This is a genomic window from Silvimonas amylolytica, assembly GCF_014645555.1.
In the GTDB taxonomy this organism is placed as follows: Bacteria; Pseudomonadota; Gammaproteobacteria; order Burkholderiales; family Chitinibacteraceae; genus Silvimonas; species Silvimonas amylolytica.
Genome location: NZ_BMLY01000003.1, coordinates 171062 through 227757, shown reverse-complemented (window position 1 = coordinate 227757; position 56696 = coordinate 171062). Strand labels below are relative to the sequence as shown.

Sequence of the window (56696 nt, the reverse complement as noted above, 5' to 3'; positions counted from 1 at the left end):
CAATAAATATGTCCGCAAATACACGATTGCCTTGGCCGCACAGAGAGCCTTGCATTTTTTGCTCAAATCAATCCCGAAACCGGCTGCATGGGCTTGGAGGTTGAGATAAAAGGAGATATCCATTCAGTCCATTACGCTCAAGTCTTTTCTGAATAAGGACCGTTCGCATGCAAGCATTTATCCGTGTAGGTGATAAAACCACTGGTGGCGGTGAAGTATTGGCTGGCTCACCCAAAATGATTTTCGAGAACAGGCCCTTGGCCCGTAAAGGTGACCCGGTAACCTGCCCTAAAAAAGGCCACGGCGACAATGTCATTGCCGAGGGCGACGAGCACATGACCGACAACGGCATTCCTATAGCACTGCATGGCCATCGTTGTGCCTGCGGTTGCACGTTGATTTCGTCATTGCCGCACGCAGGGAAGCTGTAAGTCATGCCGGTTGAGCTGGAAGACCTGCCTTCACGCAAGGTGTTCACGTTGCGCCCATGGGGGCCGATGGTGTGGGTGGCTTTGTTTTTGTTGTGTGCCCTGGTCGGTATGGCTGCCGTGACCTTCTTCTGGCCGGCGGGCAAGCCCACCATGACGCTCAAGTGGTGGAACTGGCTGGCGATATTTCCTGGCTGTGTGTTTGGGGGTCTTTGTGCTCTGTATTACGTCGTGTTTGGTACGTTGCACAACGAAGTGATTGACTGGAACGAAGACCACGATGATGTCTGGGATGAAGAAACCACCCGAGGGCAAAAGACGATTCGCTTGTATCAGATGGCTTACGCCACGCCACTCGGTCTGAGCCATATGGCACAGCAACTCGTAGACAATAAAAGCGCATTGAGTACCGTTGATATCGATGGATTAGGGCATGTCACCTGTGCGCCATTTTTGCCCAACCTGCTGGGTATGTTGAGTCATGGCGGGCAATCCAGTGATTTGGATGCCGATGAAGCCGCTATCGCAGCATATAGCAGTGCCTGGGATGAAGCGGACGTACCGGCTGATGAAGACGCCATGGTGGAGCAGCAGGGCCAATGGGATGCAATCGGCGGTAAAGATGTTGCATCTCCAGCAAAAGATGCCCCTGCGTCAGGAAAACTCGCCGCCGCCGTGCTATTACCCGCACTGTATGAACATCTGGCGCTTGCCCATGCCAAGGCATTGCGCTCAGTGCCTGTGTCCCGCCTACGGGTTTGCCTGGCCTTCAACGAAGCGCTTGGCGCGCTGGACCCGGTCAAGGTCTGGCAGGAGGCGTGTACCAAGGCAAACCTCGGGCTCCCTGAGCCTGAACTGCTCCCCGACGGCCTGATGGCGCTGGACCACTGGCTGGATGAGCGGGATTCGGGCAAATCGTTTCCGCTGACGCTGGTCGTGTCGGTCACCCGTTTCGATGCGCCGCCTGCTCGCGGTGGTGATGCGGCGGTGGCCATGTTGCTGGGGCCGGATGTCAACGACAAACACCTTGCGCTGCCGCCCATTGCGTGGGTGCACCGGCCGGAACTGCTGGGGCGGGTGGATAACCCTGTACCGCTCTCCATGGAATACGCGTTGCGCTGGGGCGGCTTGTTGCCCGAGCTGCTCGGCCATGTGTGGTTCTCCGGTCTCGACCAGGACGCCCAAGTATCGGTGCTGTCGGCGTTGCCGGGTATCGGTTTGCCACCGGATGACCATCCGCGCATCGATGTATCAACTGCGCTGGGGTACACCGATGTCACCGGCGGCTGGCTGGCTCTGGCTGCGGCGGTGGAGCACGGTCAGGGCAACGGCAAGGTGCAGTACATCGTGGCTGCCGACCCCGAAGCGGTGGCAATGGTGGTCGAACCGGTCCAGCACGTTGCCGAACCGGATGATGCCGCTGATGCCGGTGAGCCGGCAGAACCTGTCGCACAACCTGCCTGATTTGGTTTTCTCTTGATATTCCCGATATTGCTGCTCCGGATTCCTTTTGATGTCTGAAGTTACACCCCGCCGTCGCCAGGTTGTCCGTGGCGTCCTGGTCCTGATTGCCATTGCCGCCATTGCGGCGGCCTGCTTCATCTGGTCGGACGATAACCACTTTCCCACTCCGTTGCAGAAGCAGCACGCCATCATGCTGTTGCTGGCCAGTTTGCTGGGTGTCGTCATTCTCATCGCCCTGTGGGGTACCTTTCGCCGTAAAAGCCGTTACCGCATGGACTGGCACGCGCGCAAGGTACAAAAACAGCCCGTCAAACCCGCCAAACCCGACCCGTTCCTGCCATTGCATCGTTATCTCGAATCGCACTATTCCTGGCTGGAGCGACAGTCCAAACCGTGGTTGCTGGTGATGGGCTCAGAGGCGCTGGTGAAGGCGCATTTTCCGTTTCTGGTGGAGCAACACTGGCAGGATACAAAGCAAGCCGTGCTGGTGTGGGCGGGGGATAAAGAGATTGTGCCGCCCCGAGGGTGGCGGGGTTTGCGTGGGGCGATACGCAAACCAGCTGAGGGCATCATCCTGGTTTCGGATGGGGTGACGGCACATGGTCGTGACGTGGCGGACCTGGCAAGGGCATCGGGCTTTGCCTTGCCGGTCCATGCGCTGCTTGCGCCGGCCGTACCTGGTTACCGGCTGGATGACGCACCGGACATCCTGCTGGCTTGCGCACCTGCAGTGCTCCAGGACACACAACAAACCGGGGCGCTGGTGCAGAGACTGGTTGCCCCCTTGTCGCAAGCCGGCATGGCGGCGGTGTGCCAGGACCGCAAGGCTTGCTTTGATATTGCTTTGTCGCAGTACCTGGAACAGCAATCGGGTGCGCTGGGCCGGTGGATGGCACAGTGGACCCAGTTCCTGCCACGCCAGCAGGAGGTTCATGGGCTGTGGTTTGTCCCCACACCGCCGGCCATTCAGTTGCCGGACCGCACGGGGGATGACCAGGCCATTCTGCAGTCGCGTGCGCAGGATGCTGCGCACGATATCCGCCTGCCCGTGTCCTGGCTGCGCACTTTCCGTTGGGCCAGACGACCCCGGCTGGCATTCAGCGCGTTTGACTGGTGCTGTTGTATTGGCACGATGCTCGCCGTGCCGTGGGGCTTGGGCACCTGCTACTCCTACACCCAGAACAAACGATGGGTCACGCAAGTCCACAGCAATCTGACCCGGATGCAGACCGCCGCCAGTCTCAAGGCCGCCTTTCCGGCGATGATTGTCGTGCAGGGCGATATTGCGCTGTTGGAATACCAGCAGGCGCACGGTGCACCGTGGCTGACCCGTTTCGGCTTGAACCACAGCGAGCAGCTCCTGAGGGCGATGTGGCAGCCGTATGGCCTGGCCGCGAACAAATGGCTGGTACAACCGGTGCAGCAACAGTTGGCTGCCCAGCTCAAGGTGCTCAACATCGTACCGCTGGATGGGGGCAACGGAGTTGAAGTTCTGGGGGATAGCGCGAGTACGGCTCCCCAGGCCAAAGACCAGAGCAACTCACCGGAAGCCATCGGCAAATCGGGTTACGACACCCTCAAGACCTGGCTCATGCTGAGTGACGCCAAGCATGCTGACGGTGGGTTTCTCGCCCCACGCCTGGCGCAGACCGGCAGGGTGGTCTGGCCCGCGTTGCCGATGGATTCCGTGGGCCAGGTGGCCACCTTTTATGCGAATCATCTGGCCGCACAACCAGGCTGGCAGCTGGCGGGAAATGACGACATCTTGTTCGGCGCCCGCCAGACCCTCTCAGGGTTGATTGACCTCAAGCAGGCCGATGACACGCTCTATCACCAGTTGCTGGCCGATACCAAGGCACGTTACCCAGACCCGACCATGGGCCAGTTGCTTGGCGGCCGGGATTTCCGTGGTTTATGGTCAGTACAGGGTAGATTGCCGGGCACCTTTACCCGGCAGGCGTATGAGGGCTATGTGCGTGATGCTATTGTCCAGCTATCAAAACAGACCGGCACCAGCGGCGACTGGGTGCTCGGCCAGCAAACCAGCCAGCAGGCGCAAACCCCGGAAGACATCCAGGCCAGCCTGACGCGGAGATACTTCACCGATTTCGGCTACGCCTGGCAGAACTTTCTCAACAGATTGGTCTGGGTGCCGGAGAGTGGTCTGTCCGGTACTGCGCAACAATTACGGACCTATGCCGATGCTCAGCAATCACCGCTCGCGGCATTGATGAAGACCATTGTCTGGCAAGCCCAGGCGGGAACCCAACAACACAACCTGGCCGACTCGCTGGTCGAAAAAGCCAGAAATGCCTTTAGCAACAAGAGTGCTGACCCGGCGCAACAACCTGCCATTACAGCCCTCGTTGGTCCGCTGACCGACACCTTTGGCCCCTTGCTGCGGCTGATGGGGCCCGAGACCAATGGCGGAAGCGGCACTTCTGGCGCCAATGGTGGCGGCAGTGGCAACGCCGGCACCACACTCAGCCTGCAAAGTTACCTCGACCGTGCCAGCACCGCCCGGCTGGTACTCGACCAAGCACTCGCCGCACCGGACCCTGATGCCTTTGCCTTGCAAGCCGCCCAAGCCGTGTTCCAGGGGCAAGGGGGCGACATGGTGCAGGCTCGGAATGAAGCGCGGCTGGTCGCGGCCAGCCTCGGCAGTGGGTATGCCGGCATGGGGGACAACCTGTTCCTCAAACCGCTCGAGCAGGCCTGGCTTGCGTTGATGCAACCTGCCTCGGCCAGCCTCAACAGCCTGTGGTGCGACAGTGTGTGGATACCCTTCAACAGCGCCATGGGCGGTCGCTACCCGTTCAACGATACGGACAAGGAAGTCGGTCTGGCCGAACTGGCCCGCTTCATCGCCCCGCAAGGTGTTATCGCCGAGTTTGCCAAAACGGAGCTGGGCGGATTGCTCAAACGCGAAGGCGACCAGTGGGTACCGAATCCGCTCAACGCCCAGTCGGTCCGCTTTAATGTGGACTTCCTGAATGCATTGAACAAGCTGTCACGGCTGTCCAGTCGTCTGTACGCCGAAGGCAACGGCAAAGTGCGTTTTGACCTCATGGCCATGGGCAATCCCAAGCTCACCGACAGCAAACTCACAATCGACGGCCAGACGCTGGACTACTTCAACCAGCAGCAATCGTGGGAACGCTTCAGCTGGCCTGGCAGCGACCCGGACAAAACCGGTGGGGCGCTCAGTTGGGACCGGTTGCAAGGTGGGCCGACGCAACAAGAGAAATACATCGGAACCTGGGGTTTTATCCGGTTACTGGATAAAGCAAAAGTGGAACAGGTCGACCGTGCAGACTGGCGTATCGACTGGGCGCTGGATGAGCAGACCCACCTGCGCTATGCCGTTCGTACACAAAGCGGTGCCGGCCCGCTGGAACTGCTGCAATTGCGTCATTTCAAGCTGCCGGAAAAAATCTTTATCACCGGACGGGAGATGGCTGTGGTGACCCCAGCCCTGCGGCCCTCCGGGCTGCCCTCAGTCGGTCGGGAGCCTTGAGTCTCCCTCTACTCCTTCGGCGCTTGGCTTTAACGGGGGAGGAAAGTCAAAAGCAACACCAACGGCAACGGCAACGGCAATTCAACACGCATTCCACTGACTCGCCATTCCGGTCCTCGGCGGTCCCCTTGCGCCGGAATCCAGCTGCAACCTCTGCATATTACTCAGGACAATTCAGGACGGTCGCGGTAAGCCACCGCAAGCGGCCCGTTGGGCTGCGGACTGGATTCCCGCTTCCGCAGGAATGACGAGGTGGTGAGCGTGGTGAACCGTTCTTGGCAAGCAGGTGGTTTGCGGGGTTGGGGTTGTTTTTGATGTTGAAGTTGCTTTTGACCTGCCTCCCCTCCGGCAGCGCCGAGCATCGCAGTGAGGGCCGGGGTTTCGGCGTAAGGGTGTTTGAGCGAAGCGAGTTCCCTGGAGCCAGCCGGACTTCGCGAGAAGCGCAGGGAACCCGTAGGGCGCTGTCGTTAGGGGTCGCCTTTCTTTGGTTACTTTCTTTGGCGAAGCAAAGAAAGTAACGTGGGCCCGGCACCCCGGGTATCAAAAACAACCGCGCCGCAAGGCGCTAACATCCCCAACAACATAAACCAGGCCAGCCCCCCCCGGATTCCCGGCCGGAAGTCCTCCATCCGGGCTACACAGTCGCCTTGCCACAAAGCCCGCCTGCAACGGCGCGCCCGGGTGACTTCTGCTAGTCAGTAACACCCCCGCCCAATACCTCCCGCGCCGCCGCCACAATCCGCTGCGTCAGCGACTCAAGCCGTGGCGATTGCACTTTCCAGGCATGCCAGTACAACGCCACATCCACGGGCTGATCGGGCGCGACATCAATCAACTGGCCCGATGACACCAGATCACCATATTGCTGTTCTGGAATCATTCCGTACCCCAGACCCAGCTTGACTGCCGCAAAGTACGAGTCATGAGACGGGATGTAGTGACTGGGATAGACGTCCCGGGTCAGGCCAAAACGCCGTTCCAGAAAATCGGCCTGGAGCGAGTCCTTGCGGTTAAACACCATCACCGGGGCTTTGCGCGCCGCTTCACGGGTGAAGCCATGGCCAAACCAGCGTTGGTAAAACTCGGGCGAGGCCAGCATGTGATAGCGCATGACGCCCAGGGAATACGACTGGCAACCACGCATGGGCTCAGCCTCGCTGGTCACGCAACCCGTCGCCTCGCCCGATTCCAGCCAGGCAAAGGTGTGGTCCTGGTCGTCCAGCATCACATCCAGCAATACATTTTCTTTGAGCAGCAATGGTGCGACAGCGGGGACAAACCAGGTACCCAACGTGTCTGCGTTGATGGCCAGGCGCACCACCAGCGGTGCACGCGCGTTGTCGGCCAGTTCTGCGGCCAGTTCCTGGTCGAGCATGGCCGTGCGCCGCAGGTATTGCAGCAAGCGCTGCCCTTGTTGCGTGGGGCGCGCCGGACGACTGCGAATGATCAACGGCTGGCCCAGTGCGGTTTCCAGCGCGCGGATGCGTTGTGATACTGCCGACTGGGTGATATGCAGACGCATCGCGGCAGCATCAAAACTGCCGGTTTCGATCACGGCAAGCAGTGCGTCGGTCTGGCGGTGGTCCAGGTTCACGGCACCCTCCTTCATTAGCCATTTTTATTCAATCTGAAAGATATTAATAACTCTTCTCTGAAGATCGCAAGCCGTTCACAATCCGGCCAGATTCAAGAACAAATGCATCAAGGGATCACGGCGATGATGTTTTCAGCGTGGCTTAAAGGCCTGGGTTTGGGTGGCAGTTTGATCATGGCCATCGGTGCGCAAAACGCGCATGTGTTGCGCATGGGCTTGTCGCGCCAGCATCTGGGGCTGACCGTCAGCTTGTGCATTCTGGCGGATGTTTTGCTCACGGCAGCAGGCGTTGCGGGTGTTGGCGCGTTGATCGAAGCCAGCCCCGTGTTGATGACTGTCGCCCGCTGGGCAGGCGCAGCGTTTCTGACCTGGTATGGCATCCGCGCTTGGCGAGCGGCGTTTGCTACCGATGCGCTGCATGCGGCAGGCGGCGTCGCGGTGCTGACCTGGCAACAAGCCACATTGACCATTCTGGCGCTGACCTGGCTTAACCCACACGTTTATCTGGATACCGTGGTGCTGCTGGGTTCAATTGCTAGCCAGCAAGAGCCCGTTACACGGCCGTGGTTTGCCGTCGGGGCCATGACGGCCTCTTTGCTGTGGTTCCTCGGCCTGGGTTACGGCGCGCGACTGTTATCACCCGTGTTTGCCAATCCACGTGCGTGGCGAGTGCTTGATGGCATTATCGGTGGGGTCATGCTGACGCTGGCGGTCTCACTGGTGATCTGATTCTTCATTCAGTCACTAGACCGATCGTCTTGCAATTGCCCGCTGCGGCCCCATCTATGCGTCTTCCCTGCTTGCCGGAAAGACCATGACAACACGCATCAATATCCCGGTTTCGATTCTTGACCTCTCGCCCATTGTGGCGGGCTCCAACCCGGCCAAGGCGCTCGCCAATACGCTAGATCTGGCCCAGCACGCTGATCGCTGGGGTTTTCATCGTTACTGGCTGGCAGAGCACCACGGCATGCGCGGCATTGCCAGCGCGGCCACTGCGGTGGTGATTGGCCATGTGGCGGGCGGGACAAAACGCATTCGCGTGGGCTCGGGCGGGATCATGCTGCCCAACCACGCGCCGCTGGTGATTGCCGAACAATTTGGCACGCTCGAATCCCTTTACCCTGGCCGGATTGATCTGGGCCTGGGCCGTGCCCCCGGAACCGATCAAGCCACCATGCGCGCGCTACGACGTGATTCTGGCGCAGATGGCGACCAGTTCCCCCAAATGCTGGACGAACTGCGCGCGTATTTCCGGCCTGATCTGCACGGTGGTACCCACGGTATTCACGCGGTGCCAGGTGAAGGCCTGGATGTGCCCATCTGGCTATTGGGTTCGAGCGGGTTCTCTGCGCAACTGGCGGGCTACCTGGGCTTGCCTTTTGCCTTTGCCGGCCAGTTTGCCCCGCGCAACATGAAGGCCGCGTTTGAGTTGTACCGCCACACCTTCCGCCCATCGCGCGTGCTGGAACAGCCTTATGCCATGGCCGGGATCAACGTGATTGCAGCCGATACCGACGAACACGCCGCCTTCCTGGCGACATCGGCCCAGCGCCGTTTCCTTGGCATGATCCGCGGCAACCCTGGCCCGCTGGAAGAACCGGTGACCAATATCGATGACTACTGGCAACCGCATGAGCGCGCTTCAGTCATGGCGCAACTGGGCGCCTCCATTGTTGGCAGCCCGGTCACCGTTAAAGCCAAACTCAATGAATTCATTGAAGAATATGGCGTTAACGAAGTCATGATCAATGCCGCCGTGTATGACCACGCCGAGCGCCTGCGCTCTTATGAGATCGTCTCTGAGGTGTGCGAACTCCCGCGCAATTAAGCGGTTACGCGCAACAAAAAGCCGGCACATTGCCGGCTTTTTTCATGCAGTGGGTACCGTTTATTCTTCCACGGCATGGGCTGGTTCAAAGCGTCTGTCCGGCACCAGCCACAACGCAGCGACACCGGCATAAAACGCGCAGGCCAGCGCGCTGTATATAAAGGCGCTGCCGACACCCGCCGCATACAGCACGATGGAAATCCGCCCTTTGATATCCCGTCCCAATGAGCGGGCCAGTTTTGATTGCTTGCCGTGCCGGGCAATCAACGCGCAGGTCAGCAGGTAATACGCAAACGCAGACCCCAGTAGCACCACGCCGTACAGCGCAGCCGGCCAGGCCAGATTCGGGTGTTCGCCCAGCCAGGCCGTCGTCACGGGAATCAACGATAGCCAGAACAGCAAATGCAAATTAGCCCACAACACACCGCCGCTCACCGAGGTCGCTGCGTGGAACAGGTTGTGATGGTTATTCCAGTAAATACCTACGTAGATAAAGCTCAGGATGTACGCCACCAGCACTGGCCACATTTCCAGTAAGGCAGACAGTTCACCCCCGTGCGGCACTTTCAGTTCCAGCACCATGATGGTGATGATGATGGCCAGCACGCCATCGCTGAATGCTTCCAGTCTGTTCTTGCCCATCCGCGCTCCATGACTGCGAGATCAAAACCCGCAGCGTAGAGCACGGTCATGCACACTGGCAATCTGTCTGTGGGCCGGTTGCGGCTTGCGTTCGGTCTGGCTTTAGGCCAACACTCAAGACAATCGCGGTAACGATGAACGGGAGGCTTTACATGCAACACCCTGATGTAGATCTGTTTGTAATTGGTGGCGGTTCTGGCGGCGTACGTGCAGCGCGCATTGCGGCCAGCCATGGCGCCAGGGTGGCGATTGCCGAAAGTGCCAACTTTGGTGGCACTTGCGTCAACCGGGGCTGCGTGCCCAAGAAGTTGATGGTGTATGCCAGCCGTTTCCCGGACCAGTTCAAAGCCAGCCGCGGCTATGGCTGGTCACCCACCGAATCCGTTTTCAACTGGCATGACCTGATCACCCACAAAGACACCGAGATCAACCGGCTGGAAGGGATTTATCGCACCAATCTGGAAAAATCCGGTGTGTCCATTCACGCTGACCATGCGGAAATCGTGGACGCACACACCATCCTGCTGGGCCTCAGTGGCCAGCGTGTCACCGCAGGCACCATCCTGATTGCCACCGGCGGTCACCCCACCCGACCAGACTTCCCCGGCAATGAACTGGCCATTACCTCAGATGAAGCCTTCCACCTGCCAGAGCTGCCCGAGCGCGTCCTGATTGTGGGTGGGGGTTATATCGCGGTGGAATTCGCTGGCATTTTTGCCGGGCTGGGGAGCGAGGTCACGCAGGTCATCCGGGGTGATCATCTCTTGCGTGGTTTTGATACCGAGGTAGCAGGAATCCTGGCTGAACATCAGGCACGGCGCGGCATCAAGCTGGTACGCGGGCAAAGCCTGCAACGCATTGTGCAAATCGCTGACGGCCTGCGCGCCACGCTCAGCGATGGCCTCACGCTGGATGTCGACACCGTCATGCTGTGCACCGGCCGTGCCCCGAATACGCGCGGTCTTGGGCTGGCCAATGTCGATGTCAAAACCAATGAACACGGTGCAATTGTGGCTGACCGTCACGGTCGTACCAACGTGCCCTCTATCTATGCAATTGGCGATGTGACTGACCGGCTCAACCTCACGCCTGTCGCCATCCGGGAAGGCCAGGCCTTTGCCGACCGTCTCTACGGCGGATTGACCGTGCCTGATTTCGATTACGAAATGGTCCCGACTGCCGTGTTCTCTACGCCGGAAATCGGCACTGTCGGTCTGCCGGAACACATCGCCCGCGAACGTTACCCGCAATTGAAAGTACTCAAGACCAAGTTCCGGGCGATGACCCAGTTGTTCGGCGGTCTGGAAGATCAAGTGTTCGTCAAAGTGCTGATCGACGGGCCGAGCGACAAAGTCGTTGGCTTGCACTTGCTGGGGGATGGCACGGCGGAAATGGCGCAATTGATTGGCGTGGCGTTGACCGCGAATGCAACCTGGGCAGACTTCCGCCACACCGTCGCGCTGCACCCGACTGTCGCTGAGGAAATCGTGACGTTGAAGGGGTAAGTACTGGCAGATTGATGACTGACCAGGCAGGTCACACCCCGCAGACTGCTGTGCCTGGGTTCCAGCCGGTTTTGCGACTGGATTCCCGTCTTTGTTGAAAACACACGGCAGTCAGGAGGGCCAAACGCAACAGACACCACGCATCTGGCCCTCAAAAAAACCGGGCTACATATCCAGTACCACCCGATACCGCGCTTTGCCATCCCGCAGATGCTGGAGCGCCTCATTGATCCTGGCTATCGGGTAATGCTCTACCATTGGCACAATCTCGTGGCGGGCGCAGAAGGCCAGCATGTCGGCAATCACGGCAGGCGACCCGGTCGGCGAACCAGACACATCCATCTGCTTGAGCAAAAGCGTGAACACCGTCAGCGGCACCGGCTCTGGCACGGCACCCACAAAGTGCAACCGCCCTTGCGGTGCAAGCGTGCCAATGATGGCGTCCCAATCCAGCTTCACGTTGGCCGTGACCAGCAGAAAATCCAGGGTCCCTGCAGCGGCTTTGAGTTCAGCCGGGTCTGTACTTACCACCACATGATGCGCACCCAGCTTGCGGGCTTCGTCGTGCTTGCGGGCCGATGACGTAAACGCGGTGACCTCGCAGCCCCATGCGCTCATGAAGCGGATGGCCATATGCCCCAGACCACCAATGCCAATCACGCCCACGCGGCTGGTCGGCTTGACGTTGTGGACCACCAGCGGCGCAAACACCGTAATACCGCCACAAAACAGCGGGCCGGCTGCGGCCGGGTCCACGCCGTCCGGCAATGGAATAGCCCAGGCCCAGTGCGCGCGGATACGGTCTGCAAAAGCACCGTGACGGCCGATGATGGTGGGCTGGACGTCATTACACAAATGCTGGTTGCCACCAATGCACGAGTGACAATGCATGCAACTACCCCGGTTCCAGCCAACCCCTACACGCTGGCCAACCTGCAATCCCTTGGCCTGACTCCCCAACCGCACAATACGGCCCACGGCCTCGTGACCGGGTACGAACGGATAGGTGGTCATACCCCAGTCGTTGTCGATCATCGAGACGTCAGAATGACAGATGCCACAGTAGTCAATCTCGACTTCCACTTCTTCATCGCCCAGCGCGCCGGCGTCAAAGTCCAGTTGTTCCAGTGGTTTGCCAGCAGCGGGTGCAGCCCAGCCATGAAAGGTGTTGTCGCTTGCCATGAGGATGTCTCCGGGTAGAGGGTCATCACGCACTTTAGGCAGAGCGCTGCCCTTTAGCCAGGCGTTTTACACAGCAGGCCGACCTCTGCGTTTTTACTCTTTTTACGACGTCATCCCCGGTTTTTTACGCGTTGTTTATATGCCGTTTCATACAGTGGCATTGCCGATACGCGTACCTCGTACCGGCATCCCGCACCACACAGGAAAACATCATGTCCTCACTGGCTGATCTTTGCCCACCCTCCAGCATCTTGCTGGATGTTCCGGCCCGTACGGTAAACGATTTGTTTGAACACGCGGCCAGCTTTGCCGAACACCATTACGCCCTGCCCGCCAGCCTTGTGCTGCAAAAGCTGCTGGACCGCGAGCACCTTGGCACCACCGCCCTGGGGCGCGGAGTGGCCATTCCGCATGCGAGAATTGAAGGTCTGGACTATCCGGTCATGATTTATATCCGGCCTACCTTGCCGCTGGATGCCGATACCCCGGATGGCAAAGGTTTGAGCGAGTTCATTTTCTTGCTGATGCCGGCCAGGGCCTGCCAGCAACACTTGCAGGCCCTGGCCGATGTAGCATCAGCCCTGCACCTGCGAGATTTTCGTCAGGCGCTACGCGAAGCCCGCAACCAGACCGCCGTGCACCGGGTATTAGCCACCGCCCCCATGCACCTTTCCGTACAGCGCCGTGGTTTGCTGGAGAACGCATCATGAGCCCACTGCGATACCCGGGCCAGTTTGCCCTGCCGCAACAGGCCGAAGCACCGTCGGCCGAGCCGGCCCCGACTATCACTACGAACGACTTGCACGACTTGCCCGGTATGCGGCGCTGGTTGCGCTACACCACGGCGTACTTTGAAGATCGATCCGTCATTTTTGGCAGCGACTTCCTGGTTCATCGCCAACGCATTGTGCGCTTCTGATGTCCCGCCTGAATGGTCACGGCGATGGTGACGGCCGAAGCAGTGACCATTCTTTTTCTGATCCAACACGTTAATTCGTAAAGCTGACTTCAACACTTCATGACGTGAAATCACGCCTGATTTTTGGCTGATTTATTCACTTTTCATAAAAAGTACGGTTCTGGCCGCGATTATCTGGCGGTATAGTCGTTGGCATATATAAAAAAGCTTGTGGAGTATCGCAGCAGGCCGTTTCCTTAAAGATCAGATACCCAGGGAATTTGCGGCGCGCTGATCAGTCTTTACTCCTGTGAAGCCACATTAAAAAGAGTCCATCGCCGCCATGACCGCACAAACCCGTCCTGTTTTCCGTCCGCATCGCTTCACCGGTTTTACCCTGGTCGAACTGATCGTCACGATTGCCATCGTGGCAATTCTCACCGCCATAGCCGTCCCGACTTACCGTAACTACATCGTCAAAAGCCATGTCAAAGGTGCTGGCGCTGATCTGGTGGCGCTGGCACTGGTCATGGAAAACCAGCATCAACTGACGCTGGCGTATCCATCAGGGTCAAACCTGGCCACAAGCTCCAGTACCAATACCACTTCTTTTACGGCCTTTGGCCCGGCCGAAGTGACCATGTTCAACTATTCGGCCTCAGTGACATCCGGCACGACGCCAACTTATACCCTGACGGCGGCTGGCCGTAACGGTCAGGTGGTGTCCGGTTGCACGCTCACGATGACCAATGCCAACGTGCGCAGTTTTTCGGCAGGATCAGGCAGCCCGGCCTGCGGCGGGTTGACCAGCTGGTAACGCAGATGACGACGCGACGTTTGCGCGGATTTACGCTGGTTGAGTTGCTGATCAGCCTGGTTGTTCTGGCTGTCTTGTTGTTCATGGGGGTACCGCTGACCATGCAGTGGGTGCGCTCATCCAACCAGCAAGCGGGCCAGACGCTGTTTGTCAAAGGCATGGCCATGGCCAAGTCACGCACATTGCGCAATAGCGCTGGCGCCCTGCAAAGCGAGCCTGCCGCATTTTTACTGTTAAGCGCAGGTAATGTGATTTGTGTTCAGGAGGCCAGTTATGCCACGGCAGCCAGTGCCACCAATGTGCCACGCACGCCGGCCAACAGCTTTAGTTGCACTGGTGCGGTGTGGACCGGCACGTTGCCATCCGCCACAACCGGCCTGCTCAATAACGCTGCAACCCAGTGCGTGGCGCTCAACAATGCCGGCTTGCCGGTCAGCACCACGCTGGGCGCAACCGCTTGCGGCACTGCAGCCAGCTACCAGGTCACGGGGATGTCCAGTGCGCTCACGCTCAACTAGATGGTTCGGCCAATATGGCGGCGTACGCTTGCAACGCGGTGCGACGCTGTTTGAAGGACTGATTGCCATGTTGCTGGTCGCAATCGTCGGTGTCGGACTGACTTACGTGCTCTCGCGCTCTGCCCTCAGTCAGACCACGCTGAACGCTCAGAACACCGTCATTAATCAGGTCAGAACCCAGCTGATGCAAAATACGGGCGGCATGCGCAATTTGTGTAACGTCACAAGTCCCACGCCGATTCCGGTACCGCTCAGCAGCAGCGGCACGGTCAATGCCAGCACCAGTTTCACCTGTAATGTCATCCAGGGCTCAGTCTCGGTCGGTAGCAGCACCCAACCGGTGTTCGTACCACAGCTGAGTACCAGCACCACCGATACCGCCGGTTTGCTGGGCGGCTCACTCACGCTTGGAAACGGCTCATGATCCGGCACCCGGCGTCTCAGCGCGGCTGGACCCTGACCAGCTTGATGGTTGGCATGGTGGTGTCGCTGCTGGTCATTATCGCCATGTTGGCGTTGTACCGGGTTGGCGCACGTCTGACTTTCGATCCAGTCAGCGGCATGCAACCGGTGGCAGCGCAAGACCGGCAAGCCACAACCGGGTTTCTGACCGCGCAAAATCTGCTGCAAAGCGCCGGATTCGGGGTCAGTGGCGCCAGCAAAACCAGCGACTTTGTCATCGTCAATACCGCCAGCGGCGTGAGCACAGCCCAAACCATCCCCAGCAGCGGTTCCGTTACAGGCACGGCAATCTATTGGGATAGCAATACCAACCCCACCGGCACCGCCAACTGGGTCTGCCAGGGCTTGATCAGCCAGTCCAGCCAGGCGTCTTCGACCTTGCCGGTGACCTGGTCGTTATCGCTGGTACAAGCAAGTTCGAATTGCAACCCGGTGGCAAGCAAATGGAACAGCACCACCTGGAGCAGTACCACCGTGCTGGCCAGTGGCCTGCCGGCAGCGGTGACCTTTACGGCCAGTGCCACTGCCGGGGTGTGCTGGCCCTTCGGGGCAGAGGTCAACACCGCCGCGCTCACCCAGACTGCGGCCTCTGCCGTCACCAGCCTCGCCAGCAGCCAGTCTGCCAGCGCTGGATTATCCGTACAGATGAACTGGTCGACCAATAGCGGTGGTAATAGCTGGTCTAGCTGCCTTTCCAATTTCACCCAATGAGTATGGCCATGCGTCAGCGCCCTTCTCTCTCTGCCCGGATGCACACCCAACGCGGGATCGCCGCCATTTTGCTGGTGCTGATGGTTGGCTTGTCGCTCAGTGCGGCCGTTCTTGGCACCATGTATTACGTCCATAGCGAGCAAGACAGTTCGCTGACTGCGCATAGCGCCACGCAAGCGCAATTAAAAGCCTGGACGGGCGTAGAAGCATTCCGGCAGTACCTGTATCAGGCTGGGCAGACTGCGGCCAGCGCGCTGACTGTCAACAGTGCGATCTCCCTCAGCGGTTTGCCAGGTATCAGTGGTCTGGTGGCGGGGGTCAATTCGACATCAACCAGTTGTGTCTCGTCTGCGGCGACCGGCTCAGTACAAGGCACGCTGGTTACCGCCAACTTTACCGGTAGCAGCGGGGGCGCGACCTCAACTGTTCAAGCAGTTTACTGCGTCATTGCAGGTAGTTCGGGCACGGGCAACAGCATTACCAACGCCATCAACTTCAATCATGACGTCACCCTGGGTGGCAGTATCAATTTCTCGACATCCACCACGACCGCCTCCAACGCGGTCATCAACGTAAATGGTTCATTTACTGCGACCAGCATTTCGCTGACCGGGGTGCAGGTGATCAATGCCACCGGCAATGTCGCGCTGGGCAGCAGTGCGCAGGTGGGCACGATCAACTCCAACGGCTCTGTGGCATTAAGCGGCAGCGCCAGCGCGGTGTCGATCAATGCGATTGGCGATGTCTCGCTCACTGGCGCAGCGCATGCCGACACGGTGAACACGCAGGGCAGTGTGAGCATGGACAGCAACTCGATCGGCACGCTGCACGCACAAAAGAATCTGACCGTATCCAGCAGCGGTACAGTGACGAGTGGCATCATCGGAGGCACACTTTCCAAACCCAGCTGGAACAACGGCGTAAATGTCACCGTACAGCCCAATTACACGGTGGCGATCAACCCGGTGTCTTTGACCACCCAGCAGATCGATGCCAACCAGCTGCAGTCAGTCGCCAATTACATTTTTGATATTGATAGTAGCGGGTACCGCAAGGTGACCGTGGCCAATGTCAACGGCATTACCGCTGGCACCTACTATCTGGGTAACTACGACAGCACACATCAAGACTATCTGTGTACGGCACTGGCCAGCGGCTCAACGCCTTCTGCCCCCACCTGCAGCACGCCAGCGGTGGGCTCGTCGGCGACCATCTGCAAAGGGTATTCCACCAGCAATCCGTGCTTTAGCTACACCACCAGCACCAGCATGTGGAACATCAACGGCTCCAGCATTGCCCAAGGGGTAGCCTGGTTCCGTGGCAATCTGACCGTAGGCAACGGCGTGTACTACAACACGTTTATCGCGACCGGCAATATTTCTACCAGCGGCAGTGATGTGGTCTATGCACCTGCCTTTGCCGGTTACAACGGGGTGGTCAATGGCACCACTTACGCGCCCACCGGGATTTGCGTGAACAACAACTTTGCCACACGCTGGCCCACCAATTTGTGTACACCTGCGGCCAGCCCGACCACCTTCAACTACAGCGCCACGGCTGTGGCCAATTACGCTTTCCTCGCCGGGAGTGCCACCAACGGGGTGTACTCCGGCGGTAACGTCTCACTGGGTTCCAGCACCGTGGTGTACGGCAGCATTCTGGCCAATAACCAGTTCAACAGTAACGGCAGCACCACCATCTACGGTTATGTGACGGCTTCAGGCGGCACCGCCGCCAACAGCCTGGGCGCCAGCACAACGATCAACCTCAGTACCCTGCCGCCAGCCTATCAACCGGGTGCGGGTCTGGGCACAGGCAGCGGAAGCAGCAGTGCGACCAGTGTGACCTCAAAAGTGTTGTGGACCCGCTATCTCTAGCGTGTATCAAACGCGCTGCCAGGGGCAAACTGCAATGGCCTGCCTGGTGGGCAGCGCGCACAATCGGATGCCTTGATCGCCGCTGTTTTTGAAGAGACCGCTTATGCCACTGAGCCCGCCCGCTGCCCGTCAGCACTACCACACCCGTCAGATCCAGTGTGAGGGCTTCTTGCGCGATGATGGGTTGTGGGATATCGAAGCATCCATCACGGATACCAAGGGTTATCCGGTTTCGTTTTACGATGGACGGCAACTGCCGGAAGGTGAACCACTGCATCTGATGCATGTCCGGCTGACGCTCAGCGATCAATACGAGATTGTTGCCGTCGAAGCCGCCACCACGCACTCCCCGTACACCATTTGCCCGGAAATCGCCGCATCTTATCAACGCCTTGTGGGTCTGCGTATCGGGCCTGGTTTTAACCGCAAGGTGCGTGAGTTATTCAAAGGCCGGGACGGCTGTACCCATATCACAGAACTACTGGGGCCGATGGCCACGGTGGCTTTTCAGACCGTGTCTTCCGGCTTGCGCAAGCGCGAGGCGCCGCAACCGGCAGTCGGGCCGCGCACCACGGCACAGGCACGCTTGCTGGCGCGGCTGATTGATTCCTGTCATGGCTGGCGCAGTGATGGCGAACCGGTGCGAGTGCAATTCCCGGAGCACTACACCGGCGACACACCGTGATACAGCGACTCACGTTCCGACTATTGGTGCGACGCACAAAATATTGCTTGCAAAATAAGTCAGTCGTGACAAACTGAAACTTTCTTGGTTATATCGCCAATACAAAGCACAAATGTATTGTGCCTCTGTACAGGAAAGCGCATGACAATTCCGGACACGCTGCTACGGCGACACGGCTTGTTTTTGGCCGTCGTTGTGGTGTACGCCGCCGTACTGATCACATTGGGTCCGCTAGCCACCAACGACGGGCCTATCCACCTGTCCTTCGCAGACATGCTGGGTCATATTGGCGACGCGGACTGGCCGTTGCAGTCGCAAATGTATATGTCCGCCGGTACGCTGCAGCCCAATATGGCGATTTACGCCATCCTGCGGGGCTTGATCCTCGTTGTGGCACCTGATCGGGCCGAGGCCATTCTGCAAGCTCTGTGCCTGGTCGGCCCGGCGGTGGCCGCATGGTATGCACTGCGCAAGATCAACCCGGACAACGCCTGGCTAGCCCTGTTTGCCTTGCCCCTGCTAGCCAACCAGTTGTTTTTCCTGGGTTTATATAATTTCTTGTTTTCGCTGACCGGGTTTTTCCTGGCTATTGGCTGGTATCTGGACCTGCGCCAGCACCCAAAACTGTGGCGGGGGTTGCTGCTCGGTGTGGTGTTGGTGCTCACCCTGTTGAGCCATGCTGCCGGTTTCATCATGGCCGTTCTGGCGCTGATTGCGCTGGAGATTGTACGTCTGCTTGGCGACTGGCACGCCGGCGTGCGTGGCCGGGCACTTTGGACCGTGAGCGGCTGTGTGGTACTCGCCCTGTGTTTACCGCTGCCACTCATGGCCTGGTTTGCGCTACGCCAGCACGGCTACCCGACCGAATATGGCCCCAAGCTCCACGACCGGGTTTTCTCTATGGCGCGCGGCAAGCTGTTCCGCCTGCAATCACGCGATAACTTGCTGCTGCCACATGGCTTGATGGCCCTGATGCTGCTCACATTGCTGGCTACCGTGTACAAAATCTGGCGCGAACGCCATCACCTGTTGCGTGGTGACGCTACCCTGTTTACGGGCGTCGGCCTGACACTGTTGTTCTTCTATGGGTTTTGCCTGGTCGTGCCTGACGTATCTGGCGGTGGCTGGACCCACTTCCTGCGCGCCCAGTTGTTCCCCATGTTATGGGCGTTACCGTGCGCTGCGCTGCTGATCAACAAGTCGTGGATGCGCTGGAGCCTGGCCACGCTCGCGGTCATCATGCTGGTTGTACAGTTTTATCAGACCTGGACGGCACAAGGTCAGGTACGCCAGCAACTGACCGCATTGTCTGCCATCGATGGTCAGATCGGCGCCCACTGCACGGTCCTTCCGGTGATCGAGTCATCCACCCAGTTTGATCAGAAAGGAATCCCCAATCCGGTGGGCTACGAGCCATTGTTTCAGGCGACAAACCGGCTGGAACTGGATCGGGACCGGGTGGTGCTGTTCAATTTCCTGGCTCGCTTGAGTGTCTATCCCATCCAGTTCCGGCCTGGTCATGACACCCAGGAGTTGCTGTATCACTGGGAACCCCAGCAAACCGCCGTGAATGTCCAGCGGTTGGACGTCGGCCGCTTTGAGCAGAAAACAGGCATACCGGTTGATTACGTTCTGGTATGGGGGCAGCCGCGTGAGAACGATCCGGTCTCACCCCAGGATACCCAGCGCGTTTTGAACAATGCCTCGCTGGTGTATCAATCAGTCGACCAGCAAGTACGGCTGTATCGCCGCAACCAGGATATGCCCACCATGTGCACCAGCCAGTCCTCGCACATGGTGACCAGCGACAAGTTTCAATCCGCAGCGATCAAGGACCGCCTGCGACAGAATTAGGCCAGATGAGGCCAGCAAACAAAAGGTAAAGGATGACGCGTGATCTCGTGCTGGATGGATTGAAAGGCCTGGCCGTTGTTTCCGTGGTCTTTATCCATTCTGTTTTCTGGAGTGGTGACAGCTATACACCGGCGTGGCTGCATGGCGCCTGCTTGTGGCTGGATGTTCCCCTGTTCTTTTTTCTTGCCGGCTGGTCTTTCAGCAAGGTCCCCAGCCCGCAAAAAGCGTGGCAGAACCTGTGGCGCCTGCAGCGGCGCTATATGGTATTTGTCGCACTGGTGTGGCTGGGCTACTTGCTATCCGGGCATCATTTGCCGCCCATACGCCTTGTAGAGTGGTTTCTGCACGACTATCACAAAGCGGAATGGGATGACGCGGTGATGGGGTCGATGTGGTTCATGCGTGTGTATCTTGGCGTTAGCGCCGTTGCCATCACGCTGATCTGGTTTCATGAACGGGCCGCCCTGCCCGTCGCACTGGTTCTGGTTGCCGCACTGTTTTTCTCGCAACTCGCACCGGATGCGGACTGGAGCGCAGGCTGGCTACCCGTCGTGGCATTCGGCATGTTTTACCTGCCATTGTTTTTGCTGGGTTACTGCCATGCCACAGGACAATTACCCGGATACTGGTCGGCTTTGATTGCGCTACAGGCAATCTGGCAACTGTGTTGTACCCCGGATTTACGCAATGCACTGATCCACCTGCAAAGTTACAAGTTTCCGCCCCAGGCGTTGTACTTTGCTGCTTCCTGGTTATCCGTGTGCGCGCTTTTACTGATGGTACGTTTGCGCCCGGTGGCATGGCTGTTCACCCGCAAACCGCTACTGTGGATGGGCCGTAACGCCATTTATGTCTTCTTTGCCCAAGGCATATCTGCCACCTTGATGTACGCTCCGGTCGGCTTGCTGAATGATCTGCAACTGCAGTGGTATGTCCTGCTACCGCCGATGTTCGCGCTGAATCTGTATTGCACCATCATGGGCGCCCGCTTGCTCAAGGCCGTTGAAGAACGGGTAGAAAAAAACCTGCCGACCACATCGCCACCCCGCCAGGCGCCCGTGCCAGCCCCGGCAGCAAGACGGGCTACAAAGCGCGGCGCATGACAATTACCTCATCGGTATAACCGTCTACATCCCTGCGCTCGATTTCAACAAAACCGAGGGCCTGCCAGAAACACAGCGCCACGGTATTACAAGCCACGACACCGAGCCGCATCTCCGTACACTGCCAACGGTGTGCCGTGTGCAGCACTTGTTCAAATGCCTTGGCACCCCACCCCTGCCGCTGCCGGTTTTCTACCAGCAACAACAAGCCCAACCAGGCGCAATGGCGATCTGGATAGCCGCGAATCAAATCCACAGCACCAATGACCTCCGAACCATCGATCAGCAATTGAACAAATTTGTCGTCATATCCAACGCCTGGTGGCAATGCATCCAGCGCTTGCCGCGCAGCGTCTGGTTGCGGCAGTTGTCCTTCTACCAGGAGGGAATACGTCGGGGCGGCGTCGAACACGGCCTGTAATGCCGCCTCATCCCCTTCCGCATGTCGATCCCGCCGCCGCATCTGCATGTGTAATCTGCCTGCTTCATCAAACTTGCACGGTCACTGCTTCAGCAACAAGGCGCACATGCAGGTGTTCACCAATCTGTACATAGCCGATGCGTTTATACACGGCGTTGCTGGTCGGATTGGCCAGATCGGTAAACAGGAACAGGTCTTTGATCCCCCGATCAAGCGCAACATGAGAGACCGCCGCGACCATGGCACCGGCACAGCCACGGCCACGAAACGCAGGCAACGTGTAGACCGGGCCGACCCGGGACAACGGTGGTTGATATGACCCCGCGCAAAAGGCGGCATCTTCACCATCGACCTGCCAGATCCACAGCGTTTGTACCGGAGATTCCAGTTGCGCCTGGATACGCTCTGCCACCAGTTCATCGGGCTCGGGGATATGGGCTTCATGCGCAAAATCAATCCAGTGCTGGATCAGCCAGGCGCGATCTTCTTCCGTTGCCGGACGCAACCGCCCCGCCGCAGCGGTACCAACAGGTGACCCGAACAACTGAAAGTTACCCAACGCAGCGTGCACTTCGGTGCGGTGACTCTGTTCGTAGTGCGCGGCCAGCAAGCGCGCGTTGGGCGCCGGGCCGACAATATCGGTCGGCGTGAGGCCCTCACTCGCCAGTTCAGCCACCAGCGCCACACAGGCTGCTTCATCCAGATCGGTAACGATGAGCGATAACCGGGGATCGGGGCCCGTTGTGAGGCATGCGCCCACAATGGCATGACCACGCTTGATCAGATACAGCCGCCGATCATGAGCGACCATCAATGCCGGGGTAGTGCGCAATGCGCCGTTGTAAAGCTGGTTATGAATAGCGTAGTTGTCGCCCAGCCATGCGCCGAGTTGTTCGGCGAAAGCACGGGGGTCGAAATGGCGTTCGATATGCGTCATGCGATCCTCCTCAGGGCAGATCATCCTGACTTGATGCAGCGCAAAACGCAAATACCTCTGTATCAAAAAAACAAAGCCCGACATAAGCCGGGCCTTGTTTTCAAGCCGCACGAATCAAGCCAGCACGGGTGCGCCACCGGTCCAGCCCTGCGGGATGGAATCCAGTAAGCGTTTGGTGTAGCTCTCCTGGGGCTGGCGATAGATCGCATCGGCATTGCCTTGCTCCACCACTTCGCCCTTGTTCATCACCAGCACTTGATCCGAGATATGTTTGACGACAGCCAGATCATGCGAGATGAACAGGTATGACAGCTTGAATTCATCCTGCAGATCCTGCAGCAGGTTGAGCACCTGGGCCTGGACCGAGACATCCAGCGCCGAGACGGATTCATCACAAATCAGCACTTCCGGCTTCATGGTCAGGCAGCGCGCAATTGCAATCCGCTGCCGCTGACCGCCAGAGAACTCGTGGGGGTACTTGAGCAGCGAGCGTGCCGGCAATCCCACGCGGTCCAGCAGGTCTTGCGCCATTTTGCGGCGTTCTGCCGGGTTGTTGCCAATACCGTGCAGCATCATGGGTTCAGACAGAATTTGCTCAACCGTAAAGCGCGGATTCAACGAGGCATACGGGTTCTGGAAAATGATCTGGATACGGCGCTTGTAAGCGTGGAACTCTTTGGGCGACATCGCCAGCAAGTCTTTACCTTCAAACAGCGCCTTGCCGCCCGTGGCTTGATGCAAACGCACCAGGGTCAGGCCCACCGTCGTCTTGCCAGAGCCAGATTCGCCCACAATACCCAGCGTTTTGCCTCGTGCCAGTTTGAAAGACACATTTTTCACTGCATGGAACTGTTTTTTGCCGAACAACCCGTGGCGGATATCAAAGGATTTGGCCAGCCCCTGGACATCCAGCACGATTTCATCATCACCGCTGTAACCACGCTGGCGCTCGCCAGCCGAGACGTAGCCCCCTGGTTTCATGAAGTCATCAATCACCGGCAAACGCAGCGGACGGTGATCCAGTTGCGGACGGCAAGCCAGCAGGGCCTTGGTATAGGCGTCTTGCGGGTTTTCAAAAATCTGTTTTACGTCGTCGCTTTCACGGATTTCACCGTGGCGCATGACCACTACCTTGTCGGCAAACTCGCCCACCAGACCCAGATCGTGGGTAATGAACAGCACGGACATACCGCGCCTGGCCTGTAGTTTGGCAATCAGCTCCAGAATCTGTTTCTGGATGGTTACGTCCAGCGCCGTGGTCGGTTCATCCGCAATCAACAACTTGGGCTCACACGCGATGGCAATGGCAATCATCACCCGTTGTTGCTGGCCGCCAGAGAGTTCATGCGGATAAGCCTTGATCTTCTTTTCCGGGTCAGGCAAGCCAACCTCGATCAACAACTCCAGCGCGCGTTTGGCGGCCGCGGAGCGCGAGAGTTTCGCATGCAGCATCAGGGTTTCGACAATCTGGTCGCCCACGGTAAATACCGGGTTAAGCGAACTCATCGGCTCCTGGAAGATCATGGCAATGTCTTTGCCGCGCAAGCGGCGCAGCTCGGCGCCTTCCAGCTCCAGCAAATTGCGGCCTTCAAACAGGATCTGGCTGGCCGGATCAATCAACGTTTGCATGGCTGGCAGCAACTGCATGATGGCCATCGACGTCACTGACTTGCCGGAACCCGACTCGCCCACCAGCGCTACCGTGGTGTTTTTCGGGATATCCAGGTTGATGCCTTTGAGGGCATGAAACGGCTCGGCGTCTTCCTGTTTGAAGCGCACATTCAGATTGCGGATCGACAGGAGGGTTTCTTGTTGGCTCATGGTGTCGGTCCTCTTACTTATTGGCTTTGGGGTCGAAAGCATCGCGTAGTCCGTCAACCAACAGACTGAATGCCGTCACTAGCAGTGACATCGCGATCGTCACCGCCACCATTTGCCACCAGACACCTTGCACCAGTTCGGCCGGCGCTTCGGCCAGCATGGAACCCAGGCTCACTTGGGTGACACCCACGCCAAAACCCAGGAACGAGAGGATCGCCTCGTACTTGATCAAGGCCACCGTCAGCAGCGAGAACTGCACTAGCAACAAATGCGAAATATTGGGCAGGATATGCACGAAGATACGGCGGGTATCACTGGCGCCAATCGCACTGGCGGCCTGGACGAACTCGCGGTTCTTCAGCTTGAGGTATTCGGCGCGCACCAGACGATAAGTGCCCGTCCAGCTCGTGAGCGCCATCACAATAATGATGGTTTTGATACCGCGGCCAGCCACAGCTGCAAACGACAGCAGCAGCAACATGTCCGGCACGCTGGTGAACACACTGTAGAACCAGTTCAAAAAGTCATCGACCTTGCCGCCAAAATAACCAGAGATCGCGCCCAGTACCGTGCCCAGCAACAAGGTGAACAGCGCACCAAAGATGCCGACAAACACCGAGGTCGATGTCCCCTTGATGGTTTTGACGATGACGTCACGGCCACGCAGATCACCGCCAAACGGCAGCGACTCTCGTAGCGGCGTTTCCACCGAGGCGTACTTGCCCATGTTCTGGCGCGCAATGGCCAGCTCCTTGCCGATGGGGTCTTCGGCCTCGGTCATGGTGACGATGGGCGCATCGCTCCTGGCGCCCGCCTCTTCTTCAGCGGGCGGCAGCGTTTCATCTGCGCTCTGGGCCAGCCACGATGGCGGCGCATACGGCACGGCCACTTCTTTGCGCCAGCCATCGCCAATGATGTTGAACCAGCCCGCAATGGCAATGGCGAGGAACGCGCCCACCACCATCAACGAAACCATCGCAATTTTGTCGCGTTTCAGACGGCGCCAGCCCAGCGCCCAGAACCCGCGATGCACTTCCGGCGTGCTATTCATGGCCGGAGCAGCCTGTACAGTACTTGTCATGTTGTGTCTCCGGTTACTTGAGTTGCACGCGTGGGTCGATCAGCTTGTAGATCAGATCGGCCAGCAGGTTAAAGACCATGGTGGCCAGTGCGATATACACCGTAATGGCCTTGATGATCGGGAAGTCGCTGTTGTTCACAGCGAGCACCACCGCGTTACCCATACCCGGAATGCTGAAGAAGGTTTCGAGCACCAGCGCACCAATCAGCAGATACGGTAGCGACATCATCACCGTCGTCACCACCGGAATCAGTGCATTGCGCAGTACATGCTTGAGCATGACAACACGCTCAGACAAACCCTTGGCGCGCGCCGTGCGCACGTAATCGTTGCTCAGTTCTTCCACAAAGAAAGAACGGTAGAAGCGGATATCCGGCCCCAACGACACCATCAAACCCATCAACATCGGCAGCGGCACGTAGTACCACAGATTGTGGAACGCCGAATTACCCCAGCCCGATACCGGAAACAAACCCCACTTGTAGGCCAGCCAGTATTGACCGGCAATGATGTACACCAGTGCGGAGACCGACATGGCAATGGTGCAGCAGATGGTGACAATGCGGTCCGTCAGGCCGCGGCGGAAATACGCCACGGTCGCGGCCAGCGGAATGGCAATCAACAAATCCACCACCAGCATCGAGCCCGTCAGCAACAAGGATGGGCCAATGCGCGAACCAATAATGTCGGACACCGGTTGCTGGGTAGACCAGGAGGTGCCGAAATCGAGCGTCAGCACCTGTTTAACAAAAATCATGAACTGCGCGAACTGGCTTTTATCCAGCCCTAGCTGTGCGCGGATATTGGCCAGCGATTCGGCCGTCAGATGCTTGCCAGCCAGCACCAGCGACGGGTCGCCACCAAATACGTTGAACAGGACAAACACCAGCAACATCACCCCGAACAGCGTCGGGATCATTTGCAGTACGCGGCGAACGATATAAGCGAACATGTTGGCGGCTCCCGGAGCCTGATTATGGTCTTTGCACGCCAGCGTTCATGACGCAGGCGGTGCGATACAAGGCGCAAGTCGCGCCGCGGTACTGGTACCGCAAGCGGCTTGCAACGCCGTAGCGTGCCGCTTGCGTCTTGAACCCGAAGGGCCGGGCCATTAAAAGGTCATTCACTGCGTTGTACTCCTCGCCAATAACTGGCTATTGGCTGCGTCGTACGCCTTGTGCCTGACCTTTTAATGGCCCGGCGCAGGCGCGCGAAGATCATAAACAGGCTCTTACTTCTGGATATCCATGAAACGCCAGGACACCTGGAAGATGGGGTGAACCTCATCGCCCAGCACGCGGGGTTGCATCATGCGGTTACGGAAGCGGGTTTCACCCGGCAGCCACGGGGTTTCTTCCATCATCACCTTGTTCATTTCGTCATACAGGTGATTGCGTTCCGGGCTGTCTTGCAGTTTTTGCGATTCCAGATACAGCTTGTCGTAGCGCGGCGAGTTGTAACACGCGGTGTTTTCTGCGCCGATGTTCTTGCTGTAGTTCAGCATCACAAAGTTTTCGCCATCCGGGTAGTCGGCAATCCAGGCCGCACCGACCATGCCATAAGTGCAAGAGCGCATGGCCTTGAGCAGATCGTTGAAGGTCACCGGGCGGAACGTTACGCGGATGTGGATGGAATCCAGCGCCTCTTGCCAGTATTCATTCCATTGGCGGCCCACGGCCGACGCATCACCCAGGAAATCAATGGAAATGGGCTTGCCATCCGGCGTAGTGCGGTAACCATCCGGACCGATTTTGTAGCCAAACTGATCGAGTAAGGCGTTGGCGAGCGGACGGTTGTATTCGTATTGATAACGGAAATTGGGGTTGTGCCCGACAACGCCTTCCGGAATGGTGTATTCCATGCGCACCGCGTTATTGCGGCGGATATCGCGAATGGTCTGATCGGTATCGAACGACATGGCAATGGCACGGCGCAGCGCAATCTTCTCTTTGCTAAAGCCCCCCAGCACCGGGTCTTGCATGTTGAAGTCCCAGTAAGTCATTTCCGGATCAAGCACCCGGCTGATCTTCAGGCCAGCCTTGCGATATTCAGCTTTGAGCGCGGCGCGACGCGGGTTCTTCGGGTCCATGTTCAGCACGCCGCGCAAGAGCGGCTGCGGAATCGAATACAACTCATCGAGTTGGCCACTCTTGAACGCCAGCCACATCGGTTGTTCTTCGGTGAAGATCGACACTTCAATCTTGCCGATTTGCGGCATGGTCTTGCCGTTCATTTCACGCGCCACCTGCTCACCCGCCTTGTCGCCGGGCGTCGGGTGGAAGTCAAATACGACATGACGGAAATTCGGGTTGTACACCAGCGTGGTTTTTACCCCGGGTTTCCATTCCTTGAGGATGTACGGACCAGTGCCAACCGGGTGGGCCAGCGAGTTCTGGCCGTAGGCTTCCATGACTTCCCGCGCGACTGGCGAGGTATGCGGCATGGCCAGCACGTAGGGCAACGCCGGGTAAAGCTGCTTGAGTTTCAGCTGGAGGGTGTAGCGGTCAAGGGCTTTGATGCCTTCGCAGGGGGCGTCGTAATCAAACTTGCTGTTTTTGGCTTTCTCGGCCAGTTCGTCGACACCGACAAAATGGCCCAGTACCAGATAGTTGGAAGGTGAACCGGTGGCTGGGTCGGCAATGCGCTTCAGTGCATAGACCTGATCCGCAGCGGTCAGCTCGCGCTTTTTGCCCTTGAACACAGGGTCATCGGCAAAGTAAATGCCTTTTTGCAAGTGAATGGTGTAGGTGAGGCCGTCAGCACTGACTTCAGGCATGCTTTTGGCTACAAGGGGAATCAGCTTGGCCGGGCGTGCGACATAGTCGTAGGTCAGCAATGGCTCAAAAATGTTTTCCATCACGCCGTGCGAGTAGATGTCCGACGTCTTGGCCGGGTCATACCCGGTTTCCGGCGCGTTGAACGAGCTATGCAGCACTTTGTCCGGGTCCGGCGCCGCCAGCGCAGTGGTCGCGCACGCAGCCGTCAGCATGGCCATCAGGGCCAGCGCTCTCAGTCTCATCTTTCCCCCTTCCCTCTCAAGCCGTTACGGGGATCGCCCGTAAACAGAACTGCCCGTTCGCCACCGCCAGCCAGAAGCTCCCTTTCTGATCAGGCCGTCTTGGTTATATGTAGTCAAAGCTACATCGAACGTCAGTGGTGCAGGTCTTTTATCACCTGCAAACCCAGTCTTTTGCCCAAAGAAAATGCCTGAGGGTTTAACCCCCAGGCATCTGAATTCGCGCATGCTGACCGGCACCCAGCCTGTTCTGTTCCGGCTTTGCCACCAGCATGCGGCATGCTCTGTTACTGCAGGAACTGCTCACCACCCACAATGCCGATCTTCTTCACGCCAATGCGTTGGGATTCGGCCAGGACTTCTGCCACCGGTGCGTAAGACGCGTCTTTGTCCGGACGGATATGAAATTCTGGTTGCGGGTCTGTTTTGGCAACGGTGCCCAGACGGGCTTCCAGATCAGCCCGACCGTTCACGAGCTCACCATTCCAGTGGATCTCGTTGTTCGGCAGGATATCCAGTTGCACCACAATCGGTTTCTGATTGTTCTGCGGCTGGTTGTTGTTGGTCGGCATATCCAGCTTTACAGCGTGCGTCTGGATAGGAATGGTGATGATCAGCATGATCAGGAGCACCAACATCACGTCGATCAACGGCGTGGTGTTGATTTCCATCATCAGATCGTCATCACCCGACGAGCCTACATTCATGGCCATGGTGGTTCTCCATGGGGCAGTTGTTTAACAACCGCCCTTGATAATTCGTTCTGCGACTGACAAAACACACGATGGTGTTTTGCCAGTCAATGCTGCTTACTGACCGCCCGGCTGTGGCTCGGTAATGAAGGCGATCTTCACGATACCGGCACGCTGCACGGCCAGCACGATGCGGCCCAGCGGGCCATACCGCGCGGTGATGTCACCACGAATGTGCACTTCGGGCTGCGGATCTTTGGTCGCGGCCTTTTCCAGACGAGCCAGCAATTCAGCATCGCTGATCGGTTGCTGGTTCCAGTAAGTGACATTCTTGGCGTCAACGGCAAGAACGATGTTTTCAGGTTTGGTCTGCGTCGGGATGTTGGTTTCCGTCGGCAGCTTCACGTTCACGGTCTGGGTCACCACCGGGATGGTGATCAGGAAGATGATCAGCAACACCAGCATCACGTCGACGAGCGGCGTAGTGTTGATGGCGGACATCACCTGATCTTCTTCACCGGAGGCGCCACCGTGACTGGGTCTGCGATAACGCGCCATGATGTGTTTTACCTTGCCTGATTACTTGGCCGGGGAAGCGAGCAGACCGGCGTGCAGACGGCCAGCAACCACGCGAACCATATCCAGCACCAGCTTGTTACGACGAACCAGCCAGTTGTAACCCAGCACAGCCGGAACAGCGACAGCCAGACCGATCGCGGTCATGATCAGCGCTTCACCCACCGGGCCTGCAACCTTGTCGATAGACGCTTGACCAGCGATACCGATGGCGGTCAGCGCGTGGTAGATACCCCAAACGGTACCGAACAGACCCACGAACGGGGCGGTAGAACCGATGGTGGCAACAACCGACAGGCCCGATTGCATGTGGTGACCAGCGGAATCCACAGCGTCAGAAATCGCCATGGCAACCCAGGTGTTCAGATCAACACGTTGAGCCAGTTCGCCCTTGTGTTCCTTGGCGGCTTCGATACCGGCAACGGCTACGGCTGTGAACAGCACGTCGTCGTTTTCGGCCACGGCCTTTTGTTGCAGCTCAACACCATTGGATTCCAGCAGGGTGCGACCGTGCTTCAGAAGACGGCGTTGTTCCAGCAGCTTGACGATGCCGACATACCAGGTGGAGGCGGACATGATCAAGAGAATGATCAGCACGGTACGGGCAACGACGTCACCCTGGTTCCACAGTGCGTCGATACCGTACGGGTTGGAACCCTCAGCGGCGAAAGCCGAAGCGGACACAGCCATCAGGCCGGCCACAGCAGCGAAAGATTTGATGAAAGTAGAGAATTGCTTAGTCATGATCTTGACCCTTCTTTAAACGTCGATCCCTGCGATCAGGAATCAGAATCCAACTTGAAACCGATCTGCTGCTTGAGTTGCAGGTTCGGGCTGCATGTATAGGATTGCAGTGCATTAGTGACTGCAGTCCGGAAATATTTCTGGTAGGTGGCCGGAATTCCCCTGAAAGAGAAATTCGGGGCGCCACTCAACTTGCCATCGGCACCCGTCGAGAACGTGACATCGACATCGCCACCGATGCCTTCGTCCATGGCTTTGCCAGGATATTCAGGCTTTTCGATATGCGAGCAGTTGCCCTTGACCGAAACCGGGCCACTCGGGGCCGGTGCGGGTGCAGGCGCGGGGGCCGGAGCCGGCGCTTGCGGGGCCGGGTCAGACGTCGTCGCTGCAATGGCAGTCGGCGCAGGCGCAGGGTTCGGATGCTCAACCGGCGGCACATAAGCCTTGGGTTGCGGCACCGGCGGTGCAGCCTTGGGGATGACCTTCTCTACTTTGGGAGGGGGCGGCGGGGGTGGAGGCGGCGGCGGCTCGCTGATGATCGAGACTTCCACCTTTTGCTGGATCTTCTTGACCGCGTCTTGTGCCAGACCGGAAATCAGTGCGTAGATCAGCAGCACGTGAAAAACCACCACGCCTATCAGACCTGTTGCACGACGGCCACCGGCACGGCCTTGGCCATATCCGTATGCTGTGTTAGCCATTGTTCGGCTCAACCTTCAATTCACCTGGACTCTGCCGCCTTCACCTGCGACGACTTCATCCAGAAGTTCAACTTGCCACAACCATCAACTCACCCTCACGGGCTTGGTTGAAACTTGCTGCCAAATTGGCCTGGCCCCTGCCCTTTTGATCAAGGGCAGAGGCCAGAGCCACCCGCGAATTACATCTTGTAGGATGCTTGCAGGTAGTAAGCACGGCCGACAGAGTCGGTTACGCGCGGGTCATAGCCTTGCTGGAAGGCATAAACCTGGTTGGAGTACGGGGGAGCCTTGTCAAACAGGTTCTTGATACCCGCAGTGATGGTCAGATCCTTCTGGTACACGTAGGTACCGGAGAGGTTCCACAGAATGTACGAAGCAACGTGGTTATCCGAACCCGGGAATTCATCCTGGTTGTTCTGGTCCTTGTAACCCGTTTGATAGGTCGAACCCAGAATACCGCTCCAGTTGCCCTTGACCCAGTTCAGGTTCAGGTTCTGCTTGTAGCGGAAGATCGGTGCGTTGTTGTACTGAGCAAAGTTACCGACACCGTGGAAGTACTGGCCGCCTTCTTCGAACTGGTAGTCGAACTTGGTCAGGTAAGTACCGTTGTAGGTGACGGTGAAGTTACCGATTGCAGTCTTCGGCAGGCTCCACGCAGCGGACAGGTCAATACCAGAGGTATTGGTGTCGCCCAGGTTTTGCGTCGGATCCAGCACGTACAGCAGCACCCCATTGGAGTCACGCACAAAACGGTCTGCGTACTTCTCCGGATTACCGAAGATCGCTTCTTCGTTCATCGGGGAGATGGTGTGGCTGATGTCAGTCCACCAGAAGTCCACCGTTGCAGTCAGCGACTTGATCGGTTCCAGAATCACGCCAAACGAGGCGGACGTGGATTTTTCCGGTTGCAGATTGGTGTTGCCGGAGGTTTGCAGCTGCATTTGCTGACCGCAATCACGACCCTTCACACCACCGGCTGCGCTGTTGACAGTGCCACCCGGGCACAGCAACGGATCGTTGTACGGGTTGGCCGTAAACGAAGTCGAAGCCGGCTGGTACTTGTCGTACAAGGACGGTGCGCGGAAGCCGGTAGAACCGGAAGCACGGAATGCCACTTCCTTGATCGGCTGATACTTCAGGCTAACCATCGGGCTGAAGCTGTTGCCAACGTCGGCGTAGTAGTCATCACGCAGAGCGATGTCCACATCCAGGTTCTTGATGATCGGGAATTGCGCTTCAGCGGACAATGCGTAAACGTTGCGGGAACCGGAGGTATCCACAGCGTATTGCAGACCGGTACTCATGGCTTGAGTAGCCAGATCGGTGAAGTGCGATTGCAGGCTTTCGTGACGTGCTTCAGCACCAAACGACACGGCAACTGCGCCGGCCGGCAATTGGTAAACTTCCTTGCTTGCATGGAAGTCAGCCATGGTGACCGAGTACTTGTCCTGCTCTTCCTTGCCGTTCACTTGAACGCTATCCCAGCCAGCGGTGGAATCAGAGAACGGGTTAACCGTACCTGCATCCAGGGCAGGCTGCAGCAGGCTCTCGCCAACGTAACCGCCAGTCAGGTAATGGCGAACGCTGTTTTGCGAATAGCCAAGACCAGACTTGTAATCCCACGAACCGAGTTGACCTTCGGCAGTAGCCAGCACGCGCTGGGTGGTCGAAACGTATTCATCGATACGCGGACCCAGTTGTGTGGAACGGCCGTACAGCGTCACTGGCTGCTGGTTGACGTTGTTGTAGACGTCGCCAGTATCCGGATCCACTTCAGTGGCCGGGATATTGGTCGGGTAATTCGGGTTGCCCGGGCTGATCGTGAAGGTATTCGAAGCGCTACCCGGGATCAGCGGAGACGGAGCCACCTTGGTCTTGGTGGTGGTTTGCGTGCCGACATACTGCAGCGCGAACAGATTGTCACCAGCTTGCTTGGAGGCTTTTACAGTCGCGGAGTATTGCTCGGTTTCCGGCTGGATACCGTAGTACAGCGGGGTTTGCTCACGGCAAATACCACTGCCGGAATCGTAAACCAGAACCGGAGGGTTACAAGTTGTACCCAGCGGGTTGTAGAAACCAATACCTGCATCAGCGTAGTTCGCCGGGCCCGTGTAGGCGCTCACGCCATTCGGGTTCAAACGATCCGTCGCGAAGCTACGATCAGTTGTCTTGATTTCGCTGCTCTTTTGCGCAGAGAACGAACCGTAGATGTTGAAGCCGTCGTCAGCCAGGCTACCCTTGCCGCCCGTTACGCTGACTTCCTTGGTGATACCACCCGGGTGTTGCGGGTCCAGGTATTTCACTTCAAGGGTTGCGCCCTGGATCGACTTCTTGGTGATGAAGTTGATCACACCAGCTTCCGCATCGGAACCGTACACAGCGGACACGCCAGCCGGCAACACATCGATACGCTCGATGGTGGCCATCGGGATGGCGTTCAGGTCAACAGCGGTACCAAACGAAGCCTGGCTGGCCAGACGGCGACCGTCCAGCAATACCAGCGTGCGTTGGTAGCCCAGACCGCGCAGGTCAGCAAACGAGGCACCTGCGTTATCAGTACCTACAGCGCTGGAGCTGGTAATGGACGAGGTGTTTGCTGCAATGGTCGCCACGGCCTGTTCAACCGTCACGATACCTTGCTTCACCAGATCATCAGCCTTGATCACGGTAACGGAAGTACCGCCTTGCTGGCCAATGCGCTTGATGTTGGAACCAGTCACTTCAACGCGTTCGATTTGACTGGAGTTGTCTGCATCATCTGCGAAGGCAGATGCTGCATACGTAGCACCAATCAATGCCAGTGCCACTACGAGAGTTTTTCTTTTATGAAGCACAACTGCCTCCCAGGGTTGGTAAGTGGAAGCCCACATCCTTACAGTACGGCCAAGGGGTGCGCTGTTGGCGACCCTCTCCGGCCATCGTTGTCCGTCGGCCGTGTAAGTGAGCGGATAATCGCAGAAGTGACATTCCCTCAACAAAAAAAAGAGACTTCCTCCTAGTTTTTGTTGTCAAAAATACACAGTAAACAGGATACAAAGCGATAAACACGTGCTTTCAAATGCAATCAATCATCCTCAATATCATTTAAAATCATCAACTTAAATCATATCAACGACCTAACACCGATACTATTGTCGTATCATGACAACAGTCAACGCTTGCGTAGTGGCCTTGAACCCACCTGTATCCCCCTCCAGACAGCCTCACCAAACCCCTCGAAAAGTGAATATAAGTATTGCCAAATATTCCATCTGGAACTATTTATTATTTATTTAAAACAATATATAAGAAAGTTAAATGTAATCTTTAATTGAAACAAACGTTTAGAATCGTCATTGACGCACAAAATTGGTGCATCATAGTTCAATGACATAAGCCGATGCACCAGCCAGAGTCATTTCGGGTTTTGGTCACAGCGGCTGGCGTCAGGAAGAAATCAATCGTCAAACAAGGCCCCGCCCAAAACACCATAAAAAAGTATTCGGGATTTCCCGAACATGTATAGGCAAGTTCCGTTTCGCCCTCAAAAAAGGACAAGTTTATTGTCCTATAGGCGCATCAAAACGCAGGATGAACGGCGTCGTTGATCCTCAATGACAGATAAATATCTGGAAAACAGGGGGCGCGAGGAAAAGAGGCGGTCGAAACAGGTCCGGAGTGCTCCAGACCCATTACGCAAAGAGACAAACCCGGTGGGTGCGTTTCACCCGAGCCGCGCAGCGGGCCGACTAGGCTGGCCAGTCAAGCGAACGCGTGCTCTCGAACAGACGTTCTTCACCAGTGACAGGATCGATAAACCGGAGCGAACGGGCCAGAAGCTGCAACGGCCGACTAAAGTCGTCAGGCGCATCCGGCTGGACCTCTGGATACCACGGGTCATTGCAGATAGGCACACCCAAAGCAGACATATGCGCCCGAAGCTGGTGTTTCTTGCCGGTACGCGGTTCAAGCCGATACCAGCCCAGCTGTCCGTTTTCCTGCAACAGCGAAATACGCGTTTCGGCGTTGGGTTCACCCTTCACTTCTTGCGAGGTAAAAAAGTGACTCCCTTGCTCCAGGCGGCTGCGATAAACCAGCGGTAATGCCAGCGCAGGGTTCAGTGGCGCGATGGCTTCGTAGACTTTGCCAACCAGGCGTGACTCAAACAAGGATTGATACAGCCCGCGGCTGGGCGGATGCAGACAAAACATGACAAGACCCGCCGTTTCACGGTCCAGCCTGTGTACGGGGGTGAGTTCCGGCAAATCAAGCGACTGCCGCAAACGGTTAAGCAAGGTTTCACGCAGGCGGCGGCCCGAAGGAACGGTCGCCAGAAAGTGGGGTTTGTCTGCAACGAGAATATGTTCATCACGGTAAATAACCGTTGCCTCAAACGGCACCGGTTCTTCATCCGGGACTTCACGGAAATACCACAGTCGCTCCCCGGGTCGGTAAGCATCCGTACCACGCACGGGCAAGCCGGCGTTATCCATGATTTCGCCCGCGGCCAGGCGGGCCTCGATCCCACCCGCTGGCAAGTGCGGAAACCGCTGCAGCAAGAAAGAAAGCAAGTCGGGCCAACCGCCCTGCTCGGGCAAGATGACAAAACTGGGAGCCACGCCGTCACGCCAGGCAATAGCAGGTTTCTGGCTCACGGCGTATTTTGTCCTTCGTTGCGGTCCACTGCGGTCTGTTCGCCCTCTCGCGCTCGTTCTGCTTGTCGCTCTGCGCTCTTGATCTGCCCTGCCCGCTTGAGCCACAAGATCAACCAGGTCGGCAAAATGCCCAGCACAACAATAAAGAACCCACCGAGCGCCAGACTGCCAGAGGCAATGGCCATCATTCCAATGACGTAGAGATAGCCGATCAACAAGATATACATATCTATATATATAAGCGGCGAATAACCTACTGCGGCGCCAGTGCCTGCATCAGGCCGTTCACGAAGCGTGTGAACTCATTAATCATGCCATTCACAAACTGGGGCAGATACGGCAGCACCATATACAACGCGGCAGCGCCAATCGCCAGCATGATAGGAAAGCCGATTGCAAATACATTCAGTTGGGGCGCTGCGCGGGTCATCACGCCTACCGACAGGTTGGTAATCAACAGTGCCCCCACCACCGGCATGGCAAGACGCAAGCCGGTGTTGAACAGCATGCTGCCATGTTCGGCGATCATCCTGAATGCGCCGCTGGCCAGCGGGGCATCCGTCGGTGGTAGCTGCGCAAAGCTTTCGATCAGTGCGCGCAATACGATCAGATGGCCATTCATGGCCAGGAACAGTAGCAGCGTCGCAGCACTCAGAAACTGCGCTACCAACGGCACGTTGGATGCGCTTTGCGGGTCGTAGAAGGAAGCAAAACCCAGCCCCATCTGCAAACCGGCAATGTTACCTGCCATTTCAACTGCACTGAAAATCAGCTGCATGCACATGCCAATCATCCAGCCAATCAATAACTGGTTAATCCCGATCATGATGCCTTGCGCCGACATCACCGGGACATCTGGCATGGCCGGCAGGATGGGTGCGATCAGCAACGTAAGCAGCAGCGCCAGGGAAACACGTATCGTATTGCTGATTGCAGAGTTCGAGAAAAACGGATCGGCCATGAAAACGCCGAAAATGCGCAAAAACGGCCACAGCAACAGTGCCAGCCAGCCGTTGATTTGCGCGTCAGTAACCGTAAACATGCGGTGCGTTTACCCGATCAGCGTGGGAATGCTCTGGAACAGGCGCGTGGTGTAATCAGTAATGATGCCAATCATCCACGGGCCCGCAAGAACAAAGACCAGAAATGCGACCAGCAGCTTGGGGATGAACGACAGTGTGGCTTCGTTGATCTGCGTGGCAGCCTGAAACACCGACACAATCAAACCTGCAGCCAGCACAGACAGCAAAATTGGACCAGCCAGCAGCACCAGCACTTCCATGGCGCGCTGGATCAAGGTGATGACGGTTTCTGGGGTCATGGGCTTGCTGCCTGTGAGAAGTAAGAAGCCAGGTGTGAAGGGGGAAGGCCCCATGGCTGGTTTTGCCAGCAGCTCACGCCTGTTTCGCAATTATATAAATACATGGCCACAGATGTCCGCCGCCAGGACGGACTGCACGGGGGCACGGCTTGCACCTCGCCCCGCTTCCACTGGCTTCACCCTGTATAAAAGCTCTGGACCAAAGAGCCCATCAACAACGTCCATCCGTCGACCAACACAAACAACATCAGTTTGAACGGCAATGCAATGGTCACCGGCGAGACCATCATCATCCCCATGGCCATCAAGATACTGGCAACGACCAGATCAATAATCAGAAACGGAATGAACACCATGAAACCAATCTGGAATGCAGTTTTGAGTTCACTGGTTACAAACGCCGGCACCAGCACGCGCAGGCTCACGTCTTCCGGGCCGTTGGGCTTTTGCGCACCGGAGACCTCAATAAAGAAGGCCAGATCGCGTTGTCGCGTCTGCTTCATCATGAAGTCTTTCAATGGCACCGCCGCTTTGTCCATGGCGTCATTGAAGGTCATTTTTTGCTGCGAGTACGGTACGTACGCCTGGCTATAGATTTTGTCGAATACCGGCGACATCACAAAGAAAGTCAAAAACAGCGACAAACCGATGATGACCTGATTGGGTGGCGTTTGCAGCGTACCCAGCGCCTGGCGCAACAAAGACAACACGATGACGATGCGCGTGAACGCCGTCATCATCAACAATACGGCCGGCAGGAAAGTCAGCGCCGTCAGGAACAGCAGCGTCTGGATAGGCAATGAGTACGCGGTGCCGCCATTGCCTGGGGTGGCCGTCATGAACGGAATGCCCGCAGCGTCTGCTGCGTGAGCAGCCAGCGGTACACCCGCCAGCACCAGGAACGTCAGCGCACCAGCCAGACGGCGTAGGGAAAACCAGGATTTCATGCTTGGGGCCTTTTGCCAGCCAGAATCTGTGCCAGTTTCGAGGCAAACTGGGGCGGCATGGGCGGCGGCGGCGCATCTGCCGGCCTGGGTTGCGTATGGAGCAGGTTCACGTTTTGTGGCGTCACCCCCACCACCAGCCAGGTGTCGTCCAGTTCAACAATGACCACACGTTCCTTGGGGCCAACCATGGTGCCGGAAACCACACGCAGACGATTGCCCGCAGCCATGCCAGGCAGCAAGGAAAACCGTCGCATCAACATGGCGGAAACGAAGATCAGACCGAGCACAAACACCAGCGCAATGACGACCTGGGCCAACTGCGCGAACGAGCCGGATGAGGTGGCGGCGGGAACCACTGCCGATTGCGGGGATGACGCAGCCGCCAGTGCGGATGCAGCAAGATTCATGAGCAACGCGCCCAAGGCAAAACGTCTGGACCACATGGAAGAAATACACCCGGGCACGTCTGCCCCATCTGGACTGGTTAGTGTGATGAACAAGACGCGGGCAGTGTCATCACCGCCCGCCGGCCATTGCTGGCTGTTTACTTGTGCAGCCGGCGAATCCGCTCTGCGGGAGTAATGATGTCGGTCAGGCGGATACCGAACTTGTCGTTCACGACCACGACTTCACCCTGAGCGATCAGGCAGCCGTTGACAAGCACATCCATGGGCTCGCCCGCCAGACCATCCAGTTCCACCACAGAACCTTGCGCCAGTTGCAGCAAGCTGCGAATGGCAATCTTGGTCCGCCCCAGCTCCACGGTCAAGGCGACCGGGATATCCAGGATCATGTCGATGTTATTGGGGGCACCGGGTGATACAGTCTGCGGCGCATCAAAGCGCTCGAACATGTCGGCAGCGCTTTTTACATCGGCCTGCGTGTCAGCCGCTTTGCTATCGGCCTCGGCCTGTTCGGCCATGGCGGCCGCCCAGTCATCCAGCGCTTCTTCCGGGGCGCTATCCTCAGCCATTGGTTTCTCCCTGGTCTAGCTCGCCGCCGGTTTTAAGTGCGTCGGCGTTACTGAGTATTTTGTTGACTTTGAGTGCGTATTGGCCGTTGAGAATACCATAGTTGCATTCCAGCAACGGCACCCCATCCACGTCGGCCACAATCGCTTGCGGGATCTCCAGCGAGATCACATCGCCCGACTTGAGGTTCAGAATGTCACCCAGCGTGACCTGGGTATTGCCCAGCGTGGCCACAAGATCCACCTCCGCGTTTTGCACCTGTTTTTGCAACAGTTTCAACCAGCGATTGTCCGCCTCGATCCGGTCTGCCTGCATGGAGCTGTACAACAGATCACGGATAGGCTCGATCATGGAATATGGCAAGCAGACGTGGAAATCACCGCCACCTGCACCCAGTTCGATCTTGAATGTGTATGCCACTACCACTTCGGTCGGCGTTGCGATATTGGCAAATTGCGTGTTCATTTCTGAGCGCACATAACCAAATTCGCACTCGAACACGGGTTTCCAGGCCTTCTGATATTCCTCGAACACCACTTCCAGCAGGCGCTGGATAATACGTTGTTCAGTTGGCGTGAAATCACGGCCTTCCACACGAACGTGGTAACGGCCATCCGAACCAAACAGGTTATCGACCACCAGGAACACGAAATCCGGATCAAAGATAAAGAGCCCGGTACCACGCAGGGGCTTCATCTGGATCAAGTTCAGGTTAGTCGGGACAACCAGGTTGCGGATGAACTCGCTGTACTTCTGGACACGCACCGGTCCAACGCTGATTTCCGCGTTGCGGCGCATGAAATTAAAGAGGGCAATCCGCAGGTTACGGGCAAAACGCTCGTTAATGATTTCCAGCGTGGGCATACGCCCGCGCACGATACGTTCCTGGCGACCAATATCGTAGGCGCGCACCGATCCCGCGTCGGGGCCCTCCTCTTCGGAGTCCTCCTCGCCGGTCACACCGCGCAGTAGCGCGTCGACCTCTTCCTGGGAAAGGATATCGTCTGCCATTGATTCTTTCTGTCTACCGTCTACCCGTGGCGGAGTTGATGCCGCCGCTACTGCGTCTGGTCAAGCCTCTGGATTACTGCACAATGAAGGTCGTGAAATTCACCGACAGTACACCCTCGTCATCGGACGTTACGCCAAGAACTTTATTGATGGCTGCACGAATCTCGCCGCCCAGTTTGTCCGTACTGTTGGGTGCGCGCATGTAATCAGGTGTTTTGCTGCGCAGCAGTTTGTTCACTTCGTTCTGCACTTTGGGCAGCATGTTTTTGAGCGTTTCCTCGGTTTCAGCGTCGGCCACTTCCACCGTGATATCCGTCTGCAGCATCGTTTCCTGATCCGGCGAGTTCAGGTTCACCGTGAACTGGGACAGCTTTTCAAAGATCGGCGGATGATCTTCTTTCTTTTTCTTTTTCTTGGTCTGGTGCGCCGGCGCTTCTTGCGCATCACCGCCACTGTCGTCACTGCTGTTGTGCAACAGCAGGAAACCCACCGCGCCACCGGCAATGATCAGGACCAATACCACGCCCAGAATAATGAACAACAACAACTTGGATTTCTTTTTGGGCGCAGCGTCTTCAGCCATGGTCTTCCTCAGTGTCTGATGCAGTTTACAGCGGGGCCATTCATGCCGGGCAGCGTCTGCCCAGCATGGCATATCCAGTCATGGCAGGCGTTTTGCAACGGCCGCATCATGTCTCATTTATGCATTATTACGTGGGATTCTTACAGAATCCAGGGTTAATCCATGCATTTGACATCCGCAGCCGGGCTTTTGATCCGCCGCCGGATGCGGCTGGCAATGTACACGCGTGCCTTGGTTTACAAGCAAACAGCGACAATATCCCAGCCTGCGCGGGTTATACCCATTATCGCAGCGGAATACAAGCTTAAGCTTACGCGATTGCGCGATGATGATGGCAAACGCGTTGATGCGTGTTGCTTTCAGCATGATGGCTGGTCAGCGCCCCCGCTTCTGCCATTCCTGACAGCTCTACCGTATGCCGGATACGACAAAGCCACCGGCTTGGCCCCCTCACACCCACAGAGGAAAGCGCCGATGGCAATGTCTACTGCAATAACGCCCTCACCGTCGTGAAGACGCCATGTCATTCATCATGATAATCGCTGGATCACGCCCAGAGATTGAGTCCGGATCGTGCAACCGGAATGCGCATGGTAGTCGACACCTGAGTCACCGCCGTGGTGCCGTTCTCTCCGTCGCCAGACCAGGTATTGCTGCGCCCCTGATTACCGCCAAACTGGCGTTGGGCCTGTTGTTGCTGGGCTTGCTGATTCAACGAGTCCGATGCAACCTGGACATTGGACAAAGTAATACCCTGGTCCGCCAGGAGTGCAGACAGCCGCGGTGTTGCGGCAGCCAACGCTTCACGCACATTGGCGTGTTGCGACGTAAAGATGACACTGGCCTGGTCCTGCGACATCGACAAGCGCACTTCCATCGGGCCCAGATGCGGTGGATTCAACTGCATATCCAGCTGCTGCTCTTGCTTACCGACCATCATCGAGACACGCTGGGCGATCGCTTCACTCCATTTGTTGTCGGTGACCGGTACATCAATCTGGTGGCTCGGCACAGCCTGTTTGCTGGCGTCGGTCTGGGTAGCGCTTTGCGAGCTATGCTGCTGCGTCGCGGTCAACTGGGCGAGCGCAGTCGCATCGGCATTCTTGTTGTCGTCGCTGTGGTTGTCACTGATGGCGTTTTGCAGAAGCGGCAAGAAATTGCCGTCGTCAGCGGCAATATCCGCCGTGTCTTTGCCATTTTTGCCAGCGTTGGCTTGCAGCCCTTGCAGGATGGATTGCGTATCTGCAGCGGTCTGCGTGGCGTCTGATGTGTCACTCTGGTGAGCCGACAACCAATCATTGAGTGAAGACAACGCAGAACTGGCGCTCTGGTCGCTCTGGCTGCTGGTATCGGTCGGCAACGTGGTTTGGGTCTGGGCTTGCTGGCCCAGCAAGCCCTGGAGCATGGCCAACCATGCGGCCGTCCCGCTATCAGGCTCGGTCGCTTGTTTGTCTTGTGCCGCTGCGGCGCGGGCCGCGGCTTTGCTGGCGGCGGTCGCGCTGTCGGTGCTGTTGTCAGAATCCTGGCTGCTGCTTTTTTGTGTCTGGTCCTTCGCCTGCTGGTTCGGATCCTGATTCTGATTGCTCTTTTGAGCGGACTGGCTGTTGCTGGTATTGCCCGCAGACTGTCGTGCGTCGGCCAGTGTCGCACCAAAGTCGACACCACTGCCATTATTGTTTTGCTGTGATGTGCCGGACTTGCTATTGGCAGACATCTGGAACGGATTAATGGCGCTGGCTGGCATGATGCAGTCTCTGGTTCTGAAGCAATTGAAATACAGTCTGAGACTATAAAAGCAAAAGCAATGCCAGCCTCGTCAGCGGCACTGTTAAACTCTCTCACCGGAGCATCTCATCACGCATTACAGCGTGGACAGCCATGGCAGAAGATTCAGATCTCGAAAAAACAGAACCAGCCACGTCAAAACGACTGGAAGAAGCCCGACGACGCGGCCAGGTGCCGCGTTCGCAAGAGTTGGGCTCGTTTGCCATCATGATGACCGGTCTGTTATCGATCGTGTCCCTGGGGCCGGCGCTGGCACAGGTTCTGGAAGTGATTTTCAGAAATGCATTGACCTTCGATCACGCGACCATACAAGACTCGTCCAGGCTGTTTTCTACCCTGACAGACGCCATTCACAGCGCACTATTCGCCGCGCTACCCATCGCGGCCGCCTGCGCTGTAGCTGGTTTGCTCAGCCCCATGGTGCTGGGCGGATGGCTGTTCACCACGGAAACCCTTGCCCCCAATTTCGGACGCCTGAACCCGGCATCTGGCGTGGGACGGCTGTTCTCCGTCCGCGCGCTGGTCGACATGACCAAAACCATTCTCAAATCCGGATTGATTGGCGGGGTGGCTTGCGTGGTGCTCTGGCGCGAACGTGGCGACATGGTGCAACTGGCCATCATGCCCGAACGGGTCAGTTACGTGTACTTGTGGGAAATGACCCGCTACACACTTTTGCTGGTGATCGGCGGCATGGGGTTTATTGCCGCTATTGATGTGCCCTACCAGCTATGGGACTTCTACAAGAACCTGCGCATGACCAAGGAAGAGGTCAAGCAGGAGATGAAAGAATCTGAAGGCGATCCGCATGTGAAGGGCCGTATCCGGCAACTGCAACGTGAAGCCGCCCGACGCCGCATGATGTCGCGCATCCCCAAGGCCGACGTGGTCGTCACCAACCCGACCCACTATGCTGTGGCGCTGCAGTACAACGAACGCATGCGGGCGCCGCAGGTCATCGCCAAGGGCGCGTACCTGCTGGCTGAGCGCATTATTGATATCGCCAAAGACAACAAAGTAACTGTGGTGCGTACGCCACCTTTTGCCCGTGCGCTCTACCACCACACGGAATTGGATCAGGAGATCCCGGCCGCGCTGTATACTGCGGCTGCCGAGGTACTGGCTTATATCTACCAGTTGAAAAACTGGCAAAGCCACGGCGGCAGCCGGCCCACTCTGAATGACAAGCTGCCAGTACCTACTGAGCTGGACCCTGAACACAACGCAAGTCCGAACGAAGACGGAAACAGCCCCTGAAATGAAATACCTGGCCAAAGCCACCCGTTACCATGTGGCGTAAATTCAATCTGAACCTGCTGGCGGTGCCGGTCCTTGTCCTGATGATTCTGGGCATGATGATCCTGCCACTGCCGCCGCTGGTGCTGGACTTCTTCTTCACGTTCAATATCGCCATGTCCATCGTCGTGCTGATGGTGGGCCTGTACACGCGCGAACCCCTGGAATTCTCGGCTTTCCCGACCGTGCTGCTGTTTACCACGCTACTGCGTCTGGCGTTGAACGTTGCATCGACCAAGCTTGTACTCACCCAGGGTCACACGGGTGCAGATGCTGCCGGTAAGGTCATTGAAGCGTTTGGTCACGTCCTGATTGGTGACAACCTCACGGTTGGTATCGTGGCCTTCGTGATCCTGACCATCATCAACTTTGTGGTGATTACCAAAGGTGCAGGCCGGATTGCTGAAGTGAGCGCGCGCTTCACCCTGGATGCGATGCCCGGCAAACAGATGGCCATTGATGCGGACTTGAACGCAGGTCTGATTGGTGAAGATGAAGCACGTCGTCGCCGTCGTACCATTGCCGACGAAGCCGACTTCTTCGGCTCTATGGATGGTGCGTCCAAGTTCGTTCGCGGCGATGCCGTGGCCGGTATCCTGATCATGGTCATCAATATTGTGGGCGGCCTGATTGTGGGGATGGTCCAGCACGATATGGCCTTTTCTGACGCGGGCCGTACCTACACATTGCTGACCATTGGTGATGGTCTGGTCGCACAGATTCCGTCGCTGATTATTTCGATGGCCGCCGGTATCGTCGTCTCCCGCGTGGGGACAGACTCTGACCTCTCCCAGCAGTTGCTGGGTCAGTTGTTCTCCCGCCCGCAGGTCATGTACATCACCGCCGGGGTTCTGGGACTGATGGGCATCGTCCCTGGCATGCCCCACGTCGCCTTTCTGACGCTGGCGGCATTATTGGCAGGTATTGCGTATTCGCTGGAAAACCGCACCAAAAAGACCGCCCAAGCGGAAAAGGCTGCGGAAATTGCGCGGGCCAATGCTGCCGCCGCCCCCGCTGGCCCTGCGGCAGAACAGCCGCTGCAGGAAGTCAGTTGGGCCGACGTGCAGCCCGTTGATCCGATCGGGCTGGAAGTGGGCTACCGGCTTATTCCACTGGTCGATCGTAATCAGGATGGCGAACTCTTGCGGCGAATTCGAGGCATCCGCAAGAAGATTGCGCAGGATCTGGGTTTCCTCGTCCCCGCCGTGCATATCCGCGATAACCTGGAACTCAAACCCAATCAGTACCGCATCCAGCTCAAGGGTGTGGATGTCGGCGCAGGTGAAGCGTTTGTAGGTCAGTGGCTGGCGATCAACCCCGGTAGCGCCAGCGGGCAACTGGCGGGCACGCCCACCAAAGACCCCACTTTTGGTCTGCCTGCCGTCTGGATTGAATCCACTTTGCGTGATCCGGCACAAGCCATGGGTTACACCGTGGTCGATGCCTCAACCGTGGTCGGCACGCATATCTCCAACGTACTGCAAAGTCATGCAGCTGAATTGCTGGGCCGCGAAGAAGTACAACAGCTGGTCGACCATTTCGCCAAAGAGGCGCCCAAGCTGGTGGAAGACCTGGTACCCAAGCTCGTCCCGGTGGGCACGGTACAAAAGGTACTGCAGAACCTGCTGGACGAAGGCATGCATATTCGTGACCTGCGCACGATTCTGGAAACATTGGGCGAACACATCAACCGCACCCAGGACATCGACGATCTGACTGCCGCCGTGCGTGTGGCCTTGGGTCGAGCCATCATTCACCAGTTGTTCCCGGGCGAGAACGAACTGCCGGTCATCACGCTGGAACCGCATCTGGAAAACATTCTTCTTAATGCGGCAACCGGCAAATCACAAGGCGGGCTGGAGCCCGGCCTTGCGGAGCGCTTGCTCAAACAAGCCTCTAACGTGACCGAAGAACTGGAAGCACAAGGCTTCAACCCGGTACTGATCACGCCGGGCAATTTGCGCCCGATGCTAAGCCGCTTCTTGCGCCGTTCCATTCCCAATCTGCGCGTGATTGCCCACAACGAGATTCCGGATACCAAGTCGATCCGCATTGTCGGTGTGCTCGGCGGCGCTTGATCGCCCAGGCGTTGCGCAACAAAAAAGGCCGGCGTGCAGTGCATCCGGCCTTTTTTGTTCTGTGAGTCGGCGACAAGAGCGCCTTTAAACCTGGGTTTCAGCCTCACGAACAGCGGCCAGCAACTGCGCGGGCTGATCGAACAGATAACGTGGTTTTTGTGCTGCCAGTTCATCCAGCGATCCATAACCCCAGAGCACGCCCGCCGAGGCCAGCCCGTTACGGTGCGCCGCGATCAGATCCACACCTCTATCCCCCACCATCAAGGTGTTGGCTGGAATTTTATTGGCAGCGCGTAGAGCGGCGATCTGTTGCCATTTGTGGATACCAATATCGCCACCATCGACAAAGCGGAAGTAATCACTGAGACCAAAGTGCACCAGGATTTTCTCAGCAAAATCTGCCCGTTTGGAGGTGCACACCGCCATTGGAATACCCGCCGCCGCCAGACCATCAAGCATGCCCGGCACACCACCATACAGTTGGTTTTCAAGATGCCCGTAAATGGCATAGCGCTCACGATAGCGCTCAATCAGCGCCGCGATATGTTCCGGGTCCTTGCTACCCGTTTCTTTGCCAAAATTGATGTCGATAGGCGGCCCGACGTAGCGCGACAATTCCGCCTTGCTGCGCGCCGGATAACCAAAATGTACCAGTGCGTGGTTCATGCAATTGGCAATACCTTCGAGTGGGTCACTCAATGTGCCATCAAGGTCAAACAGAATGAAATCAGGTCGCATGGCGGGCTCTTTACGGTCAGGAACCCAAATTATCAGGAATATCCGATTTGTTGCACCATGAAAAAAGGCACGTTGTAGCGTGCCTTTTTTACCTACCAATATGACAACCGCTTAAAGCGCGGCCATCAACCCGTTCAGGCGCTTCACAAATGCCGCCGGGTCTTCCAGTTGCGCACCTTCAGCCAGCACGGCCTGGTCATACAAAAGATGCGTCCAGTCGTCAAAACGCTCGCCATCAAGCTGCGCTTTGAGTTTCTTGACCAGAACATGTTCAGGATTCACCTCCAGAATCGGGCGTGTTGCCTTCACATCCTGGCCAGCGGACTTCAATAGACGTTCCAGGTTGGCGCTCATGTCCATGTTCTCAACCACAAGGCACGCCGGGCTGTCGGTCAGGCGGTGCGTCACGCGCACGTCTTTCACCTTGTCACCCAGTGACGACTTGACCTTCTCGATCACGTCTTTGAATTCTTCAGCAGCAGCTTCTTGTTGCTGCTTTTCGGCCTCATCTTCAAACGCAGTCAGATCCAGCTCACCCTTGGCCACGGATTGCAGTTGCTTGCCTTCGAACTCGGTCAGGCTGGACACAAACCATTCATCGACGCGATCGGACAACAACAGGACTTCGATACCCTTCTTGCGGAAGATTTCCAGATGCGGGCTATGCTGCGCGCCAGCAAAGGTATCGGCTGTGATGTAGAAGATCTTGTCCTGACCTTCCTTCATGCGGCCGATGTAATCTGCCAGCGAGACGGTTTGTTCCGGCGTATCGGCCTGCGTCGAAGCAAAACGCAGCAATTTGGCGATGCGTTCCTTGTTGGCGAAATCCTCGCCTGCGCCTTCTTTCAAGACCTTGCCGAACTCGGTCCAGAACGTCTTGTAGTCTTCCGGCTTGTTCTCGGCCAGATCTTCCAGTACGCCCAGCACCTTCTTCACACAACCGGATTTGATGGTCTCGACTTCGCGGCTCGCCTGCAAAATTTCGCGCGAGACATTCAGCGGCAGATCGGCCGAATCGATCACCCCTCGCACAAAGCGCAGGTATTGCGGCATCAGTTTTTCGGCGTCTTCCATGATGAACACGCGCTTCACGTACAGCTTTACGCCATGGCGGCGATCACGTTCATACAGATCAAACGGCGCACGCTTGGGGATGTACAAGAGTTCGGTAAATTCCTGGCGGCCTTCGATGCGGGCGTGGCTCCAGGCCAGCGGCTCGTCGAAGTCGTGCGACACATGCTTGTAGAACTCTTTGTACTGTTCTTCGGTGATCTCTGATTTGTTGCGTGTCCACAAGGCATTGGCCTGGTTAACGGCTTCTTCGCCTTCGGCCGGTACGATGTTGCCATCGTTGTCGTAACCGGGCTGTTTGGCCATCAGGATCGGCAGGCTGATGTGGTCAGAGTATTTGCGGATGATGCTGCGCAGGCGCCAGTCATCCAGAAACTCGTCTTCACCCTCTTTCAGGTGCAGCACGATCTCGGTACCGCGAGATGCTTTGCTGACGTCTTCCAGCGTGAAATCACCCTCACCACCGGACTCCCAACGCACCGCCTGATCAGCCGCAACACCAGCGCGGCGAGTGGTCAGCGTGACCTTGTCCGCCACGATAAAGGCCGAGTAGAAACCCACGCCAAACTGCCCGATCAGGTGGCTGTCTTTGGCTGCATCGCCAGACAGTTTGCTGAAGAATTCTTTCGTGCCGGAACGGGCAATGGTACCGATGTTGGCAATGACTTCATCACGCGTCATGCCAATGCCGTTGTCGGAGAGAGTGACCGTGCGGGCGTCCTTGTCGAACGACAACCGGATATTCAGATCGCCATCGCCCTCATACAGATCACCATGATTGATGGCTTCAAAGCGCAGCTTGTCGCAAGCGTCTGAGGCGTTGGAAATCAACTCGCGCAGGAAAATCTCTTTGTTGGAATACAGCGAGTGAATCATCAACTGCAAGAGTTGTTTGACTTCGGCCTGAAAGCCCAGCGTTTCTTTACTCATGGGTCAAAAGCTCCGGATTGCGGTCTTGTGTACTTGATTTGGGAACTGCATTGCCGAGTACGGCGGATGGGCGTTGAGATGGGGGCGGGGAAAACCGCTTTCAAGGCGTGGGTATTTGGAATTGCCGCACAGCAGAGGAATGGTGACACGGTTTGGGTTCGGTTCCCTGCCAACCTGGTTCGTCACCCGTTTCGATGCGTTTTCGCTGAGGACCGGCAAGGGCCATCCACGGTGGCCCTTGTCGTAACCAGGCTGAAAAGCCTTAACGGCTAATCCCAGCCAGTACCTCAAAGTAAGTCGGGAACGTCTTGGCGGTACATTTCGGATCGTTAATCCGCACCGGCACGCCGCCCAGCGCCACCAGCGAGAAACACATCGCCATGCGGTGATCATCATAGGTATCAATCGCTGCGTGCGGGATCAGGTCTGCCGGCGGAGTGACGCGGATGTAATCCTGGCCCTCTTCCACTGCTGCGCCTACCTTGCGCAATTCAGTGGCCATGGCCGCAAGGCGATCGGTTTCCTTCACGCGCCAGCTTTCGATATTGCGGATGGTGGTAGTGCCTTCGGCAAACAGCGCCGCGACGGCGATGGTCATGGCTGCATCGGGGATGTGGTTCAGGTCGACATCCAGAGCTTTGAGTTTGCCCGTGGCTGGCGGAGCGGCCTCGATATGGTTGGGAGCCCAGGTAATCTGCGCGCCCATTTGCTCCAGCACTTCAGCAAAGCGCTTATCGCCCTGGATGCTCTCGCTACCCACACCCTCCACGCGGACAATGCCGCCGCCAATGGCGCCTGCTGCCAGAAAGTAAGATGCGCTGGAGGCGTCGCCTTCCACATGCACAACACCCGGGCTTTGGTAAATCTGGCCACCGCGGATGACGAACTCGTTCCAGCCATTGCGTTCTACCTTCACGCCAAAGCGGGCCATCAGGTTGAGCGTGATTTCGATGTAGGGTTTGGAAATGAGTTCACCGACGACTTCAATCGTCACGTCTTCGCCCGTCAGCGGCAAAGCCATCAACAGCGCAGTCAAAAACTGGCTGGAGACATTACCCTTGACCGGAACGCGGCGGCCGGCGCTGATACTGGCCGGGCGCAGTTGCAGCGGCGGGAAGCCTTCATTGCCCAGATATTCAATATCGGCGCCCACCACGCGCAACGCATCGACCAGATCGCCGATCGGACGCTCGTGCATGCGCGGCACGCCATGTAATTTGTATGTGCCACCCGCCAGCGCGAGTGCCGCGGTCAGCGGGCGGAATGCTGTACCGGCGTTGCCCAGGAAGAGGTCTGCCTCTTTCACCGGAAACTGGCCACCCACGCCCTCGACCACAAAATCACGTGTGCCTGCCGTTTGAGACCATTTCACGCCCAGGCTGGTCATGGCTTCGAGCATGCGTTCAATGTCATCACTGGCCAGCAGGCCTTTGACCTCGGTCTTGCCGCTGGCCAGGGCGGCCAGCAACAAAATGCGGTTGGAAATGCTTTTGGAACCGGGCAGCGCCACGGTGCCATTGACGCGGGAAATCGGGGCGAGGTCAAGGTATTCGGCAGAGGTCATGGTCTGGCAGCACGCAACGATAGATTCGGGAAAACCCCCATCATAACAGCCCCGGCGCCTCATCGTGGCGTGTTGGCGCGATTGCACGCCGACGATCCGCTACAATGACGCATTGTCTTTAGCAGCGCCTGCCATGCTCAGTTACCGCCACGCCTTTCACGCCGGCAATCACGCCGATGTACTCAAACATACAGTTCAGATTGCGCTCCTGCGCTATCTGAACCAGAAAGACAAACCGTATACCTACGTCGATACCCATGCCGGCGCCGGTGTGTATTCACTGGTCGAAGGTTACGCCACCAAAAATGCCGAGTTCACTGGGGGCATTGCGCGTTTGTGGCATGACACGGACCTGCCCGAGGCGCTGGCCGATTACGTCGATGTCATCCACCAGTTCAACCCGGATGGCGAGTTGCGCTATTACCCAGGCTCCCCCGCTTGCGCCCTGCAAGTCATGCGTGAGCAAGACAAGGCCCGGTTGTTTGAACTGCATTCGAGCGATAGCAAGCTGCTGATCGACAACATGGAGCATTACGGCCGTCAGGCACAGGTGGATGTCGGTGATGGCTTTGGCGGCATCAAGGCCGTGTTGCCGCCACCGTCACGCCGCGGGCTGGTGCTGATCGACCCGCCCTATGAAGACAAAGGGGACTACCAGCGGGTGATCGATGCCCTGGGTGAAGGCCTCAAGCGCTTTGCCACCGGCACCTACGCCATCTGGTATCCGCAATTGCAGCGCGAAGAAGCCCGGACACTGCCAGCCAGGCTGAAGATGTTGCCGGCCAAATCATGGCTGCACGTGGCGTTATCGGTGCAAACGCCTTCACCAGATGGTTTTGGCATGTACGGCAGCGGCATGTTTATCCTCAACCCGCCGTGGACGCTGCACGACACACTCAAACCCGTGATGCCATTGCTGGCAAAAAAACTGGCACAGGATGCCGGCGCACGTTACGTGCTGGATTTCCACGAAAACGCGGCCGGCTGATCACAAGCCGGCTTATTTGCCGTCAATATTCCGGGCATCAAACACTTCCTGCGCCGCAAACAAACCATTGAGTGCGGCGGGGAAGCCCGCATAAACCGACATCATCATCAAGACTTCCAGTACTTCATCCTGCGTCACACCCACGTTCAGCGCAGCGTTGATATGTACTTTGAGTTGTGGCGCGGCATTACCCAATGCGGCCAGCGCGGCCACGACGGCGATTTCACGCTCCCGCAGACCCAGGCCGGGGCGGCTGTAAATATCGCCAAAACCATATTCGACCAGGTAACGGGCGAAATCTGGCGCGATGGCCCCCACACGGGCGACCACGGCTTCACCTGCATCGCCATCAATACGGTTCAGTTGCGCCAGGCCACGTACAAAGCGGCTGTCATCGGTGAGTTGCGGGTGTTGTGAGTGGTTCTGGTTGGCGTACGTCATGGCTGGAGTCCTCGCAAGATGATGGGTTGCGGGATACCTGTTCATCGTAAATGGCAATCTTCTGGCGCAAATAGGTGGCGGTTTGTGCCAGTTCTTGCATTTGTGCCTCGACCGCCTGCAAGTGCGCTTGCAAAAGATCGCGCCGGGCGATGAGTGTGGTATCCCCTGCGCTGCGCATCTGTGCGTAAACCTGCATCTGCCGGATGGGCATGCCGGTGTTACGCAAGCGCAGCAGGAACGCCACCCATTGCAGATCGGCCGGGCCATACCGACGCTGTCCACCTGGTGCGCGATGCACCGGCGCAATCAGCCCGATCCGCTCGTAATAACGCAGTGTATGAGCCGACAAGCCCGTGTGTTGCGCCATGTCTTCGATCTGCATGAAGGGTTCCATGTGAGTCATCCTGCAAGTTAGAGTGCGCTCCAGGTCAAGCATTTTAACCCGCCGCTCATCGCCGCTTTCTTTTAACATGCATGCTGCATACTGCGTTTGCACCTGCCAGTTTTTTATTTACCGTCAACCGGTTGGGAGCAACGCAGCAAAAAGGCGTATAATTATCAAGGTTTAATGTCGGCTTTCGACATCAATCCTTTTTTGCCGCTCGTATGACCCCAGTGTTCTGGACCGTTCCGGGTGGCCTTTAAAGCAGCAAACCCGAGCAAAACCGGCGTATGCGTACCCGTCTGGCCAAGGCTGGTGTAGCGCGTTCCGGTTTTTTGTATAGCCCTGACTGGAGCAACAATGGCTAAAGAAGATTTGATTGAAATGGAAGGTACTGTCGCAGAAGTATTTCCGGAATCGCGTTTCAAAGTGGTTCTGACCAATGGTGTTGAAGTGATTGCCTACGCATCGGGCAAGATGCAGAAAAACCGTATCCGCGTTCTGGAAGGTGATCGCGTGACGGTTGAAATGTCGCCTTACGATCTGACCAAAGGCCGCGTGAGCTTCCGTCACAAGGACGAGCGTGCGCCCGGCCCGACCGGTGGCCAGGGGAACCGTCCGCAGTTCCGCCGCCGCTAAGCAGACTTTAAAGCCGGCTGGTGTCTGCTCCCGCCGGTCTCTACGTATCAGGTCGTCTCACTGACCTGATATAGAGCTCAACTACTCCGGATTGATTATCGTTTTGTCATTTTCGCCTCGGTTATACTGGCGGCGACCGACAACCCGACAAGACGGAGTAGTTGATGTTCATCTCCCCCCGCTTTATCCGCACCGCCTGGTTTTCCTCCCCGCTTAAAACTGCCGCTGCAGGCGCCGCCATGCTGATTTCAGCCACGGTGCATGCCGAACCCGTGAATGTGGCCGTCGCCGCCAACCTGCAATACGTATTCACAGAACTGGCCAGCGCGTTTACCAAATCATCCGGGATTGAGGTCAAACCTTCGTTTGGCGCCTCGGGCAAGTTCTATACCCAGATCACGCAAGGCGCACCGTTCCAGGTGTTCTTGTCTGCGGATATGGATTTCCCGCAAAAGCTGCAAGAAGCCGGCCAGACGCTGGAAAACCCCAAGCCTTATGCGCTGGGCTCGCTGGTGGTGTGGACGACGCGTGACCTGAAGATCGAAGACTGGCAAAAACTGGTGAACGATCCGGCAGTCAGTCACATCGCCGTGGCCAACCCGCAAACCGCGCCCTATGGCCGTGAAGCCATCCATGCGCTGACCACTTACAAGCTGGCAGATGCCGCCAAACCCAAGCTGGTCTTTGGTGACAATATTGGCCAGGCCACGCAATACATCGTGACTGGCGCGGCCGATTTCGGCTTTACCGCCAAGTCTTTGGTGCTGGCCCCGGATGCCAAAGGCAAAGGCAAGTGGGTGGATGTACCAGCCAGTTCCTATTCCCCGATTGAACAGGGCGCCGTCCTGCTCAAATATGCCAAAGATCACGATCTGGCCGCGGCGCAAGCGTTCTACAAGTTCCTGTACTCCCCGACTGCCCGCGCGATTTTTGAACAAAACGGTTACCGCCTGCCGTGAACCGGATCGCCGCTCGCCTGCTGACGCTGCAGCATGAAAACGGCGTCACGCTGATTGAGGCCGAGGCGCAAGGTCAGGTGTTCTCTGCCATGCTGGTGGGGGACAAACCTGATCTTGCGCCAGGCGCATCAGTCACACTGGCATTCAAAGAGACTGAAGTCGCCATCGCCCGCAATCTGGGGGGCGAGATCAGCTTGCGTAACCGCGTTCCGGCCCTTGTTGCCGGCCTGGAAGACGGCAGCCTGCTGACTCGCGTGCGCTTCGAATTTGCCGGTCAGCCTATCCACGCCGTCATTACCACGGGCTCGGCTCACCGCCTGGCACTGGCGCCGGGCGTGGCCGTGGAATGGCTGGTCAAAGCCAACGAAATGGGCATCGAGTGCTAAACAATATCGACCCGCAACCGCTGCTGCTTACCCTTAAACTCGCCACACTCACGACCCTCATTCTGCTGATACTGGCGGTGCCATTATGTGCGTGGCTGGCCTGTGGGCGCAGCCGCGGCCGTACGCTGGCAGAAGTCCTGATCAGCCTGCCGCTGGTACTCCCGCCGACCGCGCTGGGCTTTTATTTATTGATTACCTTCAGCCCGGCATCCTTGATTGGCGGCTGGCTGCTTCATCATTTTTCGTTGCGCCTGGTGTTCAGTTTTAACGGGCTAGTGCTGGGTTCTGTGCTCTTCAGCCTGCCATTTATGGTTCAACCCTTGCTGGCTGCATTGCGGCAGACACCGCCTGACTTGCTGGATGCCGCCCGTACACTCGGCAAGCGTGAACCCGTCATTGTGTGGCGCGTATGGTTACCGCATGCACGTCATGGTCTGTTTGCCGGTGCCATTCTGGCGTTTGCCCACACGGTGGGTGAATTCGGCGTCGTGCTGATGCTGGGCGGCAATATTCCGGATCAAACGCGCGTCGCATCCATTGCGCTGTATCAGGAAATGGAATCCCTCAACTATCCGGCGGCCCACACTTATGCGGCTATCCTGGTGGTGTTTTCATTCCTGGTGCTGCTGACCTTGCAGCGCGTACAAAGGCGGGCGCAATGAGTTTACGGATTGATCTCTCTCTGGCGCTGCCGGGTCGCGTGCTGGATGTCAAAACCGAACTACCCGAGGGAGGTTGCCTGGCGTTGTATGGCCCATCTGGCGTGGGCAAGACCACCCTCTTGCGCATTCTGGCCGGCTTGCAGCAACCCATGCGCGGAACAGTCGAGTTTGGCGGGCAAACCTGGCTGGATACCACCGGCAAAGTCATGCTGCCTGCGCGCGCGCGCAAAGTCGGTTTCGTGTTTCAGAACTTCGCACTGTTCCCGAACATGACCGTGGACGGCAACCTGGCTTTTGCCCAACCCAAGCCAGATGCAGCCCGCCGCGCTGACTGGCTGGCGCTGACCGGTATGACGGACTACGCCCACCGCTACCCGCGCGAACTCTCCGGCGGTCAAATGCAGCGTGTGGCACTGGCGCGGGCACTGGCAAGTGAGCCGCAGCTCTTACTGCTGGATGAAGCGCTCTCCGCACTCGACACCCGGTTGCGCGCAGACTTGCAGGATGCGCTGGCCGATATTCTGGCCAGGACAAAACTGACCACAGTTCTGGTCAGTCATGATCCAGGTGAGGTTTTCAGGCTAGCCAGTCATGTGGCACATCTGCAGCCGGACGCACCGACGGTGTACGGCACCCCGCGCGATGTATTGCTTAAGGCCAATACGCTGGGTCGCTATGCACTCGCAGGTCAGGTCTTGCTGATTGAGGCTGCAGGCGTGCAGGCACGCGTCGTCATCGCCATTGGCAATGAAACGTTAACCACGCTGCTGAACCATGAAGAAGCGGACGCGCTCAAGGTCGGTCAGCGGGTCAGTGTTGCATTGAATGGTGCCAGCGCCATGGTCAGCGCGGCCTGACTTGAGTTAGCAGAATGCGCCCCGCACAATGCATCCACGCTGAACCGACTGGATCATCATGACGACTGTGTTTGTGCCTTTGTCCGACGCCCTCATCAACCTGCTGGCCGCCGCACTATGTGGTGCATTGCTTGGGCTTAACCGGCAGTTCCACCGCAAACCAGCCGGTTTGCGCACGCATGCCATGGTGGCGCTGGGTACCGCACTGGCCGTGCTGACCGTCAGCCGCGTGGCAGGTGCCAGTTCAAGCGACATAAGTCGCGTCCTGCAAGGGGCTATTACCGGGATTGGTTTTATCGGAGCCGGCGTGATCATCCATCACACCGAGAAAGACCGCGTCGAGGGGCTGACCACTGCCGCATCAATCTGGCTGGCTGCCATGCTGGGGCTGGCTTGCGGCGCAGGCGAATGGCGCATTGCCGGTAGCGCGCTAGTCGTGGCGTTGATCATCCTGATGTTTGGCGGGCGACTGGAAAAAGCCCTCACCCGCAAGCTGATTGAATCCGACAAACGCAACGGCGCAGCGAACGACCCAAGCGAGTCCCCCTGAGCCAGATCCCGTTCCTCAGTCTGGCGTTGCAGGCCGGCCTGCGCTGATGTCGCGCAAACGCGCTTCGACTTCACTCAGTACGGCCTGGGCAATCGCGACCTGTGCCGGGTCCAGCCCGGCCAGCGCTTTAGCGAAGAACGCGTGCCGCTGAGGTTGCGCTGCCATGATCATTGCCGTGCCCGACGCCGTGAGCTGAACGCGGGTGAGACGGTTATCTTGCGGGTCTGTATGACGGCTGATCAGTTGTTCTGCTTCCATCTGCTTCATATGCCGCGTCAGCGCACCCGGGTCAATCAACAAGCGGTGAGCCAGTTCTTTCTGCGTGGCTTCTTTCATATCCAGCAACGCCTGCAGAATTCGCCAACGTGGCATGGCATGCCCTACTTCAGTCTCAAACGCAGCATAGAGCGCGCGGCTGGTCGGCCCGATTTGTTGTAGCAGATTACGTTCACCATCAATCATGGCTGACCTCCACCTTGACCGTGCGGCGCTTGAGTTGCAACGGAGGCACACGGCGCACCATATAAAGTGCAAAGACCATCAGGATCACCACCGCCCACTGCCCGGTGTGAATGGCACTCACCAGTTGCTCGCGGGCGGCGGCCAGCATCTCGGCCGCATTGGCCCCGGCCGCGCTCACACTGGCGGTAAACTGCTGCGCCACAGTATGGTTGACCAGAATTTGCGGGTCAGACAGCGTCGTTGTCCACTGCGTTTGAGCCGGCGTCTGTGCGGCTAGATAATCCGCCACACCCGCGCTGTAACGATGGCTGACAAAGGTACCGATCAACGCCGTACCCAGCATGCCGCCCACCATACGCATGGA

57 protein-coding genes (1 of these 57 cut by a window edge) are annotated in these 56696 nt (G+C 57.6%); 25 read left to right on the top strand and 32 right to left on the bottom strand.

Annotation, left to right across the window (positions count from 1 at the left end; all coding sequences use genetic code 11):
• Positions 1 to 167 precede the first annotated feature (167 nt).
• The 3 genes from IEX44_RS10855 to IEX44_RS10845 are packed head-to-tail and all read left to right on the top strand — an operon-like array spanning position 168 to position 5409.
• Positions 168 to 431 (top strand): PAAR domain-containing protein, encoded by a 264-nt coding sequence (locus tag IEX44_RS10855; protein ID WP_188693151.1) that lies wholly within the window; start codon positions 168 to 170, stop codon positions 429 to 431.
• A 3-nt stretch (positions 432 to 434) separates the two neighbouring features.
• Entirely contained in the window at positions 435 to 1892 is a 1458-nt protein-coding gene (locus IEX44_RS10850; RefSeq protein ID WP_188693148.1) for a KPHS_23130 family T6SS system protein, read from the top strand.
• Between the two features lie 49 nt (positions 1893 to 1941).
• Entirely contained in the window at positions 1942 to 5409 is a 3468-nt protein-coding gene (locus IEX44_RS10845) for an ImcF-related family protein (protein ID WP_188693144.1), read from the top strand.
• A 691-nt stretch (positions 5410 to 6100) separates the two neighbouring features.
• Here IEX44_RS10845 and IEX44_RS10840 read toward each other — a convergent pair.
• On the bottom strand, positions 6101 to 7003 hold the full coding sequence (locus tag IEX44_RS10840; RefSeq protein ID WP_188693141.1) for a LysR family transcriptional regulator ArgP: 903 nt from the start codon (positions 7001 to 7003) through the stop codon (positions 6101 to 6103).
• Positions 7004 to 7126: 123 nt separating this feature from the next.
• Here IEX44_RS10840 and IEX44_RS10835 point away from each other — a divergent pair, with 123 nt between their 5' ends.
• Both IEX44_RS10835 and IEX44_RS10830 read left to right on the top strand, forming a co-directional pair.
• Positions 7127 to 7732, top strand: coding sequence for a LysE/ArgO family amino acid transporter (locus IEX44_RS10835; RefSeq protein ID WP_229678982.1), 606 nt, complete (start codon positions 7127 to 7129; stop codon positions 7730 to 7732).
• A gap of 85 nt (positions 7733 to 7817) precedes the next feature.
• Positions 7818 to 8834 carry an LLM class flavin-dependent oxidoreductase gene (locus IEX44_RS10830; protein WP_188693138.1) on the top strand — a complete coding sequence of 339 codons (1017 nt, stop codon included), beginning with the start codon at positions 7818 to 7820 and terminating at the stop codon, positions 8832 to 8834.
• A gap of 60 nt (positions 8835 to 8894) precedes the next feature.
• Here IEX44_RS10830 and IEX44_RS10825 read toward each other — a convergent pair whose 3' ends face one another.
• Entirely contained in the window at positions 8895 to 9476 is a 582-nt protein-coding gene (locus IEX44_RS10825; protein WP_188693135.1) for a TMEM175 family protein, read from the bottom strand.
• A gap of 152 nt (positions 9477 to 9628) precedes the next feature.
• Here IEX44_RS10825 and gorA point away from each other — a divergent pair, with 152 nt between their 5' ends.
• The gene (gene gorA, locus IEX44_RS10820; RefSeq protein ID WP_188693132.1) at positions 9629 to 10981 is read left to right on the top strand and encodes a glutathione-disulfide reductase; all 1353 of its coding nucleotides are present in this window, start codon (positions 9629 to 9631) and stop codon (positions 10979 to 10981) included.
• 165 nt (positions 10982 to 11146) lie between these two features.
• Here the strand turns inward: gorA and ahr are convergent, their stop codons facing one another.
• Complete coding sequence (gene ahr, locus IEX44_RS10815; RefSeq protein WP_188693129.1) at positions 11147 to 12163, bottom strand: NADPH-dependent aldehyde reductase Ahr; 1017 nt, start codon at positions 12161 to 12163, stop codon at positions 11147 to 11149.
• A gap of 212 nt (positions 12164 to 12375) precedes the next feature.
• Here ahr and IEX44_RS10810 point away from each other — a divergent pair, with 212 nt between their 5' ends.
• From IEX44_RS10810 to IEX44_RS10765, 10 genes are all read left to right on the top strand, one after another.
• Positions 12376 to 12873: a PTS sugar transporter subunit IIA gene (locus IEX44_RS10810; protein ID WP_188693126.1), complete on the top strand. Its 498-nt coding sequence runs from the start codon at positions 12376 to 12378 to the stop codon at positions 12871 to 12873.
• A complete protein-coding gene (locus tag IEX44_RS10805; protein ID WP_188693123.1) occupies positions 12870 to 13082 on the top strand; it encodes a hypothetical protein in 213 nt (70 codons plus the stop codon). The genes IEX44_RS10810 and IEX44_RS10805 overlap by 4 nt, the downstream gene beginning before the upstream one ends.
• Before the next feature lie 322 nt (positions 13083 to 13404).
• Positions 13405 to 13878 carry a type IV pilin protein gene (locus IEX44_RS21050; RefSeq protein ID WP_188693120.1) on the top strand — a complete coding sequence of 158 codons (474 nt, stop codon included), beginning with the start codon at positions 13405 to 13407 and terminating at the stop codon, positions 13876 to 13878.
• Positions 13879 to 13883: 5 nt separating this feature from the next.
• Positions 13884 to 14396, top strand: coding sequence for a pilus assembly FimT family protein (locus tag IEX44_RS10795; RefSeq protein WP_188693117.1), 513 nt, complete (start codon positions 13884 to 13886; stop codon positions 14394 to 14396).
• Positions 14377 to 14820, top strand: a complete 444-nt coding sequence (locus IEX44_RS10790; RefSeq protein ID WP_188693115.1) for a PulJ/GspJ family protein — start codon at positions 14377 to 14379, stop codon at positions 14818 to 14820. The genes IEX44_RS10795 and IEX44_RS10790 overlap by 20 nt, the downstream gene beginning before the upstream one ends.
• Entirely contained in the window at positions 14817 to 15569 is a 753-nt protein-coding gene (locus tag IEX44_RS10785) for a hypothetical protein (protein WP_188693112.1), read from the top strand. The genes IEX44_RS10790 and IEX44_RS10785 overlap by 4 nt, the downstream gene beginning before the upstream one ends.
• A gap of 8 nt (positions 15570 to 15577) precedes the next feature.
• Positions 15578 to 17446: a serine-rich family protein gene (locus IEX44_RS10780; protein ID WP_188693109.1), complete on the top strand. Its 1869-nt coding sequence runs from the start codon at positions 15578 to 15580 to the stop codon at positions 17444 to 17446.
• A 103-nt stretch (positions 17447 to 17549) separates the two neighbouring features.
• Positions 17550 to 18131: a DUF2889 domain-containing protein gene (locus IEX44_RS10775; protein WP_188693106.1), complete on the top strand. Its 582-nt coding sequence runs from the start codon at positions 17550 to 17552 to the stop codon at positions 18129 to 18131.
• A gap of 141 nt (positions 18132 to 18272) precedes the next feature.
• A complete protein-coding gene (locus IEX44_RS10770; RefSeq protein ID WP_188693103.1) occupies positions 18273 to 19985 on the top strand; it encodes a hypothetical protein in 1713 nt (570 codons plus the stop codon).
• 32 nt (positions 19986 to 20017) lie between these two features.
• The gene (locus tag IEX44_RS10765) at positions 20018 to 21088 is read left to right on the top strand and encodes an acyltransferase family protein (RefSeq protein ID WP_188693101.1); all 1071 of its coding nucleotides are present in this window, start codon (positions 20018 to 20020) and stop codon (positions 21086 to 21088) included.
• Here the strand turns inward: IEX44_RS10765 and IEX44_RS10760 are convergent.
• The 22 genes from IEX44_RS10760 to IEX44_RS10655 all read right to left on the bottom strand — a co-directional run bounded on the left by IEX44_RS10760 (position 21069) and on the right by IEX44_RS10655 (position 42288).
• A complete protein-coding gene (locus IEX44_RS10760) occupies positions 21069 to 21557 on the bottom strand; it encodes a GNAT family N-acetyltransferase (RefSeq protein ID WP_188693098.1) in 489 nt (162 codons plus the stop codon). The two genes, IEX44_RS10765 and IEX44_RS10760, sit on opposite strands and share 20 nt — an antisense overlap.
• Before the next feature lie 19 nt (positions 21558 to 21576).
• On the bottom strand, positions 21577 to 22446 hold the full coding sequence (locus tag IEX44_RS10755) for a GNAT family N-acetyltransferase (protein WP_188693095.1): 870 nt from the start codon (positions 22444 to 22446) through the stop codon (positions 21577 to 21579).
• A gap of 114 nt (positions 22447 to 22560) precedes the next feature.
• Positions 22561 to 24267 (bottom strand): ABC transporter ATP-binding protein, encoded by a 1707-nt coding sequence (locus IEX44_RS10750; protein WP_188693092.1) that lies wholly within the window; start codon positions 24265 to 24267, stop codon positions 22561 to 22563.
• A 13-nt stretch (positions 24268 to 24280) separates the two neighbouring features.
• The gene (locus tag IEX44_RS10745) at positions 24281 to 25348 is read right to left on the bottom strand and encodes an ABC transporter permease (protein WP_188693091.1); all 1068 of its coding nucleotides are present in this window, start codon (positions 25346 to 25348) and stop codon (positions 24281 to 24283) included.
• A 13-nt stretch (positions 25349 to 25361) separates the two neighbouring features.
• The gene (locus IEX44_RS10740) at positions 25362 to 26300 is read right to left on the bottom strand and encodes an ABC transporter permease (protein WP_188693088.1); all 939 of its coding nucleotides are present in this window, start codon (positions 26298 to 26300) and stop codon (positions 25362 to 25364) included.
• Between the two features lie 22 nt (positions 26301 to 26322).
• Positions 26323 to 26475, bottom strand: coding sequence for a hypothetical protein (locus tag IEX44_RS21045; protein ID WP_229678980.1), 153 nt, complete (start codon positions 26473 to 26475; stop codon positions 26323 to 26325).
• Between the two features lie 104 nt (positions 26476 to 26579).
• On the bottom strand, positions 26580 to 28367 hold the full coding sequence (locus IEX44_RS10735; RefSeq protein ID WP_188693086.1) for an ABC transporter substrate-binding protein: 1788 nt from the start codon (positions 28365 to 28367) through the stop codon (positions 26580 to 26582).
• Positions 28368 to 28651: 284 nt separating this feature from the next.
• Positions 28652 to 29077 (bottom strand): ExbD/TolR family protein, encoded by a 426-nt coding sequence (locus tag IEX44_RS10730; protein WP_188693083.1) that lies wholly within the window; start codon positions 29075 to 29077, stop codon positions 28652 to 28654.
• Between the two features lie 96 nt (positions 29078 to 29173).
• On the bottom strand, positions 29174 to 29614 hold the full coding sequence (locus IEX44_RS10725) for an ExbD/TolR family protein (RefSeq protein WP_188693080.1): 441 nt from the start codon (positions 29612 to 29614) through the stop codon (positions 29174 to 29176).
• Positions 29615 to 29635: 21 nt separating this feature from the next.
• A complete protein-coding gene (locus IEX44_RS10720; protein WP_188693077.1) occupies positions 29636 to 30376 on the bottom strand; it encodes a MotA/TolQ/ExbB proton channel family protein in 741 nt (246 codons plus the stop codon).
• 35 nt (positions 30377 to 30411) lie between these two features.
• Complete coding sequence (locus tag IEX44_RS10715) at positions 30412 to 31077, bottom strand: hypothetical protein (protein ID WP_188693076.1); 666 nt, start codon at positions 31075 to 31077, stop codon at positions 30412 to 30414.
• Between the two features lie 179 nt (positions 31078 to 31256).
• Positions 31257 to 33911, bottom strand: coding sequence for a TonB-dependent receptor (locus IEX44_RS10710; RefSeq protein WP_229678979.1), 2655 nt, complete (start codon positions 33909 to 33911; stop codon positions 31257 to 31259).
• 894 nt (positions 33912 to 34805) lie between these two features.
• The gene (locus IEX44_RS10705) at positions 34806 to 35711 is read right to left on the bottom strand and encodes an RluA family pseudouridine synthase (protein ID WP_229678977.1); all 906 of its coding nucleotides are present in this window, start codon (positions 35709 to 35711) and stop codon (positions 34806 to 34808) included.
• Complete coding sequence (locus tag IEX44_RS10700) at positions 35708 to 35938, bottom strand: hypothetical protein (protein WP_188693070.1); 231 nt, start codon at positions 35936 to 35938, stop codon at positions 35708 to 35710. The genes IEX44_RS10705 and IEX44_RS10700 overlap by 4 nt, the downstream gene beginning before the upstream one ends.
• 26 nt (positions 35939 to 35964) lie before the next feature.
• Positions 35965 to 36753, bottom strand: a complete 789-nt coding sequence (gene fliR, locus IEX44_RS10695; RefSeq protein ID WP_188693068.1) for a flagellar biosynthetic protein FliR — start codon at positions 36751 to 36753, stop codon at positions 35965 to 35967.
• 9 nt (positions 36754 to 36762) lie between these two features.
• Positions 36763 to 37032, bottom strand: a complete 270-nt coding sequence (gene fliQ / locus IEX44_RS10690; protein WP_184102586.1) for a flagellar biosynthesis protein FliQ — start codon at positions 37030 to 37032, stop codon at positions 36763 to 36765.
• A 176-nt stretch (positions 37033 to 37208) separates the two neighbouring features.
• Positions 37209 to 37979, bottom strand: coding sequence for a flagellar type III secretion system pore protein FliP (gene fliP, locus IEX44_RS10685; RefSeq protein WP_188693065.1), 771 nt, complete (start codon positions 37977 to 37979; stop codon positions 37209 to 37211).
• Positions 37976 to 38386 (bottom strand): flagellar biosynthetic protein FliO, encoded by a 411-nt coding sequence (fliO, locus tag IEX44_RS10680; protein WP_188693987.1) that lies wholly within the window; start codon positions 38384 to 38386, stop codon positions 37976 to 37978. Before fliO ends, fliP begins: the two co-directional genes overlap by 4 nt.
• 137 nt (positions 38387 to 38523) lie before the next feature.
• Positions 38524 to 38952: a flagellar motor switch protein FliN gene (gene fliN / locus IEX44_RS10675; protein ID WP_188693062.1), complete on the bottom strand. Its 429-nt coding sequence runs from the start codon at positions 38950 to 38952 to the stop codon at positions 38524 to 38526.
• Complete coding sequence (gene fliM, locus IEX44_RS10670; RefSeq protein ID WP_188693059.1) at positions 38945 to 39961, bottom strand: flagellar motor switch protein FliM; 1017 nt, start codon at positions 39959 to 39961, stop codon at positions 38945 to 38947. The genes fliN and fliM overlap by 8 nt, the downstream gene beginning before the upstream one ends.
• Positions 39962 to 40034: 73 nt before the next feature.
• Positions 40035 to 40544: a flagellar basal body-associated FliL family protein gene (locus tag IEX44_RS10665; RefSeq protein WP_188693057.1), complete on the bottom strand. Its 510-nt coding sequence runs from the start codon at positions 40542 to 40544 to the stop codon at positions 40035 to 40037.
• A gap of 547 nt (positions 40545 to 41091) precedes the next feature.
• On the bottom strand, positions 41092 to 42288 hold the full coding sequence (locus tag IEX44_RS10655) for a flagellar hook-length control protein FliK (protein ID WP_188693052.1): 1197 nt from the start codon (positions 42286 to 42288) through the stop codon (positions 41092 to 41094).
• A 134-nt stretch (positions 42289 to 42422) separates the two neighbouring features.
• On the opposite strand from IEX44_RS10655, the gene flhB reads away from it, so the two are divergent.
• Positions 42423 to 43586 (top strand): flagellar biosynthesis protein FlhB, encoded by a 1164-nt coding sequence (gene flhB, locus IEX44_RS10650; protein WP_188693049.1) that lies wholly within the window; start codon positions 42423 to 42425, stop codon positions 43584 to 43586.
• A 32-nt stretch (positions 43587 to 43618) separates the two neighbouring features.
• Positions 43619 to 45703 carry a flagellar biosynthesis protein FlhA gene (gene flhA, locus IEX44_RS10645; protein WP_188693046.1) on the top strand — a complete coding sequence of 695 codons (2085 nt, stop codon included), beginning with the start codon at positions 43619 to 43621 and terminating at the stop codon, positions 45701 to 45703.
• Between the two features lie 84 nt (positions 45704 to 45787).
• Here the strand turns inward: flhA and IEX44_RS10640 are convergent, their stop codons facing one another.
• The 3 genes from IEX44_RS10640 to aroA all read right to left on the bottom strand — a co-directional run bounded on the left by IEX44_RS10640 (position 45788) and on the right by aroA (position 50006).
• Positions 45788 to 46441 carry an HAD family hydrolase gene (locus IEX44_RS10640; RefSeq protein WP_188693042.1) on the bottom strand — a complete coding sequence of 218 codons (654 nt, stop codon included), beginning with the start codon at positions 46439 to 46441 and terminating at the stop codon, positions 45788 to 45790.
• A 111-nt stretch (positions 46442 to 46552) separates the two neighbouring features.
• Positions 46553 to 48442, bottom strand: coding sequence for a molecular chaperone HtpG (htpG, locus tag IEX44_RS10635; RefSeq protein ID WP_188693039.1), 1890 nt, complete (start codon positions 48440 to 48442; stop codon positions 46553 to 46555).
• Positions 48443 to 48704: 262 nt separating this feature from the next.
• Positions 48705 to 50006 (bottom strand): 3-phosphoshikimate 1-carboxyvinyltransferase, encoded by a 1302-nt coding sequence (gene aroA, locus IEX44_RS10630; RefSeq protein ID WP_188693034.1) that lies wholly within the window; start codon positions 50004 to 50006, stop codon positions 48705 to 48707.
• A gap of 133 nt (positions 50007 to 50139) precedes the next feature.
• On the opposite strand from aroA, the gene IEX44_RS10625 reads away from it, so the two are divergent.
• Positions 50140 to 50994, top strand: coding sequence for a 23S rRNA (adenine(2030)-N(6))-methyltransferase RlmJ (locus IEX44_RS10625; protein ID WP_188693031.1), 855 nt, complete (start codon positions 50140 to 50142; stop codon positions 50992 to 50994).
• A 12-nt stretch (positions 50995 to 51006) separates the two neighbouring features.
• Here IEX44_RS10625 and IEX44_RS10620 read toward each other — a convergent pair whose 3' ends face one another.
• Entirely contained in the window at positions 51007 to 51435 is a 429-nt protein-coding gene (locus IEX44_RS10620; protein ID WP_188693028.1) for a carboxymuconolactone decarboxylase family protein, read from the bottom strand.
• Positions 51386 to 51829, bottom strand: coding sequence for a MerR family transcriptional regulator (locus IEX44_RS10615; protein WP_188693025.1), 444 nt, complete (start codon positions 51827 to 51829; stop codon positions 51386 to 51388). The genes IEX44_RS10620 and IEX44_RS10615 overlap by 50 nt, the downstream gene beginning before the upstream one ends.
• 348 nt (positions 51830 to 52177) lie before the next feature.
• Here IEX44_RS10615 and infA point away from each other — a divergent pair, with 348 nt between their 5' ends.
• The 6 genes from infA to IEX44_RS10585 all read left to right on the top strand — a co-directional run bounded on the left by infA (position 52178) and on the right by IEX44_RS10585 (position 55870).
• Positions 52178 to 52456, top strand: a complete 279-nt coding sequence (gene infA, locus IEX44_RS10610) for a translation initiation factor IF-1 (RefSeq protein ID WP_184102568.1) — start codon at positions 52178 to 52180, stop codon at positions 52454 to 52456.
• Positions 52457 to 52620: 164 nt separating this feature from the next.
• Positions 52621 to 53415, top strand: a complete 795-nt coding sequence (gene modA, locus IEX44_RS10605) for a molybdate ABC transporter substrate-binding protein (protein WP_229678975.1) — start codon at positions 52621 to 52623, stop codon at positions 53413 to 53415.
• Entirely contained in the window at positions 53412 to 53801 is a 390-nt protein-coding gene (locus IEX44_RS10600) for a TOBE domain-containing protein (protein ID WP_188693021.1), read from the top strand. The genes modA and IEX44_RS10600 overlap by 4 nt, the downstream gene beginning before the upstream one ends.
• Positions 53795 to 54463 (top strand): molybdate ABC transporter permease subunit, encoded by a 669-nt coding sequence (gene modB / locus IEX44_RS10595; protein ID WP_229678972.1) that lies wholly within the window; start codon positions 53795 to 53797, stop codon positions 54461 to 54463. Before IEX44_RS10600 ends, modB begins: the two co-directional genes overlap by 7 nt.
• Entirely contained in the window at positions 54460 to 55320 is an 861-nt protein-coding gene (locus IEX44_RS10590) for a sulfate/molybdate ABC transporter ATP-binding protein (RefSeq protein WP_188693014.1), read from the top strand. The genes modB and IEX44_RS10590 overlap by 4 nt, the downstream gene beginning before the upstream one ends.
• A gap of 58 nt (positions 55321 to 55378) precedes the next feature.
• Positions 55379 to 55870, top strand: coding sequence for an MgtC/SapB family protein (locus tag IEX44_RS10585; protein WP_188693011.1), 492 nt, complete (start codon positions 55379 to 55381; stop codon positions 55868 to 55870).
• Positions 55871 to 55885: 15 nt separating this feature from the next.
• Here IEX44_RS10585 and IEX44_RS10580 read toward each other — a convergent pair whose 3' ends face one another.
• Positions 55886 to 56332 carry a MarR family winged helix-turn-helix transcriptional regulator gene (locus IEX44_RS10580; RefSeq protein ID WP_188693007.1) on the bottom strand — a complete coding sequence of 149 codons (447 nt, stop codon included), beginning with the start codon at positions 56330 to 56332 and terminating at the stop codon, positions 55886 to 55888.
• Positions 56325 to 56696, bottom strand: partial view of an MDR family MFS transporter gene (locus IEX44_RS10575; RefSeq protein WP_229678965.1) — the 3' portion only. The gene runs 1167 nt beyond the window's last position; the window shows 372 of its 1539 coding nt (coding positions 1168-1539); the start codon falls outside the window, past its right edge — the gene reads right to left on this strand; it ends in the stop codon at positions 56325 to 56327. Before IEX44_RS10575 ends, IEX44_RS10580 begins: the two co-directional genes overlap by 8 nt.

What these genes read in the sequence shown, in the direction of transcription:
- IEX44_RS10735 (WP_188693086.1), bottom strand. Translation starts at nt 28,367, where the DNA reads ATGAGACTGAGAGCGCTGGCCCTGATGGCCATGCTGACGGCTGCGTGC.
- fliR (WP_188693068.1), bottom strand. Translation starts at nt 36,753, where the DNA reads ATGTTTACGGTTACTGACGCGCAAATCAACGGCTGGCTGGCACTGTTG.
- IEX44_RS10665 (WP_188693057.1), bottom strand. Translation starts at nt 40,544, where the DNA reads ATGGCTGAAGACGCTGCGCCCAAAAAGAAATCCAAGTTGTTGTTGTTC.
- IEX44_RS10765 (WP_188693101.1), top strand. Translation starts at nt 20,018, where the DNA reads ATGACGCGTGATCTCGTGCTGGATGGATTGAAAGGCCTGGCCGTTGTT.
- IEX44_RS10835 (WP_229678982.1), top strand. Translation starts at nt 7,127, where the DNA reads ATGATGTTTTCAGCGTGGCTTAAAGGCCTGGGTTTGGGTGGCAGTTTG.
- IEX44_RS10585 (WP_188693011.1), top strand. Translation starts at nt 55,379, where the DNA reads ATGACGACTGTGTTTGTGCCTTTGTCCGACGCCCTCATCAACCTGCTG.
- IEX44_RS10725 (WP_188693080.1), bottom strand. Translation starts at nt 29,614, where the DNA reads ATGGCGCGTTATCGCAGACCCAGTCACGGTGGCGCCTCCGGTGAAGAA.
- IEX44_RS10825 (WP_188693135.1), bottom strand. Translation starts at nt 9,476, where the DNA reads ATGGGCAAGAACAGACTGGAAGCATTCAGCGATGGCGTGCTGGCCATC.
- IEX44_RS10830 (WP_188693138.1), top strand. Translation starts at nt 7,818, where the DNA reads ATGACAACACGCATCAATATCCCGGTTTCGATTCTTGACCTCTCGCCC.
- IEX44_RS10730 (WP_188693083.1), bottom strand. Translation starts at nt 29,077, where the DNA reads ATGGCCATGAATGTAGGCTCGTCGGGTGATGACGATCTGATGATGGAA.
- IEX44_RS10615 (WP_188693025.1), bottom strand. Translation starts at nt 51,829, where the DNA reads ATGGAACCCTTCATGCAGATCGAAGACATGGCGCAACACACGGGCTTG.
- IEX44_RS10580 (WP_188693007.1), bottom strand. Translation starts at nt 56,332, where the DNA reads ATGATTGATGGTGAACGTAATCTGCTACAACAAATCGGGCCGACCAGC.
- IEX44_RS10755 (WP_188693095.1), bottom strand. Translation starts at nt 22,446, where the DNA reads ATGACGCATATCGAACGCCATTTCGACCCCCGTGCTTTCGCCGAACAA.
- IEX44_RS10720 (WP_188693077.1), bottom strand. Translation starts at nt 30,376, where the DNA reads ATGACTAAGCAATTCTCTACTTTCATCAAATCTTTCGCTGCTGTGGCC.
- fliQ (WP_184102586.1), bottom strand. Translation starts at nt 37,032, where the DNA reads ATGACCCCAGAAACCGTCATCACCTTGATCCAGCGCGCCATGGAAGTG.
- IEX44_RS10760 (WP_188693098.1), bottom strand. Translation starts at nt 21,557, where the DNA reads ATGCAGATGCGGCGGCGGGATCGACATGCGGAAGGGGATGAGGCGGCA.
- IEX44_RS10715 (WP_188693076.1), bottom strand. Translation starts at nt 31,077, where the DNA reads ATGGCTAACACAGCATACGGATATGGCCAAGGCCGTGCCGGTGGCCGT.
- IEX44_RS10850 (WP_188693148.1), top strand. Translation starts at nt 435, where the DNA reads ATGCCGGTTGAGCTGGAAGACCTGCCTTCACGCAAGGTGTTCACGTTG.
- IEX44_RS10740 (WP_188693088.1), bottom strand. Translation starts at nt 26,300, where the DNA reads ATGTTCGCTTATATCGTTCGCCGCGTACTGCAAATGATCCCGACGCTG.
- IEX44_RS10640 (WP_188693042.1), bottom strand. Translation starts at nt 46,441, where the DNA reads ATGCGACCTGATTTCATTCTGTTTGACCTTGATGGCACATTGAGTGAC.
- fliM (WP_188693059.1), bottom strand. Translation starts at nt 39,961, where the DNA reads ATGGCAGACGATATCCTTTCCCAGGAAGAGGTCGACGCGCTACTGCGC.
- ahr (WP_188693129.1), bottom strand. Translation starts at nt 12,163, where the DNA reads ATGGCAAGCGACAACACCTTTCATGGCTGGGCTGCACCCGCTGCTGGC.
- IEX44_RS10745 (WP_188693091.1), bottom strand. Translation starts at nt 25,348, where the DNA reads ATGACAAGTACTGTACAGGCTGCTCCGGCCATGAATAGCACGCCGGAA.
- IEX44_RS10795 (WP_188693117.1), top strand. Translation starts at nt 13,884, where the DNA reads ATGACGACGCGACGTTTGCGCGGATTTACGCTGGTTGAGTTGCTGATC.
- IEX44_RS10785 (WP_188693112.1), top strand. Translation starts at nt 14,817, where the DNA reads ATGATCCGGCACCCGGCGTCTCAGCGCGGCTGGACCCTGACCAGCTTG.
- flhA (WP_188693046.1), top strand. Translation starts at nt 43,619, where the DNA reads ATGTGGCGTAAATTCAATCTGAACCTGCTGGCGGTGCCGGTCCTTGTC.
- fliP (WP_188693065.1), bottom strand. Translation starts at nt 37,979, where the DNA reads ATGAAATCCTGGTTTTCCCTACGCCGTCTGGCTGGTGCGCTGACGTTC.
- IEX44_RS10770 (WP_188693103.1), top strand. Translation starts at nt 18,273, where the DNA reads ATGACAATTCCGGACACGCTGCTACGGCGACACGGCTTGTTTTTGGCC.
- modA (WP_229678975.1), top strand. Translation starts at nt 52,621, where the DNA reads ATGTTCATCTCCCCCCGCTTTATCCGCACCGCCTGGTTTTCCTCCCCG.
- fliO (WP_188693987.1), bottom strand. Translation starts at nt 38,386, where the DNA reads ATGAATCTTGCTGCATCCGCACTGGCGGCTGCGTCATCCCCGCAATCG.
- IEX44_RS10845 (WP_188693144.1), top strand. Translation starts at nt 1,942, where the DNA reads ATGTCTGAAGTTACACCCCGCCGTCGCCAGGTTGTCCGTGGCGTCCTG.
- IEX44_RS21050 (WP_188693120.1), top strand. Translation starts at nt 13,405, where the DNA reads ATGACCGCACAAACCCGTCCTGTTTTCCGTCCGCATCGCTTCACCGGT.
- aroA (WP_188693034.1), bottom strand. Translation starts at nt 50,006, where the DNA reads ATGACCTCTGCCGAATACCTTGACCTCGCCCCGATTTCCCGCGTCAAT.
- infA (WP_184102568.1), top strand. Translation starts at nt 52,178, where the DNA reads ATGGCTAAAGAAGATTTGATTGAAATGGAAGGTACTGTCGCAGAAGTA.
- IEX44_RS10620 (WP_188693028.1), bottom strand. Translation starts at nt 51,435, where the DNA reads ATGACGTACGCCAACCAGAACCACTCACAACACCCGCAACTCACCGAT.
- IEX44_RS10625 (WP_188693031.1), top strand. Translation starts at nt 50,140, where the DNA reads ATGCTCAGTTACCGCCACGCCTTTCACGCCGGCAATCACGCCGATGTA.
- IEX44_RS10780 (WP_188693109.1), top strand. Translation starts at nt 15,578, where the DNA reads ATGCGTCAGCGCCCTTCTCTCTCTGCCCGGATGCACACCCAACGCGGG.
- IEX44_RS10855 (WP_188693151.1), top strand. Translation starts at nt 168, where the DNA reads ATGCAAGCATTTATCCGTGTAGGTGATAAAACCACTGGTGGCGGTGAA.
- IEX44_RS10805 (WP_188693123.1), top strand. Translation starts at nt 12,870, where the DNA reads ATGAGCCCACTGCGATACCCGGGCCAGTTTGCCCTGCCGCAACAGGCC.
- gorA (WP_188693132.1), top strand. Translation starts at nt 9,629, where the DNA reads ATGCAACACCCTGATGTAGATCTGTTTGTAATTGGTGGCGGTTCTGGC.
- IEX44_RS10810 (WP_188693126.1), top strand. Translation starts at nt 12,376, where the DNA reads ATGTCCTCACTGGCTGATCTTTGCCCACCCTCCAGCATCTTGCTGGAT.
- htpG (WP_188693039.1), bottom strand. Translation starts at nt 48,442, where the DNA reads ATGAGTAAAGAAACGCTGGGCTTTCAGGCCGAAGTCAAACAACTCTTG.
- IEX44_RS10775 (WP_188693106.1), top strand. Translation starts at nt 17,550, where the DNA reads ATGCCACTGAGCCCGCCCGCTGCCCGTCAGCACTACCACACCCGTCAG.
- IEX44_RS10700 (WP_188693070.1), bottom strand. Translation starts at nt 35,938, where the DNA reads ATGTATATCTTGTTGATCGGCTATCTCTACGTCATTGGAATGATGGCC.
- fliN (WP_188693062.1), bottom strand. Translation starts at nt 38,952, where the DNA reads ATGGCTGAGGATAGCGCCCCGGAAGAAGCGCTGGATGACTGGGCGGCC.
- IEX44_RS10750 (WP_188693092.1), bottom strand. Translation starts at nt 24,267, where the DNA reads ATGAGCCAACAAGAAACCCTCCTGTCGATCCGCAATCTGAATGTGCGC.
- IEX44_RS10655 (WP_188693052.1), bottom strand. Translation starts at nt 42,288, where the DNA reads ATGCCAGCCAGCGCCATTAATCCGTTCCAGATGTCTGCCAATAGCAAG.
- flhB (WP_188693049.1), top strand. Translation starts at nt 42,423, where the DNA reads ATGGCAGAAGATTCAGATCTCGAAAAAACAGAACCAGCCACGTCAAAA.
- IEX44_RS10590 (WP_188693014.1), top strand. Translation starts at nt 54,460, where the DNA reads ATGAGTTTACGGATTGATCTCTCTCTGGCGCTGCCGGGTCGCGTGCTG.